The 56,003-nt window shown below is 60.6% G+C and carries 55 protein-coding genes, 1 pseudogene and 1 riboswitch (2 of these 57 only partly in view); of the genes and pseudogenes, 33 read left to right on the top strand and 23 right to left on the bottom strand.

The genetic code is table 11. The features are described from left to right. From ACLIJ1_RS16455 to ACLIJ1_RS16445, 3 genes are all read left to right on the top strand, one after another. Positions 1 to 1,060, top strand: partial view of a thiolase family protein gene (locus ACLIJ1_RS16455; RefSeq protein ID WP_411366621.1) — the 3' portion only. 137 nt of this gene lie to the left of the window's left edge; the window shows 1,060 of its 1,197 coding nt (coding positions 138-1,197); the start codon falls outside the window, past its left edge; the stop codon is at positions 1,058 to 1,060. A gap of 120 nt (positions 1,061 to 1,180) precedes the next feature. Further along, the gene (locus tag ACLIJ1_RS16450; protein ID WP_411366620.1) at positions 1,181 to 1,492 is read left to right on the top strand and encodes a cupin domain-containing protein; all 312 of its coding nucleotides are present in this window, start codon (positions 1,181 to 1,183) and stop codon (positions 1,490 to 1,492) included. A gap of 82 nt (positions 1,493 to 1,574) precedes the next feature. Then, on the top strand, positions 1,575 to 1,820 hold the full coding sequence (locus ACLIJ1_RS16445) for a DUF2917 domain-containing protein (protein WP_411366619.1): 246 nt from the start codon (positions 1,575 to 1,577) through the stop codon (positions 1,818 to 1,820). Positions 1,821 to 1,850: 30 nt separating this feature from the next. Here ACLIJ1_RS16445 and ACLIJ1_RS16440 read toward each other — a convergent pair whose 3' ends face one another. The 6 genes from ACLIJ1_RS16440 to ACLIJ1_RS16415 all read right to left on the bottom strand — a co-directional run bounded on the left by ACLIJ1_RS16440 (position 1,851) and on the right by ACLIJ1_RS16415 (position 5,752). Next, the gene (locus ACLIJ1_RS16440; protein ID WP_411366618.1) at positions 1,851 to 2,135 is read right to left on the bottom strand and encodes a putative quinol monooxygenase; all 285 of its coding nucleotides are present in this window, start codon (positions 2,133 to 2,135) and stop codon (positions 1,851 to 1,853) included. Positions 2,136 to 2,163: 28 nt separating this feature from the next. Continuing rightward, positions 2,164 to 2,553, bottom strand: a complete 390-nt coding sequence (locus ACLIJ1_RS16435) for a cupin domain-containing protein (protein WP_411366617.1) — start codon at positions 2,551 to 2,553, stop codon at positions 2,164 to 2,166. Between the two features lie 207 nt (positions 2,554 to 2,760). Continuing rightward, complete coding sequence (locus tag ACLIJ1_RS16430; RefSeq protein WP_411366616.1) at positions 2,761 to 3,726, bottom strand: hypothetical protein; 966 nt, start codon at positions 3,724 to 3,726, stop codon at positions 2,761 to 2,763. Further along, positions 3,723 to 4,658, bottom strand: coding sequence for an NAD(P)-dependent oxidoreductase (locus ACLIJ1_RS16425; RefSeq protein WP_411366615.1), 936 nt, complete (start codon positions 4,656 to 4,658; stop codon positions 3,723 to 3,725). Before ACLIJ1_RS16425 ends, ACLIJ1_RS16430 begins: the two co-directional genes overlap by 4 nt. A gap of 260 nt (positions 4,659 to 4,918) precedes the next feature. Then, complete coding sequence (locus ACLIJ1_RS16420) at positions 4,919 to 5,194, bottom strand: DUF1272 domain-containing protein (protein ID WP_411367024.1); 276 nt, start codon at positions 5,192 to 5,194, stop codon at positions 4,919 to 4,921. Positions 5,195 to 5,287: 93 nt separating this feature from the next. Then, complete coding sequence (locus tag ACLIJ1_RS16415; RefSeq protein WP_411366614.1) at positions 5,288 to 5,752, bottom strand: RidA family protein; 465 nt, start codon at positions 5,750 to 5,752, stop codon at positions 5,288 to 5,290. 345 nt (positions 5,753 to 6,097) lie between these two features. Here ACLIJ1_RS16415 and ACLIJ1_RS16410 point away from each other — a divergent pair, with 345 nt between their 5' ends. From ACLIJ1_RS16410 to ACLIJ1_RS16395, 4 genes are all read left to right on the top strand, one after another. Continuing rightward, positions 6,098 to 6,931, top strand: coding sequence for a PhzF family phenazine biosynthesis protein (locus ACLIJ1_RS16410; RefSeq protein WP_411366613.1), 834 nt, complete (start codon positions 6,098 to 6,100; stop codon positions 6,929 to 6,931). Positions 6,932 to 7,102: 171 nt separating this feature from the next. Beyond that, the gene (locus tag ACLIJ1_RS16405) at positions 7,103 to 7,993 is read left to right on the top strand and encodes an NAD(P)-dependent oxidoreductase (RefSeq protein WP_411366612.1); all 891 of its coding nucleotides are present in this window, start codon (positions 7,103 to 7,105) and stop codon (positions 7,991 to 7,993) included. A gap of 28 nt (positions 7,994 to 8,021) precedes the next feature. After that, the gene (locus tag ACLIJ1_RS16400; protein WP_411366611.1) at positions 8,022 to 8,618 is read left to right on the top strand and encodes a LysE family translocator; all 597 of its coding nucleotides are present in this window, start codon (positions 8,022 to 8,024) and stop codon (positions 8,616 to 8,618) included. A gap of 32 nt (positions 8,619 to 8,650) precedes the next feature. Beyond that, on the top strand, positions 8,651 to 9,547 hold the full coding sequence (locus ACLIJ1_RS16395; RefSeq protein WP_411366610.1) for an EamA family transporter: 897 nt from the start codon (positions 8,651 to 8,653) through the stop codon (positions 9,545 to 9,547). Between the two features lie 62 nt (positions 9,548 to 9,609). Here the strand turns inward: ACLIJ1_RS16395 and ACLIJ1_RS16390 are convergent, their stop codons facing one another. The 3 genes from ACLIJ1_RS16390 to ACLIJ1_RS16380 form a co-directional block, all read right to left on the bottom strand. Then, on the bottom strand, positions 9,610 to 10,734 hold the full coding sequence (locus ACLIJ1_RS16390; RefSeq protein WP_411366609.1) for an aminotransferase class V-fold PLP-dependent enzyme: 1,125 nt from the start codon (positions 10,732 to 10,734) through the stop codon (positions 9,610 to 9,612). Beyond that, the gene (locus tag ACLIJ1_RS16385) at positions 10,731 to 11,618 is read right to left on the bottom strand and encodes a DMT family transporter (protein ID WP_411366608.1); all 888 of its coding nucleotides are present in this window, start codon (positions 11,616 to 11,618) and stop codon (positions 10,731 to 10,733) included. The genes ACLIJ1_RS16390 and ACLIJ1_RS16385 overlap by 4 nt, the downstream gene beginning before the upstream one ends. 160 nt (positions 11,619 to 11,778) lie before the next feature. Then, on the bottom strand, positions 11,779 to 12,939 hold the full coding sequence (locus tag ACLIJ1_RS16380; RefSeq protein ID WP_411366607.1) for an MFS transporter: 1,161 nt from the start codon (positions 12,937 to 12,939) through the stop codon (positions 11,779 to 11,781). A gap of 318 nt (positions 12,940 to 13,257) precedes the next feature. Here ACLIJ1_RS16380 and ACLIJ1_RS16375 point away from each other — a divergent pair, with 318 nt between their 5' ends. From ACLIJ1_RS16375 to ACLIJ1_RS16330, 10 genes are all read left to right on the top strand, one after another. Then, entirely contained in the window at positions 13,258 to 14,142 is an 885-nt protein-coding gene (locus ACLIJ1_RS16375) for a CmcJ/NvfI family oxidoreductase (protein WP_411366606.1), read from the top strand. Between the two features lie 24 nt (positions 14,143 to 14,166). Next, a complete protein-coding gene (locus ACLIJ1_RS16370) occupies positions 14,167 to 14,790 on the top strand; it encodes a 2-hydroxychromene-2-carboxylate isomerase (RefSeq protein WP_411366605.1) in 624 nt (207 codons plus the stop codon). Next, entirely contained in the window at positions 14,787 to 15,221 is a 435-nt protein-coding gene (locus tag ACLIJ1_RS16365; RefSeq protein WP_411366604.1) for a PaaI family thioesterase, read from the top strand. Before ACLIJ1_RS16370 ends, ACLIJ1_RS16365 begins: the two co-directional genes overlap by 4 nt. Next, positions 15,218 to 16,147 carry a DMT family transporter gene (locus ACLIJ1_RS16360; protein WP_411366603.1) on the top strand — a complete coding sequence of 310 codons (930 nt, stop codon included), beginning with the start codon at positions 15,218 to 15,220 and terminating at the stop codon, positions 16,145 to 16,147. Before ACLIJ1_RS16365 ends, ACLIJ1_RS16360 begins: the two co-directional genes overlap by 4 nt. Before the next feature lie 334 nt (positions 16,148 to 16,481). Continuing rightward, positions 16,482 to 16,712, top strand: a riboswitch (cobalamin riboswitch). Between the two features lie 140 nt (positions 16,713 to 16,852). Beyond that, positions 16,853 to 17,653, top strand: coding sequence for an acyl-CoA thioesterase (locus ACLIJ1_RS16355; protein WP_411366602.1), 801 nt, complete (start codon positions 16,853 to 16,855; stop codon positions 17,651 to 17,653). After that, positions 17,634 to 18,092: a GNAT family N-acetyltransferase gene (locus tag ACLIJ1_RS16350; RefSeq protein WP_411366601.1), complete on the top strand. Its 459-nt coding sequence runs from the start codon at positions 17,634 to 17,636 to the stop codon at positions 18,090 to 18,092. Before ACLIJ1_RS16355 ends, ACLIJ1_RS16350 begins: the two co-directional genes overlap by 20 nt. A gap of 186 nt (positions 18,093 to 18,278) precedes the next feature. Then, positions 18,279 to 19,466: an imelysin family protein gene (locus tag ACLIJ1_RS16345; protein ID WP_411366600.1), complete on the top strand. Its 1,188-nt coding sequence runs from the start codon at positions 18,279 to 18,281 to the stop codon at positions 19,464 to 19,466. A 6-nt stretch (positions 19,467 to 19,472) separates the two neighbouring features. Continuing rightward, a complete protein-coding gene (locus ACLIJ1_RS16340) occupies positions 19,473 to 20,978 on the top strand; it encodes a di-heme oxidoredictase family protein (RefSeq protein ID WP_411366599.1) in 1,506 nt (501 codons plus the stop codon). 10 nt (positions 20,979 to 20,988) lie between these two features. Next, a complete protein-coding gene (locus tag ACLIJ1_RS16335) occupies positions 20,989 to 22,050 on the top strand; it encodes an imelysin family protein (protein WP_411366598.1) in 1,062 nt (353 codons plus the stop codon). Further along, a complete protein-coding gene (locus tag ACLIJ1_RS16330; RefSeq protein ID WP_411366597.1) occupies positions 22,040 to 23,278 on the top strand; it encodes a DUF1513 domain-containing protein in 1,239 nt (412 codons plus the stop codon). The genes ACLIJ1_RS16335 and ACLIJ1_RS16330 overlap by 11 nt, the downstream gene beginning before the upstream one ends. A 15-nt stretch (positions 23,279 to 23,293) precedes the next feature. Here ACLIJ1_RS16330 and ACLIJ1_RS16325 read toward each other — a convergent pair whose 3' ends face one another. Both ACLIJ1_RS16325 and ACLIJ1_RS16320 read right to left on the bottom strand, forming a co-directional pair. Further along, positions 23,294 to 23,731 carry a hypothetical protein gene (locus ACLIJ1_RS16325; RefSeq protein WP_411366596.1) on the bottom strand — a complete coding sequence of 146 codons (438 nt, stop codon included), beginning with the start codon at positions 23,729 to 23,731 and terminating at the stop codon, positions 23,294 to 23,296. A gap of 170 nt (positions 23,732 to 23,901) precedes the next feature. After that, a complete protein-coding gene (locus ACLIJ1_RS16320) occupies positions 23,902 to 24,231 on the bottom strand; it encodes a hypothetical protein (protein WP_411366595.1) in 330 nt (109 codons plus the stop codon). 222 nt (positions 24,232 to 24,453) lie between these two features. Between ACLIJ1_RS16320 and bfr the strand changes: the two genes are divergently transcribed. Further along, complete coding sequence (gene bfr / locus ACLIJ1_RS16315) at positions 24,454 to 24,930, top strand: bacterioferritin (RefSeq protein WP_411366594.1); 477 nt, start codon at positions 24,454 to 24,456, stop codon at positions 24,928 to 24,930. A gap of 133 nt (positions 24,931 to 25,063) precedes the next feature. Next, the gene (locus ACLIJ1_RS16310) at positions 25,064 to 25,282 is read left to right on the top strand and encodes a bacterioferritin-associated ferredoxin (RefSeq protein WP_411366593.1); all 219 of its coding nucleotides are present in this window, start codon (positions 25,064 to 25,066) and stop codon (positions 25,280 to 25,282) included. 181 nt (positions 25,283 to 25,463) lie between these two features. Here ACLIJ1_RS16310 and ACLIJ1_RS16305 read toward each other — a convergent pair whose 3' ends face one another. The 4 genes from ACLIJ1_RS16305 to ACLIJ1_RS16290 form a co-directional block, all read right to left on the bottom strand. Further along, positions 25,464 to 25,979 carry a hypothetical protein gene (locus tag ACLIJ1_RS16305; protein WP_411366592.1) on the bottom strand — a complete coding sequence of 172 codons (516 nt, stop codon included), beginning with the start codon at positions 25,977 to 25,979 and terminating at the stop codon, positions 25,464 to 25,466. A gap of 209 nt (positions 25,980 to 26,188) precedes the next feature. Continuing rightward, complete coding sequence (locus tag ACLIJ1_RS16300; RefSeq protein ID WP_411366591.1) at positions 26,189 to 26,965, bottom strand: hypothetical protein; 777 nt, start codon at positions 26,963 to 26,965, stop codon at positions 26,189 to 26,191. Between the two features lie 97 nt (positions 26,966 to 27,062). Next, complete coding sequence (locus tag ACLIJ1_RS16295; RefSeq protein WP_411366590.1) at positions 27,063 to 28,400, bottom strand: hypothetical protein; 1,338 nt, start codon at positions 28,398 to 28,400, stop codon at positions 27,063 to 27,065. Between the two features lie 29 nt (positions 28,401 to 28,429). Next, the gene (locus ACLIJ1_RS16290) at positions 28,430 to 29,146 is read right to left on the bottom strand and encodes a hypothetical protein (protein ID WP_411366589.1); all 717 of its coding nucleotides are present in this window, start codon (positions 29,144 to 29,146) and stop codon (positions 28,430 to 28,432) included. 252 nt (positions 29,147 to 29,398) lie between these two features. Here ACLIJ1_RS16290 and cdd point away from each other — a divergent pair, with 252 nt between their 5' ends. From cdd to ACLIJ1_RS16260, 6 genes are all read left to right on the top strand, one after another. Continuing rightward, the gene (gene cdd / locus ACLIJ1_RS16285) at positions 29,399 to 30,385 is read left to right on the top strand and encodes a cytidine deaminase (protein WP_411366588.1); all 987 of its coding nucleotides are present in this window, start codon (positions 29,399 to 29,401) and stop codon (positions 30,383 to 30,385) included. 822 nt (positions 30,386 to 31,207) lie between these two features. Continuing rightward, positions 31,208 to 32,197 (top strand): LysR family transcriptional regulator, encoded by a 990-nt coding sequence (locus tag ACLIJ1_RS16280; protein ID WP_411366587.1) that lies wholly within the window; start codon positions 31,208 to 31,210, stop codon positions 32,195 to 32,197. Between the two features lie 163 nt (positions 32,198 to 32,360). Further along, entirely contained in the window at positions 32,361 to 33,977 is a 1,617-nt protein-coding gene (gene gshA / locus ACLIJ1_RS16275) for a glutamate--cysteine ligase (protein WP_411366586.1), read from the top strand. Next, positions 33,931 to 35,457 (top strand): SUMF1/EgtB/PvdO family nonheme iron enzyme, encoded by a 1,527-nt coding sequence (locus ACLIJ1_RS16270; protein WP_411366585.1) that lies wholly within the window; start codon positions 33,931 to 33,933, stop codon positions 35,455 to 35,457. Before gshA ends, ACLIJ1_RS16270 begins: the two co-directional genes overlap by 47 nt. Further along, on the top strand, positions 35,454 to 36,290 hold the full coding sequence (locus tag ACLIJ1_RS16265) for a DUF692 domain-containing protein (RefSeq protein ID WP_411366584.1): 837 nt from the start codon (positions 35,454 to 35,456) through the stop codon (positions 36,288 to 36,290). The genes ACLIJ1_RS16270 and ACLIJ1_RS16265 overlap by 4 nt, the downstream gene beginning before the upstream one ends. Then, a complete protein-coding gene (locus ACLIJ1_RS16260) occupies positions 36,280 to 37,083 on the top strand; it encodes a putative DNA-binding domain-containing protein (protein ID WP_411366583.1) in 804 nt (267 codons plus the stop codon). The genes ACLIJ1_RS16265 and ACLIJ1_RS16260 overlap by 11 nt, the downstream gene beginning before the upstream one ends. Before the next feature lie 359 nt (positions 37,084 to 37,442). Here the strand turns inward: ACLIJ1_RS16260 and ACLIJ1_RS16255 are convergent. After that, a protein-coding gene (locus tag ACLIJ1_RS16255; protein ID WP_411366582.1) for an IS3 family transposase occupies positions 37,443 to 38,583 on the bottom strand; the annotation gives its coding sequence in 2 pieces (ribosomal slippage) (positions 37,443 to 38,328 and positions 38,327 to 38,583; 1,143 coding nt in all). A gap of 204 nt (positions 38,584 to 38,787) precedes the next feature. Between ACLIJ1_RS16255 and ACLIJ1_RS16250 the strand changes: the two genes are divergently transcribed. Further along, positions 38,788 to 42,378 (top strand): indolepyruvate ferredoxin oxidoreductase family protein, encoded by a 3,591-nt coding sequence (locus ACLIJ1_RS16250; protein ID WP_411367023.1) that lies wholly within the window; start codon positions 38,788 to 38,790, stop codon positions 42,376 to 42,378. Positions 42,379 to 42,477: 99 nt separating this feature from the next. On the opposite strand, the gene gshB is transcribed toward ACLIJ1_RS16250, so the two are convergent. From gshB to cysE, 6 genes are all read right to left on the bottom strand, one after another. After that, positions 42,478 to 43,446, bottom strand: coding sequence for a glutathione synthase (gshB, locus tag ACLIJ1_RS16245; protein ID WP_411366581.1), 969 nt, complete (start codon positions 43,444 to 43,446; stop codon positions 42,478 to 42,480). 45 nt (positions 43,447 to 43,491) lie between these two features. After that, positions 43,492 to 44,625: an acyl-CoA dehydrogenase family protein gene (locus tag ACLIJ1_RS16240; RefSeq protein WP_411366580.1), complete on the bottom strand. Its 1,134-nt coding sequence runs from the start codon at positions 44,623 to 44,625 to the stop codon at positions 43,492 to 43,494. A gap of 15 nt (positions 44,626 to 44,640) precedes the next feature. Then, on the bottom strand, positions 44,641 to 45,336 hold the full coding sequence (locus ACLIJ1_RS16235) for a glutathione S-transferase family protein (RefSeq protein ID WP_411366579.1): 696 nt from the start codon (positions 45,334 to 45,336) through the stop codon (positions 44,641 to 44,643). Between the two features lie 160 nt (positions 45,337 to 45,496). Next, positions 45,497 to 45,907: a hypothetical protein gene (locus ACLIJ1_RS16230; RefSeq protein ID WP_411366578.1), complete on the bottom strand. Its 411-nt coding sequence runs from the start codon at positions 45,905 to 45,907 to the stop codon at positions 45,497 to 45,499. A gap of 118 nt (positions 45,908 to 46,025) precedes the next feature. Beyond that, on the bottom strand, positions 46,026 to 47,246 hold the full coding sequence (locus tag ACLIJ1_RS16225; protein ID WP_411366577.1) for a MalY/PatB family protein: 1,221 nt from the start codon (positions 47,244 to 47,246) through the stop codon (positions 46,026 to 46,028). A 16-nt stretch (positions 47,247 to 47,262) separates the two neighbouring features. Then, positions 47,263 to 48,129, bottom strand: a complete 867-nt coding sequence (gene cysE, locus ACLIJ1_RS16220) for a serine O-acetyltransferase (RefSeq protein ID WP_411366576.1) — start codon at positions 48,127 to 48,129, stop codon at positions 47,263 to 47,265. A 576-nt stretch (positions 48,130 to 48,705) separates the two neighbouring features. Between cysE and ACLIJ1_RS16215 the strand changes: the two genes are divergently transcribed. The 5 genes from ACLIJ1_RS16215 (at position 48,706) to ACLIJ1_RS16195 (ending at position 52,848) form a co-directional block, all read left to right on the top strand. After that, positions 48,706 to 49,125, top strand: coding sequence for an acyl-CoA thioesterase (locus tag ACLIJ1_RS16215; protein WP_411366575.1), 420 nt, complete (start codon positions 48,706 to 48,708; stop codon positions 49,123 to 49,125). 40 nt (positions 49,126 to 49,165) lie between these two features. Then, positions 49,166 to 49,978: a hypothetical protein gene (locus ACLIJ1_RS16210; RefSeq protein WP_411366574.1), complete on the top strand. Its 813-nt coding sequence runs from the start codon at positions 49,166 to 49,168 to the stop codon at positions 49,976 to 49,978. Next, a complete protein-coding gene (locus ACLIJ1_RS16205) occupies positions 49,975 to 50,586 on the top strand; it encodes a flavoprotein (RefSeq protein WP_411366573.1) in 612 nt (203 codons plus the stop codon). The genes ACLIJ1_RS16210 and ACLIJ1_RS16205 overlap by 4 nt, the downstream gene beginning before the upstream one ends. Before the next feature lie 86 nt (positions 50,587 to 50,672). After that, the gene (locus tag ACLIJ1_RS16200) at positions 50,673 to 52,031 is read left to right on the top strand and encodes an MFS transporter (RefSeq protein WP_411366572.1); all 1,359 of its coding nucleotides are present in this window, start codon (positions 50,673 to 50,675) and stop codon (positions 52,029 to 52,031) included. A 79-nt stretch (positions 52,032 to 52,110) separates the two neighbouring features. Continuing rightward, the gene (locus tag ACLIJ1_RS16195) at positions 52,111 to 52,848 is read left to right on the top strand and encodes a gamma-glutamylcyclotransferase (RefSeq protein ID WP_411366571.1); all 738 of its coding nucleotides are present in this window, start codon (positions 52,111 to 52,113) and stop codon (positions 52,846 to 52,848) included. A gap of 130 nt (positions 52,849 to 52,978) precedes the next feature. Here the strand turns inward: ACLIJ1_RS16195 and ACLIJ1_RS16190 are convergent. Continuing rightward, a pseudogene (locus tag ACLIJ1_RS16190) lies at positions 52,979 to 53,902 on the bottom strand (YifB family Mg chelatase-like AAA ATPase); the annotation flags it as partial. A 277-nt stretch (positions 53,903 to 54,179) separates the two neighbouring features. Between ACLIJ1_RS16190 and ACLIJ1_RS16185 the strand changes: the two are divergent. After that, positions 54,180 to 54,518, top strand: coding sequence for a P-II family nitrogen regulator (locus ACLIJ1_RS16185; protein ID WP_411366570.1), 339 nt, complete (start codon positions 54,180 to 54,182; stop codon positions 54,516 to 54,518). 31 nt (positions 54,519 to 54,549) lie between these two features. Next, a protein-coding gene (locus ACLIJ1_RS16180; protein WP_411366569.1) for an ammonium transporter crosses the window boundary here: on the top strand, positions 54,550 to 56,003 show its 5' portion. It continues 154 nt past the right edge of the window; the window shows 1,454 of its 1,608 coding nt (coding positions 1-1,454); the start codon lies at positions 54,550 to 54,552; its stop codon lies off the right edge, out of view.

Below are 56,003 nucleotides of genomic sequence, written 5' to 3'. Positions count from 1 at the left end.
TGGTACCAATCCCGACGAGATCGATGAAGTCTTGATGGGGTGCGTACTGAGTGCGAATCTGGGGCAGGCGCCGGCTCGACAAGCCGCTATCGCTGCAGGACTTCAGGTTTCCACACCAGCGACGACGGTGAACAAGGTCTGCGGCAGCGGCTTGAAGTCCGTCATGCTGGCTGCAGATGGGCTGCGCCTAGACGGTTCGAGACTGGTGGTGGCGGGTGGCATGGAGAGCATGTCAGGTGCGCCCTATCTGGTGCCCAATGCGCGGGGAGGATACAAGGTGGGACATGCCGCCTTTGTCGACCACTTGATGAGGGACGGTCTGGAGGACGCCTACGAACGTGGTCGTTCTATGGGTACCTTCGGCGAAGACACCGCGACTGCCTACGGCTTCACCCGTGATGAGCAGGATGTCTATGCGTTGGAGACGGTCAGGCGGGCTCAGGACGCAATCGCCAACGGGCGATTTTCCGAGGAGACCATAGCTGTAAATGTCGGGTCGGGTGCGAAGGCTTCTGAAGTTCTGGTCGACGAAATTCCCGGGAAGATCAGTCCGGAGAAGATTCCAGGCCTTCGCCCAGCGTTTCGTGCCGATGGGACCATCACGGCAGCCAGTTCAAGTGCCAACAGTGACGGCGCTGCTGCGCTGGTACTGAGCACGCGGGACCACGCCGACCGTTTGGGTATGCCGATCCTGGCCAAAGTGGTAGCACATGCCACCCATGCCCGGGCGCCGGCGGAGTTCACGCTGGCGCCGATTGATGCTGTTCAGAAAACGCTGGAAAAAGCGAATTGGAAGGAATCGGACGTGGATCTGTTCGAGATCAACGAGGCGTTCGCGGTGGTTGTGATGGCCGCAATGAGGGATTTGAAACTGAGCCACGATCGCGTCAACGTCAACGGTGGTGCCTGTGCCCTGGGTCATCCCATTGGCGCTTCCGGAGCACGCGTCTTGGTGACGCTGCTGCATGCCCTTCGCGGCCGTGGACTCAAGCGAGGCGTTGCGACCCTCTGTATCGGTGGTGGCGAGGCTGTGGCTATGTCCATCGAACTGCAGGCATAGGGCTGGAGCCGTCAAGGTTTAGCCACAGACACCCACTCGTGAACCTGTGGAGGCCCTCACAGAGGCTTTCAGCGAGTTGGTCGACTGGCGGTCGTCGCTCTGGAAAAGGACATTTTGAATATGAATGAGCCCATCGACACCCACGCGATCAGCGTCGACCACAAGGAGTCCTGGTACGCGCAAGAGCTGGTTGAGATGTCTGGCGTACATCTTCGATTTCGAGTCATGCGCGACACGTCGGCGGAGTTTCACAGGCATGTTGAAGGACCAGAGTGTTTCTTCGTCGTGTCCGGAACGGTGCAGCTTGACACCGAACATGGGTGCGTGGCTCTTCAGCCTGGCCAATTCTTCAAGGTCGATACGTCCGTATCTCACAGGACCCGGGTGAAGGGGGAGGCGACGCTGCTCGTGGTTGACCAGATCTTGTCATGACGTACTGGAATGGGAATCGATCTGTGAACCGCCTGCCATTCACTGCAGTGACTCGTATCCGCTGCGACAAGTCTTTCGAGGAGTGGTTGACGTGAACATCTGCGGCGAGAGGTTCCATGTACAAGTTCTTCATCGGGAACTGATCCGGGTCGCGTTCCGGCGCTACCTTGACATCCAATGCTTGGAAGGTGTGTTCTGGATCACGCAAGACGGCAGCCGCGCTGACATCGTCATCAAGGCCGGTCAGACTGCAGCTCTGAGGTGCCCGGGCGCGGCAGCAATGCAGGCTCTGGCGTCGGGTCGCCTGTGTTTGGTGGAGCGGGAGTGAAGAATCCAGTCTGGGCGATGACCGCGACAGTCATTGCAGGATGCCCTGATCCAGGAGGTGCAGGTAGTTGAACTCCGGAGCCTCGACTCCGGCCTGACGTCGAATCTCTACCAGCCTCGGTGACTCAAAGAAGGCCTTGGCCTTGGAGATCGAAGTCCACCTTGAAAAGTGGATGATCCTGTTGGCGTCGTTTTCGTCGCGCAGCACGAAGTACTCCCGCTCACCGGCTTCCTTGCGGATGGTTGCAGCGTCGTCGAAGATTTTTTTCCAGGCTGCATAGTCCTTGACAGCATGGATGATGAGTACGTGGTCCATTCGATCTTTAGAGCTTATAGCTTTCGAGTCACCCATATGGTGTGCCATCGCGGTGGGCGAACTTCCACTGGCCCTCGACGAGCATGGCCATGAGATCGTCGTCAGGGTAGGAGGCTTCGTCTCCTTGCGATCTGTCCCCGACTTCGAGATAGACGACTTCTTCGGCGGTCTCGTTCATCAGACGGTGGCCATTGCCCGTTCCCGCTTTGAAGCCTGCGCACATTCCTGGCGAAAGCAGTTGACGACCCTCGTCTGTGTGAAGGGTGGGATTGCCTTGCAGTACGAAGACGAATTCATCTTGCCTGGTGTGCGCGTGCCGGAGGGCAGACACTGCGCCGGGAGCCAGCGTCGTGAGGTTGACACCAAAGTTCTTGAGTTGAAAGGCATCACCCAGTTGACGTTTGTTTCGTCCGGCCATACGCGAAGCGAATGGCTCCGGATACACAGACGGCCTGCTTCGTACGGCTACTTCGGAGGCAACCAAAGCAACTGGTGGTTTTTCGTTTGACATAAGTCCTCATCTGAGATGGATGAATGGATGCGAAAGTGCAGCCTCCAACACTGGCTTCATGCTGCAGCCATCGTCCGAGTGCAGTTGCATTCCTGCGGTGCGGTGCGAGTTCGGTCAACCCTTCAGGCCGTGTGCCGCGAAATTCAGAATCTCCACGGTCGGCCGGTCCAGGAGGCACAGGGATCCGATCAGCCGACCTGATGCGCCCAGGGCGTGTCGCTGTGTATCACTACCTTCCCCTGTGACGACCTCGACACCGACACCCAATTCCTTCAGCCGAGCGGCGATTGGCAACTGAGTTGCCCATTTCACGCTGCTGTCCTTTGGATCGCCCAGCACAAACACTCGCAGCTTGGGGTTCATCACTTCGCGTCTCAAGTGCGGTAACGGCTCGTAGGAGTCGGCGTATCCGGTCAGGTCCGTCGTCCTTCCCATGTCCTCCCAACGCTGTCTGGGCGAAGAGACCGATGAGGTTGGTACTGCGCAGGTGATATCCGATCGCCATCCGAGCAGCGACGCAACAATGTGTCCTCCGCCGCTCAGACCGACCAAGGTCAGCTCCTGGATTCCGTGGCGCGTCTTGAGCTCGTCAAGTGCGTTGGACACAAGTTGTGGCTCCAGCCTTCGCCGGCGCTGCGTGTGTTCGCCAGAGGACCCGAAAGTGCCTGGGCGTGCAACGAGGATCAAAGGGACGCCAACTTTCAGCGCCATCTCATCCACCAATGACTGCATCTTTCCAGGGTTCAGGCTGGTGTACCCCGGCGCTGGCTGGTCGAAGGCGAGCTGATCACCGGGAATGTAGATCAGCGCGCGGGGATTTTTCGGCCCGTCCGCCAGACCATAGGCCCAGTAGCGCAAGCACTCCGCCTCTCCGGTGTCAGTGCGAGCCCATACCGCCACGGATACGGAGGAGCATTCCAGTTCAGTGGCGAAGACTCCGCGTGAGAGCGCCTCTGCGCCGAAGTTCTCATTGCCCTTTGGCATGGGTAGGCGCTCGGCAGATGCCATCACATGCGTTGCCCCCAGCATGACCAACACGGTGCAGTTGAGCCAGTGATGCAGTCTGAAGACGGGTTTCATGGTCTATTCCTCGCGTGTGAAACCTCTGAATCGCCTGCTTCCGAGCCACTGGCTTGGCGTGAACCGGTCCGGCTTTCGAGCGCCCTGACGACCCCGGCCATATCGAGTCCACCACCGTCGTTGCTGGCTGTCTCGCTGTACAGGTCCAGACACACGTCCATCAGCGGACTCGCGAGCTGGGCCTTGTTGGACGCCTCTGAAACCAGCTGCGCGTTCTTGAGCACGTCAATGATCGACGCCTGAACGGAAAAGTCCTGCTCCACCAACTTTGACAACTTGGTCTTCGACACGCTGCTCGCCATCGGTCCTGCGTCGAGCACGGCCTGCAGCAGGCGAACGTCTAGGCCGTTCTTGTCAGCGAAATGGTAAGACTCGCACAGGCCGGTCACCATGGTGATCAGGAAGAGGTTGACTGACAGCTTCATCAGCAACGCCGACGGAACCTCGCCGCACACGAAGAGCTGCTGGCACATGGGCGCCAACGTCTCGCGAAGCGCGGGTTCCCTCTCGTGGTCACCTGCAAGCATGCCAACGAGCTGACCTGCCTCTGCGGGCTTGCGTGAGCCGGACACCGGACATTCCACATAGAAGCCCCCGGCGGATCGCACGTCTGCAGCAAGCTCTGCTGAGTATCCGGGCGATGTGGTTCCCATGTGGATAACCGTGCGGTTGCGCACCAGGTCGTTGAATCCGGGCCGGCGTCGCTCCAGGACCTCGTCCATTGCTCCGCCGTTGGCCAGCATGAGGATCACGATGTCGGCGAGTTCGAACACCTGCCGGGCGGACTTTGCGACTGTGGCGCCGCGTTCCTGAAGCGGCGTGCAGCGTTCCAGCGATCGATTCCAGATGACCAGGTCGACACCGGCACCGATCAGGTTTGCCGCCATCGGCTGGCCCATCACCCCTATACCGATGAAACCAACCTTGCGCATGTTTGTTCGTATCCTTGAAGCTGTTGTGCTACTGCAGCGACATGTCTTGGGGTGCCCAGGCGCATCCGGTCATCCTTCCGCAGGCATGAAGCAATGGAAGGAACTGATTGCACATGCATACGCATTTGACGGAAAGCGCCATTTCCGACTCACTTCGGGATGATTCCGTCAGCTATGTTTACTTCGATCGCGACGGCACCGGTTCCAGGCAGCCCGCCTGTCCCAGCGTTGATCCGAGTCCGCTGCAAGGCGGATGCGACTCAACCTGTCGGAGAGGCTGTTGAATGAGGTGGATGTGCCTCGCCACAACCCGTAGGTTTGAAGATCCGCTCCGTGGATTGCGGGTGCCGGGACAGTGCCGCCGATGGTCGCCTCGGTCGACGCACCAACTCTCCACCGCAGTTGGGGCAGACGCCATTTAGCTTGACCTCCGCGCAATCGACGCAGAAGGTGCATTCGAAAGTGCAAATTCGGGCATCCACACTTTCGTTGGGTAAGTCCCGATTGCAGCACTCACAGTTGGGGCGAAGGGTCAGCGTGGCGTTGGGCGCCAGATTGGTCTTGGTGGTCTCTAGGGTTTGTCGGGTGCACACTGGATCGCGAAAGAACCGTGGATACGATGGCACTGATCACTCTGGCCTGCAGCGAATGGTCGCTTTCACAGTCAGCGGAACGCCGTTGCGCAAGGACGTCACACCAACAACCGATCTGGCGTGCAGGCCGGCGGGGCCAAACAGCGCGACCAGCAGATCGGATGCGCCGTCGAGGACCCGGGCATGGTCCTCGAAGTCCGGCGTCGTGTTCAACGATCCGTGCAGCTCAAGAATCTGCACCACTTCGTCGAGGCTCCCAAGCGCAGCCCTTGTCGCGGCCAGCAGATCGGTGCACGCCGACCGTGCAAGCACATAGCCGTCTTCGGTTGAGAACTCGCTTCCCAGGCGACCACGCGGATACACGCCATGAAGGGGAAGAGGCGCCTTTCCAGACAAGAAAAGGAGCGTTCCAGATCGAACGGCCGCAACGTAGTTGCCCGCAGGTCGGCTGCTGGTCGGTAGCTCGATGCCAAGGTCAACGATGCGATGTTCTGGGCTCATGTGACAACGGATGATGGAGATGCAGGCAGGAGATGCCTGAGCGCGAAGGGCGGGGTCTGCGGTGCAAGGAATTGACTCCGTGGTGCAACTGACTCTGGCACATAGCGGTAGAAATCGGTGAACGTTGTCCATTCGAGGCGACAACGTCAGTCCTGGCAAGCGCGCGATGCGTCGCTTCCGCGGTGGATTCGGTCAAGCGTCAGTCGCCGCTCTGATCCGAAACACGTACGGACGTACGGCTTTGTGATGCACCGTGGGAATGCCAGATTGCAAAGGAGTCGCTTGAGCCTTCCCGGAGCGCCGGTCTCCAATCTGATCGACGTGTTGTCAACGCAGCGGAGAACCATGAACATTCTGAACATCGCCGCATTCTCGGCAGGCGATCGCGGCGGAAACCCCGCCGGTGTGGTGATCGCGAATGTGCTACCTGCGGCTGAGGAAATGCAGCGCGTGGCCGCACTTGTCGGGTTCTCTGAAACTGTCTTTGCGGCGTCAACCGGGCAAGGCTGGCGCGTTCGCTACTTTTCTCCCCAGACCGAAATCCCATTCTGCGGACACGCCACGATTGCCCTTGGCGCGGCCCTGGCCGCTCAAGGCGGTGCGGGCGCTTTCCGACTTGACCTGAACCAGTCCGCGATATCGGTCGAAGGCTATCGGCAGAGCGGCAGTTGGGGTGCAGCCCTGCAGTCACCGCCGACCCGAAGCAAGGTGGTGAACGGGGCTGTGGTCGAGGATGCCTTGGGCTTGTTTGGCTATCGCTTTGATGACATTGACCCCCGCTTGCCGCCAGCACTGATTCACGCCGGTGCGGACCATCTCTTCATCGGACTGCGAGAGCGAGATCGCCTTGCCGCCATGGCATACGACTTTGCTCAAGGCCAGGCACTCATGCGGCAATTGGGTGTTGCCACCATCATGCTGGCCCACGCCCAGACGCCCCGCGTCTTCTATGTGCGCAACGCGTTCGCCTTTGGCGGAATCTACGAGGACCCCGCCACGGGTGCTGCTGCCGCAGCGCTGGGTGGCTTCCTGCGAGACCTCGCTTGGCCACATGAAGGGCGGATCAGCGTCCTACAGGGTGACGACATGGGCGTGCCGTGCCGCATTCGAGTCGAGATCGGGGCCCAAGAAGGTGCTTCAGTGCGAGTGTCCGGGACCACCCGTCTATTGGCTGCGTGAGTTCAAGGCGAATCGAGATTGGCCAAGAGTGTGTCAGGAAGCGCCTCAATGAAGGCTGGCTGAACACTGGTGAGTCGCCACTTGGGGCGGTTCAATGTGAATACAAAACGCGATGCCCGCGAAATTCCTTGCGCAGCCCGGCTGCACTTGTAGACCGTGATCTCCATCCCCATGAACCACTTCGGCAAAGACACTTCCCTCGGCTTTATCGGGCTGGGTGCGATGGGCATGCCGATGGCGGGATGGCTGCGGCAGCGAGGATGGTCCCTTCAGGTCTACGCACGGCGCGACGAGCCCGCTCATCGGCTGGTTTCCGCCGGTGCGAAACGCGCACAGAATCCACGGGCTCTGGGAAGTGCATCCGGCCTGGTGCTGTTGTGCCTGTCTGACGATGAGGCAGTCGAGCAGGTTTTGTTCGGTCCCGAAGGCGTCGAACAGGGAATAGCACGTGGCAGCGTCATCGTTGACATGAGCACCATCGGTGCCCACTCGGCGCGGCGCTTCGCCAAACGGCTGGAGGGTCGAGGCGTCGCATTTCTGGACGCGCCGGTCAGTGGCGGCCAGATGGGCGCCGTCGCAGGCACCCTAGCTTGCATGATCGGTGGTCACGAACCTGCCGTCGAAGCCGTTCGCGAAGTTCTCAGTGCGTTCTGCCGGAGCGTGACGCATGTGGGAGACGTTGGCGCCGGGCAGATCGTCAAGGCTTGCAATCAGGTTGCGGCCGCCTGTGACTTGTTGGGGGTTGCAGACGCCATTGCGCTCGCGCGCTCGCAGGGTGTGGATCCCGAGGTGATGCGGCAAGTTCTGTTGTCTGGCACGGCTCGAAGCTTCGTTCTGGAAAAGGACGGGCAAAGGATCATCGAAGGCAGCTTTCAGCCAGGCTTTCGAGCGCAACTGATGCGCAAAGACCTGCGTCTCGCCCTGGAGACCGTTCGTGGCCATGCGGAACTTCTGGCCACACCGCTCGCGGAGAGTCTGCTCAACGAACTCTGCGAAGCCGGGGGTGCCGATATGGACTGGTCTGCCGTGGGGAGTTTTTCCCAGCGGCGGAATGTAGGGTGATGGTCGGGCTCACAGACTGAGACTGCGTATGTCCGCTGAACAGGTCTTTGCCTTTTTCACCTTTTCGGTCGTCGCCGCCATCACGCCTGGGCCAAGCAATGCCTTGGTGATGGTGGCCGGTGCGCGCGCGGGTTTCGTCGGAGGACTGCCATGCCTTGCTGGGGTGGTGGTGGGCATGGCGCTGTTGATGGGCGGAGCGAACCTGGGGCTCGGTGGTCTGGTTCAGGCTTCACCGAACGCCGTTGTTGTGATCAAGGGCGCAGGCACTGCGTTTCTGTTGTGGCTGGCCTGGAAAGTGGCCAGCGCACCCCCAATGTCCGACCGAGTCATGGACGACGCCGTGGACTTCTGGAAGGCACTGGTCTTTCAATGGGTCAATCCGAAGTCGTGGATTGTCAGTGTCAGCGCTGCGGCCACTTACGGCGCAGGGCTCAGTGCCTTTCCGCTGGTTCGAGCGATGTGGTTGGCTTCGGTATTCGCCCTTGCTGCGGCACTGAGCTGCTTTGTCTGGCTGGCGTTCGGTGCTTCGCTCCAGCGCTGGCTGACAAACGAGACGCGATCGAGGTGGTTCAACGTATCGATGGGCATCGCACTGGCCAGCTCGGTGGTCCTGGTGCTTCACTGACCGAGTTCCTCGGTCACTTCACGGTTCACAGCATGCTGCTTCGAGATCGTTTGCTTCTTGTTGGTCTGACCGCCGTCTGGGGTCTGAATTTCTCCGTCATCAAGATTGCCTTGGTGGACTTGCCGCCCCTGCTGCTGGCCGCATTGAGGTTCCTGTTTGTGGCTGTGCCGGCCGTTCTGTTGCTGCCCATGCCAACCGCGCCGGTGCGCCACATCGCGGCCTACGGACTGACGATGTTCGCGATGCAGTTTGCCTTCCTATTCGCCGGCATGTCGTTGGGGGTAGGCGCCGGCGTGGCGTCATTGTTGCTGCAGTTCCAAGTGTTCGTGACTATTGCGCTGGCGCTAGGATTCGGCCGCGAGCGCCCCCTACTCACGCAGATCTTGGGCACCTTGATCGCTGCTGGCGGCCTGGCAGCTCTGGTTGCCGGCGCGCCTCAGGACGTATCGGGCCTGGGTTTGCTGCTCGTGCTGCTTGCCGCCGTTGCCTGGGGGGTTGGAAACACCTTGTCTCGGCGGCTGCTGGCGGGGCAAGCGGTCTTGCCATCCGTTGCCTGGGGCAGCTTGGTCAGTGTTCTCCCGCTCGCTGCAGCCTCGCTGTGGTTGGAGGGGTGGCCGGCTTGGAAAGCGGCACTTGCTGGAAGTCAGCCGAGTACCTGGGCGGCGTTGGCGTATGTCGTGTATCCCACCACCCTCGCCGGGTTTTCGCTTTGGGCGTACCAGTTGCGCCGCTATCCTGCCGCGGCCGTAGCACCCTTCACGATGATGGTGCCGGTGTTTGGTCTGCTCTTCGCGGTGCTCACTGTCGGGGAGCCATTGACTTCAGTTAAGGTGACCGCCGCTGTTGTGGTGCTCTTTGGTGTGGGCCTGTGCCAATGGGATCAGAAACTCAGCCATCTATTCATCACCACAGGACCGCCACGAGCATGACCCGTCTCTTTCCGTCGGTGCGGCCAGATCTGTTGCTCCCCTCCGAGCCACTTCTGACTGCGCTACGCGCGATTGCAGAGCGTATGGATCTCGCGGACGAGTGCATCAATCTCACCAGGCGCAGTACTTGCTTGAGGAGACACACGGACCACGGCCGCCAGTTCTCGCGTCTGCATATCCAGTGGTGTGAACGCTGCCTGATTGGCAGCGACTTCGATGCCTTTGGCCATGAGATGCGTCTTGACGTCGGTGGCAGTGCGGCCTTGGACTGCGAACGAAAGCAGCCCGTGCTCTGGACTGTGGTCGCAGAGAAATTTCACTTGTGGAATCGTTCGCAAACCCTCCCAGATGCCGCATGTGTTTGCAAGGATCTGCTGTTGCAGAGCTTCGGCTCCGGTCTCATGAAACTGCTCAAGGGCAGTCTTCAGACCCATATGCAAAGGGCAGGAAGTTGAAGGAGCTTCAAAGTGTCTTGCAGTGACCGATTCACCCTGTTCCAGCATGCCTTCGAAGGCACCTGCCTCCTGAAGATTGGCCAGGAAGCCGGATCGCATGTACATCAGACCTGTTCCCTTTGGACCCCGTAGCCACTTCCTGCCAGGCGTCGTCAGCACGTCACACCCTAGTACGTTCACGTCAACAGGTGCCTGACCAACAACTTGGGAGGCGTCCAGAAAGAATGGAACTCCGTGGGCATTTGCCACCGCACCGATCGCCTGCGCCGGCTCCAGATGACCGCCATTGGAACCAAGCCACGCCACCGAGATCAGCTTGACCTTGGGCGAAATCAGGCTCTTCAAACATTCAACGTTTGTCGCACCTCGGTCATCCGATTCCACTATTTTCACGATTGCACCCTTCTGTTGGGCCAGGTGCAACATGGCCTTGAGGTTCCCACCCCATTCACTCCTGGTCGTCAGCAGCACATCTCCAGACTTGATGTTGAGCACCTGAAGTGCTTTCGCCCATCCGGTTGTGTGGCTATCCGTCAGGGTCATGTCGGAAGCCGAGGCGCCAATTGCCTTGGCGGCCAGTTCAAGGAGTGTGTACCTCTCCGTGACTGTTGCTTGTTCCGCCATGAAACTGCCCAGTTGTGCTTCAAGCTCCAGTTGCGCCACCACAGCCCGCTTGGTTCGCTCGGTGATGATTGAGCAGCCTGCATGGTTGAAGTAGTTACGAGCGGTCATCTAGTTGCACGACGCCGCGCGTCGAGGCCAAGGGTTCCAAGAATGATTCCAAGCGTCAGTATGAAGAGGCCGCCAAGTTCGGTCGCTTCAAGGTGCTCTCCAAGGAGCAGTGTTGCCCCGCCCGCAGTCAACATGGGCACCGCTGCAGCGGCCAGGGCTGTGGCACTCGGGCCGATATGGGCCACTGCGGTCGAGTAGGCCAGGATGGAGCCGATGCCAACTGCCAGCCCCTGAAACGCAGCTTGCTGCACGATATCGCGCAATGGTGCTTCGAACAAGTGGCCTGCACTCAATGCCAGATAGATGGGCAGGTACATGGCCGCAGAGAAGACGGCCACCAAGGCTGCTGCTGCAAAGGGCGGCACCTTCCACCGGTTGGCCATCACTCCAAAACAGGACCAGCACAGCGATGCGCCGAGCAGCAGGAAGTCCCCGGAGACGGACCTGCGGTCTGGAGAAACCAGACTGGTTCCAATGATCGCGACAACGCCAGCGGTGATAGCGATCGAAGAGATGACCTGCCATCGGTTGGGCCAAGTGCGTTGCAGTGCACAGGACATCATGGCGGTCGTCAGGGGCAACGTGCCGTGAATGAGTGCACTGCCGTGCTGCGCTGGTGAGAGCGTGAATCCCCAGTAGGCGCAGAGAGCGAAGCCAAGGCCGCCCGATGCGGCCAACACGAGGGTGCGCCCTAGTCCCAGGCCACACTGGCCATATCTCAGCGCCAAGGGCAACATCGCCAGGCCGGCCACGGCGAATCTGAGAGCGGCCAGATCCCAAGGGACGAGAGCCGTGCGCAGCCCGTACTTGGAAACCAGGACAAAGCCCACAAAGAGCACGACCACGCCGCTGGCTGCGGCCACGCCGGTGACCTTGTTGCGCAACGCAGGGCCATCCGCCGAACTCATCGGCATAGCTGCAGCAGAGAGAGCCACTGAACAACGTTGTCCGGGTCCTGATAGGCCCTGAACACTGCAACGAGAGCCACGATCAAAACGACAGCCAGTGCTGGCACGGAAAGCGTCCGAATCGCTCGTGCTCTTTTCATGCCAGGCTGCGCGCTGTTGCGGGGTGGACGGCGCGATCATCGATGGGCAGGTGAAGCACTGCCGCGATCAATCCCAACGCCATGGCACCCATCCACACGAGGTCGTAGGACTGGGTCGTGTCGAACACGTAGCCTCCCAACCAGACGCCGAGAAAGGCCCCTACCTGGTGTCCGAGAAAGACGAAACCGAATAGGGTGCCGATGTACTGAACACCGAAGACCTGTGAGACCAGTCCATTGGTCAGCGGGGCTGTGCCGAGCCAGAGCAAGCCCATGACGCCGCAGAAGAGGATCACGCTGGTCGTGGACACGGGAAGCAGTACGAAGAGCGCCATCGCGCCGGTTCGGATCAGGTACACCAGGGCCAACAGGTTCTTGCGCCGGTAGAGGTCACCCAGGCGAGAGCAGGCGAAGGTGCCCACGATGTTGGTCAAGGCGATCACGGCCAGACCGGTGACTGCGAGCTGCGCGGGCACACCCTTGTCGAGCAGATAGGCCGGAAGGTGCGAAGCGATGAAGGCAAGCTGGAAGCCACATGCCAGAAAGCCCAGATTGAGAAGCCAGAAGCCACGATGCCCCAGCGCCTGACGGATCGCCGCACCCATGGTCTGCGCGGTTCGTTCTCCTGCCGTTTCGACAACGCCCTTGTCTCTGAGCTGCGGCGCGAGCACGACCATGGCCACCATGCCAGCGCCGAGAGCCAACAACGCCCAGTTCCAGCCGAGGGTGTCCTGCAGTGCCTGAGTGGCTGGCACAGCGACAAACTGCCCCAGGCCGCCGATGGCACCCGCCAGACCCATTGACCAGCCGCGGTCAGCCGCAGGAGACAGTCGACTTAGAGCGGAATAGACAACGCCGAAGGCAGTACACGACTGAGCTACGCCGACGAGAAGGCCGCATCCCAGATACAGCTCCATCGGTGTCGTGGCTGCGGACATCACGGCGAGGCCGAGGCCATACAACAGGGTGCCGACCGCGACGACCTTCGTACCGCCGAAGCGGTCAGAAAGCATGCCAGCGAAGGGTTGCGCAAAACCAAGTGCGAGATTCTGAATGGCCAGCGCGAAGGCGAAGGTTTCACGAGACCAGCCACGATCCATCGTCATCGGCAGCATGAACAGACCCTGGACGTGTCGTATGCCGAGTGCCAGGCCCATCACGAGCCCTCCGCAAAGGATTGGAAGCAACAGGCCCCTTCGATCGAGCCGAATCATTGGTGTGGAAGACATCCGAATCGTTTCAACGGCGCCGGCCGCTGCCTCATGCAATAGCAACACCTTTACTGTGCGGCCACCATTGGCGTGCGCTCAACCGATCTTTCGTACATCTGGCATGCGCCAAGCGAATACCGAGCGACGTTCATCGCATGAGCGGGACACATGCGAAGCCTGCGCATCTTTGGCTTGAGGCGCCGTTCGCCATGCGATGCAATGCCACGCATCCGCTACCTGCAGCGGCAACCACTGGAGCAACGAATGAACGAAACGCTCGCCCATCCCCGTGTCAGTTCGCCACACGCATGGCGGCCTGTGCAAAGCGCTGTCTCAGCCAGGCTTGGCTACATTGCCTCGTCTGAAGGGCGTCCGATCAACTACATGTACGACCCGCCAGAGGGTGTGACCAAGGAGAATTGCGAGTACGACTTCCGAGATGTGCGGATTGCCAATGCCCGCAGCCTGACGGTACCGCCGTCCGTTCATGCCGAGGGCTTCGAACTGTGGAGTGCGCCGTCGTCGGTACTGAACTTTCAGGAGCCTGACGAGATTGCCAGAACGTATTACCCGGAGTGCGTTGAGTTGGCTTGCGCGGCAACCGGTGGGTCGTCGGCGATTGTGTTTGATCACTTGCTGCGCAAGCGCGAACCGGGAAGGCCGCCATTGACGTTTGGGCGGTCCGGCGACGGCACCCAGCCTGGAAGTGTCGGACGGGTACACAACGACTACACCGACGAGTCCGGGCAACTCCGACTGGGGCGGGTCTTGCAAGATGATCAACGCGCTGCGATCGTTCGACGCTACTGTGTCGTCAACATCTGGAGGTCCGCCAAGGGCCCGATCGTCGACACGCCGCTGGCCGTCTGTGATGCGAGGACCGTTTTCGTTCGCGACATGGTGGCCAGCGATATCCGCTATCAGGACCGCACTGGCGAGATCTATCTCTTCGAGCATTCGGATCGGCATCGTTGGTACTACTACCCCGAGATGAATCGTGACGAAGCGCTTGTGTTCAAGCAGTACGACTCACAGGTCAGCGGCGTAGCAAGGTTCACGCCCCATGCGGCATTCGACTTGCCAGACATTCCAAGCGACGCTCCCCTGCGCGAGAGCATCGAAGTGCGGTGCCTGGTGATGTTTGATTGATCAACTGAAACCGATAAAAGAGATATGGACAACGACGTCAACAGCCACCCTCTGCCCACCATCGATTTCTGGTTCGAGTTCGGCAGCAACTACAGCTATCTGAGCGCCATGCGCATCGAAGAGGCAGCGGCGCAGCGGGGTGTGACCGTGAACTGGAGGCCGTTCCTGCTTGGCCCGATCTTCCAGTCCTTTGGCTGGAACAGTTCCCCTTTCGTGCTGCAACAGGCGAAAGGCGTGTACGTCTGGAAGGACATGCAGCGGCAGTGTTCAAAGTACGGCATTCCGTGGCGGATGCCTGCTGTGTTTCCGCGGCCAGCAACGATTCCGATGAAGGTTGCCGCTGCCTTTGCAGGGGAGCCCTGGATAGGCAGGTATTGCAGGACCTTCATGACCAAGAACTTCGCACTGGACGAAGACATCAACTCGTTGGAGCAGGTCAGCAAGGTGCTTGCCGAAATCGGTGTGGACGCCCAGGATGTGATTGATGCGGCGTTTGCAGACGACAGAAAGAACCTCCTCCGCGAAGCCACAGCCGAAGCCCAAGCCAAGGGAGTATTCGGCGCCCCGATGTTCTTTGTTCGCGGCGAGATGTTCTGGGGCAATGATCGACTCGACGACGCGTTGGCCTTCGCGGGTGTACCCGCATGATGAAAGAGACTGCGAGACCGGAGGTCCCCGAGGGCTTCAATCCGTGGCCAGCGAAGGGACCTTTTCTGGAACACGTCGCGGCCGTGTTTGTGCGCGGGCCGGCCAACGCACCGGTGTTCGGTGTCAGGCTCGAACAAGTTCATTGCAATGGACGGGGAACCGTGCACGGCGGGTTCATTTCAACGCTGGCAGATGTCTGGGCCGGCTATAGCCTGGCACCCAGGCTTGATCCCGCGGTGCAGTTCTCGACATCCAGTCTCACAGTGGACTACATGACGAGCGCCAGCGCGGGGGAGTGGCTGCAATCGGAGACCGACCGCATCCGAATTGGCAAGCGAATCTGTGTCGTGACCTCCGCCATTGTGTCCGGTGAGCGCCTGGTGGCCCTGACCCGGGCTACTTTTGTGATCGCCCAGACATTCCTCAAGTGAATCAAGAACTGCAAGCAGACCAAACGGGTCTGGCGAAGGAGATCGCGCTGCTGCTGGTGCTCTCCACGCTGTGGGGGGCGTCCTACAGCTTCATCAAGATTGGGGTTCAGTCCATCCCGCCCGTCACGCTGATTGCGTTGCGAACGCTGATCGCCTCGGGGCTGCTGATTCTGGTCCTGAACTGGCGCGGGATTGCACTGCCGAAAGACGCGACGACATGGCGGCGGTTCTTCGTTCAAGCCTGCCTCAACAGCGTGGTCCCGTTCACTCTCATTGCGTGGGCGCAGCAGACCACCGACGCGACCCTGGCAACCATCCTGAATTCGACGTCACCGATCTTTACCTTCCTGCTCACTGCGCTGGTCACGCGCCATGAGGTCGTTGCGGGGCGCAGGCTCTTCGGTGTCGGCGCTGGTTTTGCCGGAATCTGTCTCATCGTTGGGGTGCAAGCGCTTGACGGCCTAGGCCGGGAACTGTGGGCCCAGTTGGCCATCGTGGCGGCGACGGTGTGCTATGCGGGAGCGGCGATCTTTGGCAAAGGCTTCAAGGGCCTTGAGCCGATCGTGCCGGCGGCAGGCTCGATGATCTGCGGCGCGAGCATCCTCGTTCCCGCGAGCCTCGTGTTCGAGCGGCCCTGGCACGTGACGCCGTCTCTGGAGTCGATCCTGGCGCTGCTCGTACTTTCGGTGTTCTCCACCGCGCTGGCCTTCGTCATCTACTTTCGCCTCGTTCAGACGCTGGGGTCGGTTGGGACCACTGCACAAGCCTATCTGCGTGTGCCGATCGGCGTCGCAATCGGAGTCGCCTTCCTGGGGGAGCGCCTATCCGTAACCGACCTTATCGGCCTTGCATGTGTCGTTGCCGGAGTTGCAGCCATGACCTTACCGATGCGCCGACCCACGCCGAAAGGCAAGCCAGGCCAATGAATCCACCGCGCCTTTGGCCACATATCACCAACTCCCTGGCATTGAAGGCAAATCAGGCGTTCGAACTGGCAGATCGCGCCATCGATCTTCAGCTGGGGGAGCTTCAGGCTGGCAGCTGTCGCTGATCGACCAGGCCCGAAAGTCAGAAACATGCCGAACACCAGTCATTGCGGCTTGTTTTCACGAGCGGGCGACTGGAAAAAACGGGGCATATGACAAGGCCTCCTGAACCGACAAGTGCGTGAAGTTATCGCTATTCGCACGCGGCAATCCAGTCCAAGCGACTGTCAATAGGCGGTTGCTGTCATGGGTTTGAAGATCGAAAGTGGCTGATAGACTTCATCCGCCCGGCGGTTTCTCGCATCACCGCGAGAATGAAAAGGGAACGACAGAAGGCACTGGGGCGAGGCGTGTGAACGCCCCGCCTTGAACCAATCTGTGGCTGCCCCCGCAACTGTGATCGGTGAGTCCGATGCCCCTCTATGTCACTGGCCTTGTGCCGGGAAGACAGGCATCGGGCGATGACCCGAGAGCCAGGAGACCTGCCACCGGGCGATGTGTGTTGTGCCTGGGCGGGGTGTCCTGGAGCAAGAACCGTTGACGGCCTGTGGGCACTTCCGTTCGTGGATGAGCCGCTGGTGGTTGTGTCTTGCCGCGTCTGAACCGACGTGTTTCCCCGCCTCCTTTTTTCATTGGAGGTGTTCGGTGTCTCTTCTTTCTTGTGAATCCGCGCCCGACGACGCAGACGCGCGTGCGACCGATGGTTCGCTGCGTCCGCTGGTGGTGGTGGACATGGTCTGGCCCGACCAGTCCAACCACCATGGCACCCTGTTTGACGGTGCAGCCCTGTCCATGCTGGATCGGCTGGCCTTCATCATGGGTAGTCGCGTGCTGCGGGGAACGGTGGTCACAGCCGCCGTCGGGCGACTTGACTTTGCGGCGCCAGTGCCTGCCGGGCGGGTGGCCGAATGCAGGGCCCGCGTGACACGTCGAGGTGGGCGTTCTGCGGTGATTGGTGTCTGCCTGTTCGCCGAGGACCTGCTCAACGGTGAGCGCATCGCTTGTCTCTCGGGCGAATTCACCATCGTGAGGCGGGCCGAACGGGATTCACTGGCCACTGCCATGGCAGAGCCACCGATGTCGGCGGGTACCGATCCTGGGCCGCCGCCAGACGACGCCGTGCGTGTTGCCGAGATCGTCTTTCCCGGTCACACCAATCACCGCGGCCTGTTGCACGGAGGCCCAGCCATGGAGTGGATCGCCAAGGCCGGTTTCGTGGCGGCAACACGGCGCGTGCGCCGCACGGTCGTCATGGCCAGCAGTGAGCGCATGGACTTCGTGGCACCGGCACGGCTGGGGGATGTGGTGGAGGTCTGCGCCCACGTCACGTCCGTCGGACGCCGTTCCGTCCGGGTCGCAGCCACCATGTGGGCGGAATCCCCGAGCACAGGTGAGCGCAGGCTGTGCACGTCGGCGAGCCTGGTCTATGTCGCCGTTGCTGATTGAGCTCAGCGTGCTGGACGCTCGACACGCGCGGGCGCTCGGCTTGCACTGGCTGGCGTTGGATGACGATGATCGCTATGCGCGTTTCGGGCAGTGTCTTTCCGACGACGCCCTCTTGAACTGGGTCCGCCGGATCAACTGGGATTCCGACATTTGGATGGGGGCCTGGTGCGGTGCTGAAGACCTGTTGCTGGGGGCGGTCCAACTGGCGCCCACTCGGCACACATGGGTGTGGGAACTGTCGCTCACCGTGGCCGCATCTATCCGTCGGCGCGGCGTGGGCACGGACCTGCTCGCCGCTGCGCTCCGCGAGCCTGGGGCGCTGGGGTGCCGGACGTTGCAGTGTCACCATGGGCATCCGGCATTGCGGATCATGGCCGGTCGTCTGGGGCTAGGTTTGTCCGAGCATCGCGGCGAATCCGGCGTCGCTTTGCACCGGTAGGGCCCGGGCCGCGCCATGAGCCGAAAGAGCGCCGCCGGGATGTCGCGTCTTCGGCGCTTGCATTGCGGGCGCTGAAGGTCTCGAGACGGTTGCCAGTGGCCCAGTACCGTTGCCAATGCCGCTATGATTGCGAATCATTTTCGTTTACCATCATCCTGCCCACATCAATTTGAGACGTCTGAACATATGAAACTGCATCCCATTGCTGCCACTGTGCTGGCATTGTCCGCCCTGGCCGCCGCCAGCCTGCCGGTCCATGCCCAGTCCGCAATGCCAGCCGCGGCAGTGGCCAGCGCCGTGGACCACAAGGCCGTGGCCGCCCACTACGCTGACGTGGTGTACGCCAGCTACAGTGACACCCTGGCCGCCGCCAAGGACCTGCAGGCCGCCATCGCCGACTTCACCAAGGCCCCCAGCGCCGACGGTCTGAACAAGGCCCGCAAGGCCTGGCTGGCTGCGCGCGAGTTCTACGGCCAGACCGAGGCCTTCCGCTTCTACGGCGGCCCGATCGACGACGCCAAGGGCCCCGAAGGCCAGATCAACGCCTGGCCGCTGGACGAGGCCTATGTGGACTACGTTACCGGCAAGCCCAAGGCCGGCATGGTCAACAACCCCAAGTTCAAGATCACCAAGGCCGCGCTGGCCAAGGCCAACGAACGCGGTGGCGAGGAAAACATCAGCGCTGGCTGGCACGCCATCGAGTTCCTGCTCTGGGGCCAGGACCAGAGCGAGACCGGTCCGGGCAACCGTTCGTTTGAAGACTACGTCGCCGGCAAAACTCCCAACGCCGAACGCCGCGCGCAGTACTTGACCGTGGCCACCGAACTGCTGATCGACAACCTGAGCTACGTGGCCAAGGCCTGGGAGCCGAACGCGAAAAACTACCGCGCCAAGTTCGAGGCGGGCAGCAAGGAGTCGGTGCGCAAGATCATCGTCGGCCTGGGCTCGCTCTCACGCGGCGAGCTCTCGGGCGAGCGCATGGAAGTGGCGCTGAACTCGCAGGACCAGGAAGACGAACACTCCTGCTTCTCGGACAACACCCACCGCGACATCACCAACAACGCCCGCGGCATCCAGAACGTGTGGCTGGGCCAGTACACCCGCCGCGACGGCAGCAAGGTCGAGGGGCCCGGCCTGCGCGATCTCGTGGCGGTGAAGAATCCGGCCCTGGCCGAGAAGGCCACCGCGCAGATCGCCGACTCCGTCAAGGGCGCAGAAGCCATCCCGGCGCCGTTCGACCGCGCCATCGTCAAGGGCTCGGCCGGCCGCCCGGTGATCGAGAAGACCGTGGCCAGCCTGGTCGCCCAGTCCAAGCTGCTGGTCGAATCGGCGTCGGCCGTGGGCATCGCCAAGCTGACCCTCGTCGAACCCTGACCGACCATGCGTACCCATCCCAAAGCCACGCGCCTTGCGCCAGCCATGGGAGCCGTTGCCTTCGGGGCGGCAGCGCTCCTGCTGATCGGCCACGCCTGCGCCGACACCGACCCGGACCCTCTGGGTGAAAAGACCGGTGGCGCCACCACGGTTTACGCCACCGGCAGGAACGCCTTCTCGTTCCCGCTGGCCAACCTGGACGACGCCGAACGCACGCGCTTCGTGGTCGGCAACTCCTTCTTCAAGCGCAACTGGGTCGAGGCCCCCGCGTCCACCACGGCGCGCGACGGCCTGGGCCCGCACTTCATCGCCCGCTCCTGCGCCGGCTGCCACGTGATGGACGGCCGCGGCGCGCCACCCGACTGGAAGAAGACGCTCGGCCCCGAGCCCGACAACACGGTGGCGCTGCTGCTGCGCCTGTCGGTGCCCGGCACGCCCGCGCTGCACGACGGCGTGGTGCCCGAGCCCACCTACGGCGACCAGTTCAACAACGCCGGCATCCAGGGCGTGAAGCCCGAGGGCACGGTGCGCATCCACGGCACCCCCGTGCACGGCCGCTTCGCCGATGGCACGCGCTACACGCTGCAGCAGCCGCAGTACCGCTTCACCGACCTCGGCTACGGCCCGATGGCGAAGGACGTGATGGTCAGCCCGCGCATCGCACCGCACATGGCCGGCCTGGGCCTGCTCGAAGCGATTCCCGAGGGCGAGATCCTGGCCAACGCGCGCGACCAGGCCGCCGCGCCCGGCCCTGTCAAGGGCCAGCCCAACCGCGTGTGGGACGCCTTCGCGCAGAAGGAAGTGATCGGCCGCTTTGGCTGGAAGGCCAACACCGGCAGCCTGGCGCACCAGAGTGCAGGCGCCTTCCTGGGCGACATGGGCATCACCAGCAGCGTCAACGGGCGCGAAGCCTGCACACCCGCGCAGAAGGACTGCCTGGCCGCGCCGCACGGCGGCGGCCAGCGCAGCGGCCACGACGGGCCGATGCCGGCGTCGCAGGCCAGCGCCCAGGTGCCCGAAATCGACGACCAGACCCTGGGCGACGTGGTGTTCTACGCGGCCACGCTGGCCCCGGCCGCGCGCCGCCAGGTGAACGACCCGCAGGTGCAACGCGGCCAGGCTCTGTTCGCTCAGGCCCAGTGCGCGGCCTGCCACCGCCCCGGCTACACCACCGGTGACCCGCTGTTCCCGCGCCTGACCAGCCCCAAGGTGGCCGGACAGCGCATCTGGCCCTACACCGACCTGCTGCTGCACGACATGGGCGACGGCCTGGCCGACGGCCGACCCGACTTCCTGGCCAGCGGCCGGCAGTGGAAGACGCCGCCGCTGTGGGGCGTGGGCCTGTTCCGGGACGTGAACGGCCACCAGCGCCTGCTGCACGACGGCCGCGCCAATGGTGTGCTCGAAGCCGTGCTGTGGCACGGCGGCGAAGCGCAGGGCGCCAGGGAGCAGGTGCTGAAGTTCACGAAGCGGGACCGCGATGCGCTGGTCGCCTTTGTCAACTCGTTGTGAGGGCCTGGTCATGATCCACCGACGCCACACCCTGGCCGGCCTGCTGGCCATGGCCGCCTGGCCCGCCACCGGCCTGCACGCGCAGACCGGCGGTGCGCTCGCCTTCCCCTACTACAGCGGTGAGGACGCGCTGCAGGGTCTGTACGCCCACCAGGTGCCGCTGGCGCGCGACTTTGAAACACAAGCCAGGGCCCTGACCGCCGCGGCCCGCCAGCACTGTGCCGGGCCGGCCTCGCCAGCCGTCCTGAAAGATGCCTGGCGCCAGGCCCTGCTGTCCTGGCAGGCGCTGTCCAGCCCCGCACTGGGCCCGGTGATCGAGCGGCGTTCCCAGCGGCAGATCGACTTCTGGCCCGTCCGTCCGGCCCTGCTGGCCAAGGCACTGGAGCGCGCGCCGACGACGCTGGCCGACATGGAGTCCATCGGCACCCCGGCCAAGGGTTTTCCGGCGCTGGAACAGCTGCTGACCGCCAGGCCCTCGCCAGCCCATTGCCCCTATCTCGTGCTGCTGGCCGAAGGCATCGAAGCCGAGGCCAAGGCCCTGCGCAGTGGCTTCGAGCAGCTCGCCTCGCGCGACTGGACCAGCGACGAAGAGGCCGCCCGCAGCGCGTTCGCCGAGTGGATCAACCAGTGGCTGGGTGGCCTGGAACGGCTGCGCTGGGTCCACATCGAGCAGCCGGTGCAGAAGGCCCGCACCGCCGGCAAAGGCCAGCCGCCCGAGTTCGCTCGCCTGGCCGCCGCCGACAACGCCGCCGAGTGGCGCGCGCAATGGCAGGCGCTGAAGGCCCAGGCCCGCCTGCGGCCCGAACAGGCCCGGCAGCCGCCACAGCCCGGACAGGGTCTGATCCCCATCGAGGCGCTGCTCATGGGCAAGGGCCAGATCGCCCTCGCGCAACGCTGGGGCCAGGCGCTGGACCGCGCCGATGCCGCCTTGACGGCGCTGCCCCCCAAGGCGGGCGAACCGGCGCTGATGGCGCTGTCCCGTACGCTCAAGGGCGTGACCACGCTGTTCCAGGCGGAAGTCGCGGCGGCGCTGGACGTGCCGCTGGGATTCTCCGATGCGGATGGAGATTGAGCCCCCCCGCGCCGAGGGATGGGGCTCCCCCCGCGCCGCCTGCGGCGTCACCCCCCCAGAGGGGCAACACCTGCGGCCCGGCGAAGCCGGTTCCGCGGTGGTCCTGGAAGGGGGCCTTTCGCGCCGGACGCTTTGTCTGCTGGGGGCGGGCGCGCTGCTTTCCCCCATTGCGCGCGCAGCCCGCACAGACCCCACGCTGCTCGCCGCTTGGCAGAGCGGTGCCGAACAACACATCGGCCTGCTGTCGGTCGGCGATGCGTCGTGGTCGGTGCAGCGGTCGCTATCGGTGCCGACGCGCGCGCACGGCCTGTGGGCCGAGGCGGGCGGTTCGGTGCTGGCCGTGGCGCGGCGCCCGGGCGACTGGCTGCTGCGCTGGCACCCGCGCACCGGCCAGGCGCAATGGCACTGGATCGGTGAAGACCGTCGCTTCAACGGCCACGTGATCGCCAGCGACGGCGGTGCCACGCTCTGGACCACCGAGACCGACCTCGATTCCGCGCAGGGACGGCTGGGCGTGCGCGAAGCCCGCACGCTGGAGAAGACCGCCGAATGGGCCACGCACGGCATGGACCCGCACCAGCTGCTGGCGCTGCCGCAGGCGGTCGGCGAGCTGCCCGCGGGCACCTTGATGGTGGCCAACGGCGGCATCCCGACGTTGCCCGAGACCGGGCGCAGCAAACGCGAAATCGGGCGCATGGATGCGTCGCTGGTCGCGCTGCACCCCGGCACCGGTGCGCTGCTGGGCCAGTGGCGCTTGCCCGACCCCCACCTGAGCATCCGCCACCTGGCCTTCGACCCGGTCTCGGGCACGCTGGGCATCGCGCTGCAGGCCGAACACCCGGCCAGCCACCCGGACCCGCAGGCCAAGGCCGGGGCACCGGTGCTCGCGGTCTGGGACGGCCGCACGTTGCGCGCCGCCGAGGGCCAGCCGGTCATGGCGGGCTACGGCGGCGACCTCTGCGCCCTGCCGTCCGCCGCCGGGGGCGGTTTCGCGGTCAGCTGCCCGCGCGTGAACCAGCTGGCGCTGTTCGACGCGCGGGGCCGGTGGCGCGGTGCGCTGGCCCACCGCGAGGCCTACGCATTGGCCAGCCGCGATGACCGCTGGTGGCTCAGCGGCGCGGCCGGCGTGCTCGTCGGCCAAGGCGAGGCGTCGCCCGTGCTGGCCCTGTTGGACCGCCCTGCCACGGCGCTGCAGATCGACAACCACTGGGTGCCGGTGCCGGGCTGAACAGGACCGGCCGCGTCAGGCGTCCGGGGTGTCCGCCGCGGCCTCCACGCCACCGGTCAGTTCGCAGGACCGCCCGGTGCGCCGGCACTGCCCGTCGGCCTCCAGCCAGGGGTGGGCGTGTCCCGCACAGCCGGTCTGGCAGATGACCGCCTGGGCGGCCTCTAGCCCGGGCGCGGCGACAGGGTCCACCGCCCGCCGCTTGGGCGGTGGGGGAGGCTGCATGGCCGCGCCCCGCAGGTTCCAGGCGACCGAGGTCTTCATCCGGATCAGCGCGGCCCGCAAGCGCAGGTTCTCCGCCTCCAGGCGGGAAGCATGGCGGGCGCTGGCCTGCAGTTGTTCGCCGACGCGCTGCTGCAACTGCGCCAGCCGCCGCACCAGCACACCGTGTTCCGCCGACAACTCGGTCACCAGTTCCGGCCGGGCCAGGCCGCGCCATCGCACCGTGGTGCTCATGACCTCTCTCCCTGCGAATCGCTGACATCCCGCACCGCAGCCCCGGCAGCCTTTTCGGCGCCGGAGCGCGGTGGCGGCGCGACGTCCCGGGCCGGAACGGCCACCCTGGTTTCAACGGCCTGGGGCGACGGCATCGCGCACTCCTTGCAAAGAAGACCACATGGGCCGGATCACTGCAGCGTGCTGTGCGCCTCGTGCAGCGAAGCGGCCGGCGTCGGCTTCCGACGAACCGGCGGCCCGTCGGCTTCCAGCGCCTGCAGCCAGCGGGTGCGCAGGTTGCCCAGCATGCAGCGCATCGCGGGCGACACCTGCGGGTGCTGGGCCAGGAAAAACAGGTTGGACACCAGCTTCTTGCCCATCAGGGGCCGGTGCGCTCCGTCTGCAGGGGCTTGGGCGTAGCCCGTCATCAGGGCCAGCGTACCGGCCATGAGCGCGTCCACTGAGGGCAGCACATATTCTTCGTCGCAGCAGGCATCGGTCAGGCAGGTGGGGGGGATCAAGGCGGGCCTCCATGGGTGGGGTGGTTCCATCGCTTGCTGGCGGGGCGGCGGGTCGGGCAGACCCCCTGGAGGCTGGCTGGCGTCAAATGTGTTGACAGTTTATGAGAATAATTCTCATTTGACAAGATGAAGCAAGGTCAAGCCTTGGTGCCGTTTGTGGTGGCCACACTGCAGGACCACAATGCGGTCCCGGCTCGACATGTTTTTCTAAAGGAGTTTCCCATGCAAGGCGATCCACAGGCCATCGGCCACCTGCAGGCCCAGCTCAAGAACGAACTGACCGCCATCAACCAGTACTTCGTGCACTACCGCATGCTCAAGCACTGGGGCCTGGACAAGCTGGCCAAGAAGGAATACTCGGAATCCATTGGCGAGATGAAGCACGCCGACTGGCTGATGGACCGCATCTTCATGCTCGACGGCCTGCCCAACCTGCAGGACCTGGGCAAACTGAACATCGGCGAGAACGTGCCGGAGATGCTGGGCAGCGACCTGGCCCTGGAACGCGGCGCACAAGCCACCATCAAGGACGGCGTGGCGTATTGCGAGTCGGTGCGCGACTTCGTCTCCCGCGACCTGCTGATGAAGATCCTGGACGACACCGAGGAACACATCGACTTCCTCGAAACCCAGCTCGAACTCATCGACAAGGTCGGCATCCAGAACTACCTGCAGAGCCAGATGGGTGAGGCCGACTGACGGTCGGGTTACCAGCGTCCGGGCGGGCGGGGAGCGCCGCCGCCTATCGGCCAATGCCCCTCGGTGATCGTGGTTGCTTGGTTTTCTGAATGAGATCCATTATCATTTGAAAACTCAAACGCCCACCTGAACCATGATCGTCTGTGTCTGCCGCCATGTGAACGACAAAGCCATCGCCCAAGCCGCGCGCTGTGGGGCGAGCTTTGACGACATCCAGATCGACATGGGCGTGGGCACCCAATGCGGTCAGTGCGAGTCTGCTGCTCGTGGTATCTGGATGCAGTGCAGTCCTTCGCAATCAATCGCTCAAATCAGCCGTGGTCCGACTACCGAGAGTGCTACGTACACATGAATCTGGATGTCCGGAGCGATGTGACGCAGATTTACGCTCCTGCCCAATTCTAGGAGCCGAACCTCGGTAGCGGATTCCGCAGTCATGAGTGATCAAACTCAGGCGTGCGATTGATGCTTGGTCAAGACGGAAGCTATTCCTCCTAGGGAGCCTGCGGGCAAGGTCCCACCCAACGACCGCTTCAGGCCCCGGAGCGCGAGCCGGTCTTCATGAACCGACTGACGCGAATCGCTGCATAAGTGCTGTTAGAGATGGAGGTAAAAAACCGGTGTGCGTCGCGCAAGTGGGTTTCAGGACTACCATTGATTTGGAAAACCCTAGTTGTTCCTTGAGCTTCCTCACGCCTGCCACGATGCCATTTGCAGATAAGCGCATACACACCCGAAAAGTCCCTCGACGAGAACCCACCCTGGCCCATGTGCCGATGGGCGACCAGCGCTTTCAGCAGTTGATGGGTGAACTGGGAGCTGCCTTCGCCCAAGCCGACGATGGCGATGAAAAGCGCATGCAGGCACAAGAGACTGAGCGACAACGGGCACTCTGGCTGGCCCAGCGAGAAGCCACCATCGTTGAGATGGTTCTCATGATGCGCCGACATGGCTTGACGATCGATGATCTCGCCTGAAGAAACTGTGGTCGTCACTTTTCGGTTGGACTTGCTACCGTGATCGACTAAATGCGCGTCCTGCACGCCCATTTCTGCTTCCAGACCTGAGGTTGCTAGCGCCCGAGCACAGCTGCATCAGTTCTTCAATGGAATCGACTCAGAGGATCATCGAAGCATCCAAGCCATGAAGCATTGACTCGCATGCCCGTGGCGCATGTCTTCGTGCGCTTCATCGGTTGAAACAGAACACTGCGCGATCTACGTGGTTCGCATTGGTGGCACGCTGCTGATGTGAACATCTATCGGTGCTCCTTTGGACTTGAGGCGATCGGTCGCGCAGACACAAGCTCAACTTTGTCAAGTGGAATGACTCGACCCTGTTGAGTCCGCTCGTCGAAGATGGCGAGGTAGGACGTTGAGCTATCCAGCACAAAACCTGTGGCAACGAGTTGCCCTTCTCTCCTGGCCTCAACACATCTCGGCGTCGAGATCGAACAGCCCTTGCGGAACACATCAAGTTCGTTCTCTGCTGCTGCCCTACCTGCTTCTTCTCCAAGTGCAGCGGGGATCACCATGACTGATGTCAGGACAAACATAGCTAGTGGCAGTGCCCCAACGAGCAACGCCGTGAAGTATGTGATCCGCAGAAAATTCCTGTATCGCGCCGACCGTCTTTGAAGCCATTCATGCATCACTCCTCGACCGCTGCCAATCGGAGTGAGGAGGAATCCCATGTACAACCCCAGAAGGATTGCTGCCGTAGCCAACCAGTGCACATTCTTGAATATCACTTCAAGAATGGCAATGAACCGCGTCACAAGGCTGTAGTAGCCATTGATGAGTATCCAGTCGGTCGACTTCGGAAACAGCCCCGCGTCGATGCCCCAAAACTTGAGGTACTGACGATGAGAAACGTCTCCGATGAAGTGGAGGATCACACTTCCCAAAGCAACCAGCGCGGTCAGCACACTCAGCGCAGTAGTCCAGTTCAGGGACTGAACTCTTGGTGGCTTCTGCTCCAAAGTTGTGGACGATTTGGTGGAGCCTTCGGCATGTGCCAGCTTCGGATTCGCCATGTTCGGGATATCTTGAAAGCACCCTGAGCTGGGTGATGTAGGGATGCTTTGCTGGGTCCTGACCGAGATCAGCGCACAAGCCATCCCAACGCTTGGGTTACGAATAGAAGTTGTACGGCGTTTGCAGCCCATAGATGTGAACCGCTCCTGGTCCACCTGCGAAGCATTGAGCGAGATCTGGAATGACGGGGACGGCCAGGACCGCCGTTGCTTCTGAGGCCAGCGTCTCGAAACTGGCATTGCTTGAACCTTTGCGATTGGGATCACAGCCAACTGCCGGTTGCTGTACCCGCGCCAGTTGGGTGTGTCCGGCATACGCGGGGGCCGTTGAATCGATGTAGTTGGCATAGAGACACTGCACCCCGTTCTGCAACCCCGCGTTGGCCGTTCCATTGGTTGCATCCAAAGCGTACTGGCCATCGCAGTTGAAGACAAAGCCCATGGCATCGGCCGCCACGCTTGGAGCCGAGATCTGCATGCCGCAAGAAGGAATGATCTGCACATGCAGCGCATCGACGGGCTGTGGCCACGGTTCGTTGTCGATGTTGCGTCGCAGGCGCACATCGCTGTGGTCCAGACAAACCTCAACGCCGAAATCAACGTATTGCGGAAAGTTCTGTGGCCCGTAGTTCTGCCGGAAGATGGCGTACTTGTCCTTGGCCGTGGCCTTGAGGTCTCCGTGACTCAGATCGATGAAGGGATAGGCCGTCATCTGTTCGGTCACGACATCTTTGCGGCCAGTGGTGTCGTAGAGAATGAAGTCTTCGTTGGAGACGAAGTACTTCTCGCAAGTCATCCGGTCGGTTCCCAGCGAATGGGTTGGCGTGTCCAGCGCCACATTGCTCACGATGAGTGCACGGTTGCGCACTTCCATGCAAGGGTAGCCGTGGCAATTCTTGATGAAGTTGACCAGCATGTCGAAGATCACGCCGTTGAGTGGACCGTAGGACGCCAACCACTGCTCTGAGAGTGCTCGCACCACATCATTGCGCACCGTGGTGTTGTTGGCCACTGCAATGGAGGCCATGTCTTGCACGCGTGAGGTGATGGCGGATCCGCACACCAGCGTCCAGTCCGGGTAGTCGCTGGCCGGAAACGCCAAACGCAGCTGATCCAGGATGAAGTCGGCCGGGTCTGGGTCACCGTGCCCATACAGGTACGGCCCCTGAGTGCCATGGAAGTAGAACTCGGGCGCTACGAACAGATTCAGCACACTGCCCGGGGCCTCACCCAAGGGCAGTGCCGCCTTGGCCACCTCGGCAGCGTTTTTGAGTACCGCAATGCGGGCACGGACATCCGCCTGGAAATCAGCAAGACCCAGATACGTTCCGGCAACCGCACCAGGACCGTTTGGGTTGCCGATCGCGACCATGTTGGCCGGTGTCGTGGGAATGGCGTATCCGATGAAGCGAATCTTGGCGTAGCTCTGGCTCATGGTGAACTCCCTTTGGTTGGTATTGGTGGTCAGGACTTCTGTCCGGCCGGCTGGCTCAGGTCAAAGGTTGCGAGCAGCAACCACCGGCGTGCGTCCTTCTCGGCACCCGGCTTGGCCCGCAACGGTGTGGTGTAGTGCCAGAAAGGCAGGCGGTACACCGCCACTGAGCCGTCGCTCGCGGCCGGATACACCCCGGCCAGATGGCCGTTCTCTTCGCACACCAGAAACTGGTCCTGCACCCCCTCGTTGCACAGCGAGATGTGCAGATCGATGAACCCGTCCTTGGCGTGCGCGTTTTCTGGGTGGTGGTCGTTGTGGGGGCCCGAGTAGTCACCCGGCTGGTAAAGGATGAGCTGAATGCCCCGGCGGCGATCCAGGGACAGACCAGTGATGCGTTCGGCAAATTGCGCCAGGCTCTCGGACCGCAGCATCTGCAACAGACCAATCTTGGAAGCTGCGCGATAGGCGGCAGTGCGTGGTGAGTCAAAGTACACGGTCTGGATGCGCAAACTCTTGGGCAGCTTCTCGCGGTAGTTGCGGCGCATGCCTGTGATTGCCTCTCGCGGTATCCGTGACTCGATCCGCTGAACGTGCTCCAGCATGGTGTTGTCCAGCAAACGACGCGCATGCTTTGCCCAGGTCTTGCTCAGCATCTGAGGAAGAAACGCCAGGGGCGTCGTCCCTTCGGTATTGGCCGCGTAGGACAGCGCAAAGCGGGACGGCTCGGGCTGCACAGCTTTCAGCATCGCCTTTCCATGCGGTCCCAGCATGTCAGCGAACTCGGTTGGAAATCTCTCCAATTGGGTCTCCTCTGCCCTGGTGCCCAGCGCATGGGGCGCGATGTTGTCGCTTCGCGTTGCGGCAATCGATCACCCACTGGCAACCTTGACAGGTAGGTGGAGCATTCCTGCTGGTGCACGGATACCGTCGGGCTCACTGCTGCATGGATGACTGGTGCGCAGGACGGACAAATTTGTTCCACCTACAGAGGCGACTTCATGACCACCACACCAAGCAGCGCAGCATGGGCTGCGGCCATTGCCAAACTGCCACCCCTTATCCAGGCCGATGTCGATGTCATCCGTAACCAGGGTGGCCACCTCACTGCAAATCAGGTGGGGGCCATCCTTGGGAAGCTGGGCGCGCAAGCCGAGATCGGGACGCTGATGATGCAGCTGCTGCCGGTGGCGCAGACCTACGCGGTGGTGCCGGTGTCGCACTATCAGGTGGGTGCGGTGGCTGCGGGCATGCCTGTCCCTGGCACGGGTTGGGCCAGCCTGTATCTGGGAGCGAACTTCGAGTTCAGCAACGCGGCGCTGAGCTTCACGGTGCACGCGGAGCAGGCGGCCACCAACAGCGCCTGGCTCAATGGTGAAGCGGGATTGCAGGCGCTGGCCATCAGCGCAGCGCCCTGCGGCTACTGCCGGCAGTTCCTGTACGAACTGGTGACAGCACAACAGCTCAACATCCTGCTGCCACCAGTTCCGGCCAACCCCAACAACCCATACGCTTACACATCGACTCCGCTGACCACCTTTCTGCCCAACGCATTCGGTCCCGGCGACCTGGGAATCAAGGGAGGCCTGATGGATCCCAAGCTTTGCACACATGCCGTGAGCCTGCCGGGGGGACCACCCGCGGATCCGGTCATTGCGGCTGCGCTGGCTGCAGCACAGGGCTGCTATGCGCCGTACCCGACTGATACTGCCTTCGGATACGCTGGCATTGCGGTGCAACTGAGCGATGGCAGTGTCTATACCGGACGCAATGCTGAGAACGCGGCATACAACCCGAGCCTCTCTCCACTGGAATCCGCCCTAGCGTTCATGAACATGAGTCAGCCACAAGGCGCCAGTCGTGTCGTAACCCGGTGCGTGCTGGTAGAGGTGCCAACCCTTTCCAGTCAGAAGAGCAGCAGCGAGGCCGTGCTGGCGGCTTACGCTCCAAGTGTGAAGGTTGAGTACCTTTCCGCAACAAGCCCTTAAGAAGTTCAAGACCGGGGCACGGGTCGGGGTGCGCTGCGCCGCACAACTTGATTGAGGCAAGTATTCCCAGGGGCGTCTACTCAAAGCGGGGGAAGACTGCTCAGCGTCGACGCTGCAAAATAGTACTTTATGACCAATGAGCTGCGTATTGGTGGCGGTGTGACTTGCTTACAGAGGAGGCGCATCCGAACTGTGGATGTTTGCTCAAGATGCTGGGCGCGGAGCTGCCGCAACGGCGCCGCAGCTGGAGCCTCCCCTTGAGTCTTGGAGACTAGAGGTGTGTGGGCTAGAACTACAGAAACGACCCATTTACCGCTTCGGTGGATCACAGAGTCGTGGACTACCGAACAACAGAGTCGATTGGAAGCAAGTCGGTGGCCAACTTCTTGCTAACTAAAACAAGTGCTCGAACGCAGCATGAGAAGAGCTAGTGAGGCCTAGGAAAGTCGGTGGCAAAGCGCTGTTGCAGCTCTAGAAAGTCCGAGTGGACTCCTTGCGAGGAGTCCTGACGCGGAAAGAGTCCTGGCCGAAGTGTTCGAACCCATCGAGTGGTTTCTCAGCAAATCCCATCGCACTCGAGCTTTGAGTTTGGCCGTACCGTACGGTTCGAGAAAAATCAACAAAAAGCACTTGGTTCCAAGGGATCGGGCGATGGTTCGAGCGCCATCCGGCAACAGTGTTGAAGGTCAACTCCATTCGGGACATCATTTACCTAGTTCTGTTCGTCGAGAAGGAGGTTGGAGTCGTCACAAATTCGACATTGCAGGCAAAGAAGAACGAGCATATTTTTCTAACGATGAACAACTTTTCAGGGGGTTATGAATGGATATCTACCAACTACGGACTTTCGTTGCAGTAGCGCGTGAAGGCAGCATCACCCGAGCTTCGGAAAGAGTCTTCCTAAGTCAACCAGCAGTCAGTGCGCACATCAAGGCCATTGAAGACACCTTGGGCATCACATTGTTCGAGAGGACCGTGCGCGGCATGAGCCTTACGAGCCATGGACAGCTCATTTTGGTCAAAGCCGAGCAGGCACTTGGTATGCACCGAGAAGTGATCGATGAAGCCACGCGCATTCGCGGACGACTGGCCGGCCGCCTCCGTTTGGGAGCGAGCAGCAGTGCCACAACCGAGCTAACAAGTCGTCTGCTCAAGGAGTTCTCCGAACGGCATCCAGAAGTGAACGTTTCCCTGCAACACTGCACGTCTCTCGATCCCGTTTCGAGCATTTGCAACGGTGACCTCGATGCAGGCTTTTACGACGAAGCTAGCGAGCCAAACGCTGAACTGAGTACGATCGAAACCTCAAGGTTTGAAATTTCCCTTGTTGCATCGACCGGACTTGTCTCCGCTGGCGAGATTCCGAAACCCCATTGCTTCGGCGACGTTCCCTGGATTTACCCTACCTCAAACCCCTGTTATGCGCAGGCGGCAGAGAGTTTGTTCAGGCAGTACAACTTCCGCCCCAAACAGGTTATCAGTGTTGACCACGAAAACGTGACGCGTGTTCTCCTGGCACATGGCGTGGGCGTGGGACTGCTCCAAGAAGCCGCCGCGCGTGAAGCGCAGATGTGTGGCGACGTCACCGTTGTGTGTAGCGCCCGCAAGGCAGTCAGAGTCTTATACGCCCAGCTGGCCAGCCGAGCGCAAGATCCCCTTTTGTACGCCGTGAGAGCCATTCTGAGCGACCTCATCGGCTGCTCAGGCACCAAACAGTGGCTCGCTGAGGACGCACTCGAGCACTTCCAACTCGGTTCGCGCGACCCCCGCACGCATCAGACCTCGCAAAGCGTGAGCACGGTTACCTGCTAGGCCCAGGTAGCAAATGGAGGAGGAGACCATCGGCGCTGGGGCCGATGGTGTCTACCGGCAGCATCAGGAAACTTGAGGTGGCGGTTCGAAATTTACGAATTGTCTGCCGTATGGATTGAGCTTTATCTTCTGAGCACCCCTCAACAAGGTTTGCCGTTCAAAGATGAGCTCAGTGCTGATGCGCCGCCTAGCGTTTCTCTCCAATGGCACCAACCGGCCCCTTCTAGCGCAGGGCTACCGAGGCATTGAGCGCGAGGCTCTCCGTGTCGACGTACTGGGGCACCTCGCATCCACACTGCACCCGCGGCGGTTGGGGTCGGCGCTGACGCATCCACACGTCACTACCGACTACTCGGAGGCTTTGCTGGAGATCATCACTCCACCAGCCCATGATCCAGCAGCAATGCACCAACGACTCGATCTGCTGCACCGTCATGTGGCGAGTCGTTTGGGCCCCGAGATGATGTGGAGCCACTCCATGCCTTGCCGTTTACCTCCGGAGGAAGAAATTCCCATTGGCTTGTATGGCACCTCACACATTGGAACGCTCAAGCATGTCTATCGGCGCGGTCTGGCGCTGAGGTACGGCAAGTCAATGCAGTGCATCGCTGGAATCCACTACAACTACTCAGTAGCCGAGGAGGTATGGCAGCGGCTGAAGGCGGAAGAAAGTGGCAGCGGATCCTTGGTACACCATCAGTCGGAAAGTTACATCGCGCTGATCCGCAACTTCCGTCGCTGCGCCTGGCTGCTGATGTACCTGTTCGGTGCATCGCCCGCAGTCTCTCGCGAATTCCCGGTTCGCCGAGAGATGCCACTCCAAAACTTCTCCTCCGACACGGTGTACATGCCGTACGCGACCAGCCTGCGTATGAGCGGCATCGGCTACCAGAACAACGGACAAGCCGGTCTCACGCCGGACTACAACACGCTTGACACCTATGTGAAAAGCCTAGCGGCAGCTATGAACCAGCCGCATCAACCCTATGTGGATTTGGGGACCAAACGCAACGGGGAATGGGTGCAGGTCAACACCAACAAGCTACAGATCGAGAACGAGTACTACTCATCTATCAGGCCGAAACGCGTAACCAAGCCAGGCGAGCGACCACTTCATGCGCTTTCCGAAAACGGAGTGCAATACATCGAGGTGCGCTGTCTGGACATTGATCCCTTCGAACCACTGGGCGTCGGACTGGAAACCTGCCGCTTTCTCGATACCTTTCTTTTGTTCTGCGCCCTAGACGAAAGTCCCCTGACGATTACCAGGGAATGCCGCGAGAACACGCACAACTTTGCACTCACTGTGGAAGCGGGGCGACGGCCTGGTCTATCGCTTATTCGTGATGGCGTACCCATCAGCCTAAAGATGTGGGGTCTTGAAATGCTAAACCGCATGCAGGAGGTAGCGGCCCTTCTAGATTCCCTAGGGGGCAACGGCGAGTACACGCTTGCGCTCGCAGCACAAAAAAACAAGGTGCGCGATCCAGAGCTCACGCCGTCGGCCCGAGTCTTGACAGGCATCCGAGAGCACAACAGTTCTTTCTACAACTTCGCGCAACACCAAAGCGTTTCGCACCACCGCTATTTCCTGTCACATCCACCCAGCGATTCGAGCAATGACTTGTTCGACGCTATGGCGCTGCAATCACTGGAAGAGCAAGTCGAAATTGAGAGAAACGACACCGGTAGTTTTGACGATTTCGTCAAACGATACCAGGACGGCATCCTCTATGCGCCGCCCGTGGAAGCAGCCACACCCTTACCCAATGAAGCATGAGTCCACTATGAGCACAGCACATACAGAGCGAGGCACCTACTCTCATTCTCAGAATCGTCTTGCACTTGTCCGTGCCGCCTTGGCAGCTGTATGCGCCGCAGCTGCTACCAATGGGCTCGCGCAAACTGTCGGACCAGGATCTTCCGAGGTGTGCTATGGGGTCGCCAAGGCCGGCCAGAACGAATGCGCCAATACCACCTGCTTTCACCTGTGCTCAGGCCTATCGCAGGCTGATCGGGACCCTACCGAGTGGATGATGGTCCCCAAAGGCACCTGCTTGGAAATGGGGGGCAAGGCCCAATTGGCGCCGTTGGCATGCCCATCGACCCAATCCAGTACCACCGAAGCGACGGACATAGACGTGCGCGCAGGCGAAGCCTTGTACGGCAAAGGCGACACCAGTCGCTCACTGCCATCTTGTGTGGCATGCCACGGACCTGAAGGGCGATCCAGCTCACCCAGCTACCCGAGACTAGCCGGTCAGTTCGCTGGGTACCTTGATCGCCAGCTGCGCGCGTTCAGAAGCAAGTCCCGGTCGAACTCGGTTATGACAGCGGCAGCGGCACCACTAACGGATGGTGAGATCGTCAACCTGTCTGCCTATCTCGCTACCCGCCAGACCGACCTGCAACTGGCAATCCAGAAGGAACGCTCTGCAGCGGGTCGCCCGTTTCAAGACTGTTCGCCAAACTGCCCCGAGATGATTCCGCTGCCGGCGGGTAGCTTCGTAATGGGTTCGCCCAAAAGTGAGTCTGGTCGGTTCGGAAACGAAAGCCAGCACACAGTGGATATCGCACGACCTTTCGCCATTGCCCGCTACGACGTCACCTTTGCAGACTGGGATGCCTGTGTTTCAGATGGTGGCTGTTCTGACAAACCGGCCGACCAAGGCTGGGGGCGCGGGGCTTGGCCAGTCATAAACATCACATGGCCCGACGCACAAGCCTATGTACGTTGGCTTTCGAAGAAGACAGGCGCCCAATATCGGCTGCCGACTGAAGCAGAGTGGGAGTACGCCGCACGCGCCGGAACGACTAAGTCGCGCTGGTGGGGAGACAACATCACCCGTGCCGATGCCAAATACGGCCCCGACGAATGCCCGCAACAGAAAAACTGCGGCGGCGTAGCGTCGGGCACAGGGCGGTGGCCATACACCGCGCCAGTTGGCAGCTTCGCACCGAATCCGTTTGGTTTGTATGACATGCTGGGAAACGTCTGGAAATGGACTGCCGACTGCTGGCACAGTGACTACAACGGCGCACCCATTGATGGCAGTGCATGGGATGAGCCTGAGTGCAAGCGGCGTGTCATCCGGGGCGGCTCTTGGAGTGACGTACCAGGCTACATCCGCGCCGCGACACGTTCGGGCATGCCCTCGGATCTGCGCAAAAACTACTTGGGATTGCGAGTCGTGCGCGACATGCAAGTTCCGCCTCAGCAGAAAGTGGGCCTTGCTCCCGCGTCAGAGGGCCGCCAGTGAGTGTCCATGCACCAGTTGGCATCGGACTTCGGGGAGCGCATTACAGGCCCATGCTGGAAACGCGACCAGCTCTAGACTGGCTGGAGGTGCACACTGAGAACTATCTCGCCGATGGAGGCTGGGACCTGCATGTGCTGCTGACACTGAGGCGCGACTATCCAATATCACTGCACGGAGTAGGTCTCGACATAGGGTCGGTGCATGGATTTTCCATGGAGCATGTCGACCGAATCGCACGGCTGGTGAGGCGCGTCGACCCCATCCAAGTATCTGACCACCTGTGTTGGAGTGGAACCTCTCAAACAGTGACAAATGACCTGCTTCCCCTGCCTTTGAATGCGACCACGCTGTCTCTGGTCTGTGAGCGAGTGGACCGCGTTCAGGCGCGGCTTGAACGATCCATCTTGCTGGAGAACGTCTCCAGCTACCTTCGCTTTAGTGGCGATACCTATACCCAGACTAGTTTTCTTGCGGAGGTTTGTCGACGCACGGGATGTGGTGTCCTTCTGGACGTCAACAACCTCCACGTAAACGAAGTCAACCTCTGCGAGAATGCTTTCGATGCATTGCAGACCATCCTTCCAGGGCAAGTGGGCGAACTGCATCTTGCCGGTCATCGACTCGAAGACAACCTCCTGGTAGACGATCACGGCTCGACGGTGGCTGAGCCGGTGTGGCGTCTATACGAAGCAGCTTTGCAACGCTTCGGTCCTGTGCCAGCCATCATCGAATGGGACACAAACCTGCCATCGCTGACGGCATTGCTCGACGAGGTGCAGCGTGCTCGCGAGGTGGCAAATACGGCTCTCGATATCGTCGCCCATGACGCTTGATGAACTAGCCAATTTGCAGGAAGCCTTCGCAGCGCAGTTGTACTGCAGGGAACCTATCCTCGAAAAACTTACCCCTTGGCTTAAGGACGACCGCACATCGTCGGACCGGTTCACCCGGTATGCCGATTCCTTGCGGCATCACCATGAGCGATCGCTGAAACTGGTATATCCAGTCCTGCACGCGCTGGTAGGCGCTGGCTTTTTCCGCATGATGTCGCATAACTACGGTGATATGTATCCGTCGCGAGATGCTGACCTCGGCCGGTTCGGGCGCCATCTGCCGGAGTTCATTGCTCGCTTGCCCTCGGTCTCCAGCTACCCTTACCTAGGTGACGTCGCTAGGCTCGAATGGCTAGTCCACGAGGTACACGGTGCAGCAGACGTGCTCCCGCTTCGCGTTGACGATCTTCGCTCCGCTTCCGAAGTTGATGTACCGGAGCGATGGCCTTTGCGCCTATGCCCTGGCGCGGTTCTATACGAAAGCGCCTGGAGGACTGCAGCTATCTGGCAAGCGCACGTCATGCCGGACAAGCACGACCTGCCTGATTTGGTCGATGGCATTACCCGAGCGGTCGTTTTTCGATCAGGATGGATTGCCACAGTTCGAGAAACGGATGCATCGGAGTGGGCGGCTCTGAAAGCCTTTGAAGGCGGCGCAACTTTGGTTGACGCCCTTGCGACGGCGCAGGATCAATTTTGGACTTGCGAGAAACCCGAAAACACATTTGATCCTGCAAAGCTCATCTCCATCTGGCTGTCGGATGGACTCCTAACTTCTGTCCACAAACGTTAAGCCTGCCTTGATCCTAGGCTCGCCCTGGTATCAGGCCCAGTTGTATGCAGGCTAAGTCCAGGTCGCGAAACGAACTTAGTATGCGTCAGGATCAAGCCGATCTCCTCAGAGTCGTCGCGACGCAGCCGATGTTCAACAAAGTGCAGGCGGTCAATTCCGCTGAATCTGCACGCCGCCGCGCTCGTGTCATGAGGCTTGATACGACTCTCGCGCGACGAGGCTTCGTCACAGCCGTCGGGTAGCGACCCACCTCAGATTTCAAAGGGCGCTTTCATTTACCCGCCCGCCCCATCATGTGTTGGCCTCAAGAATGGCCAGACTCGGCTTGGTGGGATGCTGCCGGTTCCATTGACACCTACCTAAGTTTCTTGAGCTTGCTCGAACTGTACGGGGCTGAGATAGCCCAGCGTCGAATGCCTGCGCGTCGGGTTGTAGAAGCACTCGATGTAATCGAACACGTCTGAACGGGCCTGCCCTCGTGTGCGGTACACCTTCCTGGCCGTGCGCTCGGTCTTGAGGGAACTGAAGAAGCTCTCCATGGCCAAGTTGTCCCAGACCTCACCAGCCCGGCTCATGCTGCAAGTGATGCCCAGTTCGTCCAGCAGCTTCTGGAGGTGCTCGCTGATGTACTGGCTACCCTGGTCCGAGTAATGCAGCAGGGCCACGGGCTTGCCCCGGCGCCACACGGCCATCATCAGCGCATCCACCACGAGCTGCGATGTCATGCTCTCCTGCATCGACCAGCCCACGATGCGACGGGAGTAAAGGTCCAGCACCGCCGCCACGTACAGCCAGCCCTCGGCTGTCCAGAAGTAGGTGAAGTCGGCTACCCACTTCTGGTTCGGGCCATCGGCCCGGAACTGGAGGTCCCGCACGTTGTCGGCCGCCGCGCTGCGCGCGTCTCGGTCCTTGGGAAGTCCACGCCGTCGGGGTCTGGCGCGCAGTGCCTGCTCTCGCATGAGCCGTTCGATGCGGTGCAGCCCACAGGCTTGATCTTGCTCCAGCACGTCGTGCCATACGCGGCGTGCGCCAAAGGTGCGGTCACTGCGTACGAAGCTCTGGCGCACCTGCGCGCCCAGTACCTCATCGCTGATGCTGCGTGGACTCCTGGGCCGCGTGAGCCAAGCGTAGAAGCCGCCTCGCGAGACACCGAGCGCCGCGCACATCAGATTGACCGGCCAGGCCCCTTGGTGTTTCGCCACGAAGGCGAACTTTACATCGACTCCTTCGCGAAGTAGGCCGCGGTTTTTTCAGGATGTCGCGCTCCATCTTGAGCTTGGCAACCTCCTTGCGCAGCCGCGCTATCTCCGCGTTCTGGGCCTTTTGCTTGCCGTTGCCAGGGAAGCCCTCCTGGGGCTCCTGCTCGCAAACCCACTTGCGCAGCACGTTCTCGTGAACATCCAAGTCCTTAGCCTCCTGGGCCACAGCCACACCACGCTCGGTGACTAGCTTGACCGCCTCGAGCTTGAACTCTCTGCTGAATGTCCTTCTTCTTTCCATGAACCACCTCCGGTTTCATCTTCCACCCTAACAAGGTGTCTTTGAAACCGGCAGCAGCCCATGGTGGATAGATCCGTGCCAAGGTCAGACCGAGGGACTCCAATCAGGAATCTTGAGCCACCCACTCAGTATTTCAACATTGATCAAAAGTCGCAATGACTCTTATCTTCCCACCATAGCCTTAAGGGAGTGCAAGTGGAAGTCATGGACGATCATCTACACGGGAACACGACCACTACCCTGACTGACTACAGGCTGGAGGACAACCTTCATGCGGGGCATGGCCGAATATTTCTCACCGGTACACAAGCGCTGGTGAGGCTGCCATTGATGCAAAAGAGGCTTGATCTTAAGCAGGGATTGAATACAGCGGGGTTTGTGAGTGGCTACCGAGGGTCCCCTCTCGGGGGCTACGACCAGGAATTGTGGCGGGCTCGCAAGATTCTGGATTCGCACAACATTCGATTTTTGCCAGCGATCAACGAGGAGCTGGGTGCCACCGCAGTGCTCGGTTCGCAACAGGTTGAGACCGATCCAACACGTACGGTCGACGGGGTGTTCGCCATCTGGTATGGCAAAGGACCAGGTGTGGACCGTGCAGGCGACGCACTCAAGCACGGAAATGTCTATGGATCCTCACCTCATGGCGGCGTGCTAGTCGTAGCAGGAGACGATCACGGCTGCGTTTCTTCGTCCATGCCACACCAAAGCGACTTCGCGATGCAAGCATGGGGAATGCCGGTGGTCAACCCGGCGACCATCACGGAGTTCCTTGAGTTTGGCCTGTATGGCTGGGCACTGTCGCGATTCTCAGGCCTGTGGGTTGGCTTTAAGGCAATCTCGGAAACCGTGGAAAGTGGCTCTACGGTAGATCTTGATGCCATTCAGACCAGTTTCGACAATCAAGTTGACTTTACCCCGCCTTCCAGCGGGCTCCACTATCGTTGGCCCGACTTTCCTAGCCTCTCGATCGAAACACGGCACGCCACCAAGCTTAAGGCCGCAAGTGCCTTCGCCCATGCGAACTCGATTGACAAACTTCTTTGCCCCAGCACACACGCAGACATCGGTATCGTCACATGCGGCAAGGCCCATCTGGACCTGATGGAGGTGTTTCGTCGCTTGGGCATCGGAACTCAGCAGCTCGAGCAGTCGGGTGTGCGGCTTTACAAGATAGGACTGAGTTTCCCACTGGAGCCCACACGTATGCTGGCCTTCAAGCAGGGCCTGAAGGAAATCCTTGTCATCGAGGAAAAAGGCCCAGTTGTGGAGCGTCAGATTCAGTCGCTCTTCTATAACTTGCCAGATGCTGAACGGCCCGCTGTGTTCGGCAAGATATCTCCCGGTGGAGCCAGCCTTCTTTCGGCAGAAGGCGAACTAAGGCCCTCTCGCATCGTACAGGTGGTGGCAGACTGGCTGGCCAAGCATCGCCCGGCACTGGACAAGCGACATTTGGTTGCTGAATTCAATGCGCCCAAGTTACTGGCCAATGAGTCCGATTCCGTGCGTCGCGTGCCCTATTTTTGCTCTGGCTGCCCGCACAGCAGCTCGACTAAGGTCCCTGAGGGCTCACGGGCACAGGCCGGGATCGGTTGCCACTTTATGGCTTCATGGATGGACCGAGAGACTACCGGACTCATCCAGATGGGTGGCGAAGGCGTGGACTGGGTATCGCACTCCATGTTTACAACTACCGACCATGTGTTCCAGAACCTAGGCGACGGTACGTACTTCCACTCTGGCTTCCTCGCCATTCGTCAGGCGCTAGCTGCAGGCACAAACATTACCTACAAGATCCTGTTCAACGATGCGGTGGCCATGACTGGTGGGCAGCCAGTCGATGGCATGCTAAGCATTGATGCCATCGCTTGGCAGGTGGATTCCGAGGGCGCGAAGGCGATCACCATCGTCAGTGACGATCCACAAAAGTATGAGCTCAGGCGACAGCAATTTCCGCGTCAGACCACCTTCCATCACCGATCCGAGCTGGATCAGGTGCAGCGGCGCCTGCGCGAAATCCGTGGGGTAACGGTGCTAATTTACGACCAGCCTTGTGCTGCCGAGCTTCGGCGAAGGCGAAAACGCAAGGAGGTCCTTGAACCGTCTCGCCGTCTGTTCATCAACACCGAGGTGTGCGAAGGCTGTGGCGACTGCGGCATTCAATCGAATTGTCTGTCTATCGTACCGGTAGAGACTGACTTCGGCCGAAAACGAGCAATCGACCAGTCATCCTGTAACAAGGATCACACCTGCGCCGATGGTTTCTGTCCAAGCTTCGTCTCCGTCTTGGGCGGCCAATTGCGCAAACCCGTCAACGGGCGCTTGGAGGAGGCGAGGCTGCGGCAAGCCATCGAATCACTACCCAGGCCGGCCAGCCACGTGTGGAACGGCCCCTACAGTCTCCTGGTGACTGGAGTAGGTGGCACAGGTGTGGTGACCGTAGGAGCTCTGATTTCCATGGCCGCGCACATCGAGAACATGGATGCCTCGGTGCTGGATTTCATGGGCTTTGCACAGAAGGGCGGCGCAGTGCTGTCCTTTGTTCGTCTCAGCAAGGGACGTGATTCCCTTCACCAAGCCCGCATCGATACACAGCAGGCCGATGCAATCCTCGCTTGCGACCTGGTGGTGGCAGCCAGTGCAGAGGCGCTGCAGACCATCAGGCACGGCCATACGCAAATCATCGCTAACACCCATCAAATCAGTACCCATGCCTTTGTGCGCGATCCCGATGCGCAACTCCACCACCCGGCGCTTTTAGAGAAACTGCGCTTCACCGCAGGTGCAAAACAAGTACTCGCCTGCAACGGACAGGCTCTTGCACAGCAGTTGTTCGGTGACACCATCTCCGCAAACATTTTGTTATTGGGCTATGCTTGGCAGCGCGGACTTGTCCCAGTAGGGCTTGAGGCAGTGGAGCGCGCTATCGAACTTAATGGCGTCGCTGTTGAAGCCAACAAGTTAGCTTTTGGCGCCGGTCGGCTGGCCGCCCAGGACGCAGGTCTGCTTCAGTCGCTGCATACTTCACCAGAGTCGGCCGTTGCAACTGCACATCATCCCACTGGTCTGCAAGAACTGATCGAGCGACGCGCGGCGTTCCTCACCCGCTATCAGAGTCCCCGACTTGCGCACCACTACCGCAGCATCGTTGCGTCCGTCCAGGCACGCGAGACAGAAGTGTTCGGTACGCAGGCCCCATTTCTCCTGACCCATGCAGTTGCACGCTGCTACTCCAAACTGCTGGCCTACAAGGACGAATACGAAGTGGCTCGACTCTTCAGCAATGGCGAGTTCACTGCACAGCTCAAGCAGCAGTTCGAAGGCAATTTCAGCCTGCGGTTCCACTTGGCACCGCCCCTGTTTTCACGCCAAGGCGCTGGCGGAAAGCCGCCAGCAAAAATGGATCTTGGTCCATGGATGTGCTGGGCACTAAAGGTACTTGCTAAAGGCAAATTCCTACGCGGAACTCGGTTGGATATCTTCGGCTGGACTGAAGAACGGCAGACTGAACGTCGTCTGATCCGTGAATATGAAGAGATGCTCGACCAGTTGCTGCCCGGGCTAAGTCCAGGCAACCTGCACGTCTTGATCAAGCTCGCCGAGCTTCCGGACAAAATCCGTGGCTATGGCCACGTGAAGCAGGCTAGCATTCAGGCCACCCGCCAGCGTGAAAAGGAACTACTCTTAGAGTTTGACCGACTGGAGCCAGAGATCATGAACCTGCAGCCAGCTGTTCACCGCCCGCGTGGTCTCGAGGCGCTGCGCACCATTCCGGTCTACGTGAAGTCTCGTTGAGAGACGCATGAGTATCAAAGAAATCAGACGGAATTCAGAGGCTGGCGAAAAAGGTGAACCGTGCCTGCCAAGGCACGGTCGGAGTATTCGTCAAGCCACCTAGCTGCGTTGTAGCCCATTGTGGTTCGATTCGGCGACTCGTTCCAGTGCGTCGACGAACATGCCCGCGGTGTTAAATCCTGTCTGTTGACAGATTTCCTGGAAACAGGTCGGGCTGGTGACGTTGATCTCGGTGAGAAAGTCGCCAATGATGTCTAGGCCCACCAGCAGCAGGCCGCGGCGGAAGAGCACCGGAGCCAGCGAGCTCGCGATCTCGCGATCTCGGGCCGATAGCTCGAAGGCCACGCCCTGACCGCCGGCCGCCAGATTGCCACGCACTTCGCCGTCTTGAGGAATGCGAGCCAGACCGTAGGGGACAATCTCGCCGCCGATTAGCAGAATGCGCTTGTCTCCGCTGGCAATCTGCGGGATATAGCGTTGGGCCATGATTGTCGTCGTGCCGTTTTTGGTGGACGTTTCAACAATAGCCCCGAGGTTTAAACCATCTTCCTTCACTCGGAAAATGCCCATGCCTCCCATGCCGTCCAACGGCTTAATGATCACGTCGCGGTGCTCTGCGTGAAAGCTGCGCAACTGCGGGCCATCTCTACTGACTAAGGTGGGCACGGTGAACTGAGGAAACTCCAGGATGGACAGCTTCTCATTGTTGTTGCGCACCGCGCTGGGCTTATTGAAGACAGCTGCTCCCTGTCGTTCGGCAATCTCAAGCAGATGTGTGCTGTAGATGTACTCCATGTCAAAAGGCGGATCCTTGCGCATCAGAACCGCGTCAAATGAGTACAAGGACATTGCCTCGGGCAAGTCACGTCGGAACCACACCGGCGAGTCTCCGGTGAGGTGAATCCGCGACGCGTGCGCCATCACAATTCCCGCCTCATAGACTAGCTGATGCTGCTCGAAGGCATATAGCTCATGCCCACGCGCTGCGGCCTCGCACATCATGGCGTAGGTCGTGTCTTTGTAGATCTTGAATGACTCCAGGGGATCAGCCAGGACCGCGATCTTCATCTCGCACCTTTCATTTCTATCAAAAACCTTCGTGATGCTGATGAATCAGGCCGACTGACGCTGCATCTGGTTGAAGATGTTCTTGCGATGCATCTCCTCGGTTCCGCCTACGCTTGCGAATCCCAGAGCGTTCTTCATTAGCTCGGTCACTGGACCGTTGTGGTAACCCAAGCTGCCGTAGAGCTTCACTAAGCTAGTTGCACTGGCAATCAGGTCCTCAGCACCAACTAACTTCGCCACTGAGCACGACAGCAAGGCCTGCGGGTGCTCGGCCAACAACTGAGATAGGGCTCCGTAGGCCTGCCATCTGGAACGCTCAATGCCAATGCGGATGTCCACTAAACGTCGCTGCACGTACTGGTGAGAGTCAATCGTCGCCTTGAAGCTGCTGCGAGCCGAGGCGTATCGCATCGCGTCAGCTAGATAGGGCTCCATCAAGTTGGCAGCGGCGAGGCCGTAATAAAGACGACCCAAGGAAATTATGTCGATGAGGGTGGACAAGCCGCGCCCCGGTTCGCCCAGCACACAGCGACGATCCACCATCACGTCCTGGAACTGGATCTCGCCAGTGGGAAGGTTGCGGTTGCCAAGCTTGTCATCGACCGGGCCGGACATCATCCCAGGCGTGCCAGTATCCAACATAACCAACACGATGTTGTTCTTCTCGCGGCCCTCCAGCCGGCACACAACTAGCGCGAAGTCCATGATCGGTGCATGCGCGATGTTGTATTTGTGGCCGTTCAGCAGATATCCGTCGCTCACTTCTGCCAGTGAGGTCTCGATGCTTCGAACGTCGGTGCCTGTGGATGGCTCGGCAATGCATGTGGCACTGACCTTTCCGCTCAGTATGGCCGAGAGGTAGCGCTCCTTCTGGCTAGCGGTGCCGTGCCGAGCCATGGCTCGCACCATGCCTGCCTGGGCGATCACCGATAGCAGCAGCTCCGGGGAACGAATGGTCGAGGACAGTCCGTCTAGCGCGGCGGTGAATCCCCACCAGTCGGTCGTATCAACGGGTCCGGACGGCACGATGAGCTGCCACAACCCCTCATCGCGAAGCCGGCGCCACCCTGCAAAGTCAAAGGCAGCCTGGTGCAAGGTGGTGGCTTCGGCCAGTTCGCGACCGACATCTGCATAGTGCTGGCGGATGGCCAAATGATCTGCTGAGAACATGAAACTCATGTCGTGTCTCCCAAATCAGCTTGCGGCCGCAGGTACCGCGCGACCCACGCCGCCATGCAGGTCCAAGCACCGCTCGAACCACTCCCTCACCGGGTCGTCGTTAGACAGCAGCTTTACCGGCGAGCAGATACGTGCCCACTGGAAAGCACCGAAGAGGATGTAGTCAGCAAACAGCGGCGTCTTGCCGCCCATCCACTGCTGTCGCTCCAACACGGCGCGCAGTGGTGCCAGCTTGGCAGGAAAGGCCTTCAGTTCAGCCTCGTGGTCAGCAAAGATCTCATCCATGCTCTTACCAAAGCGCTTCTCACGAGCGATACGAAAGTGCGCCTGATCCTGTGTCGACATCATTGAGTGCATGTCCATGAGAACAATGACTGACATGGGCGGATGAAGCACATTTTGGGTGAACGCTTCGACGAAGCGCGCCATCGCCACTCCACCTTCGCCATCGAAAAGTGTTGGACCTTCGCGGTAGGTCTTCTCCAAATAGACGGCGATGTCGAAGCTATCGCCCTCCAGATGTCCGTTGTCATTGAGGACCGGCACGGCGCTGTAGCCACCTCCCTCAATATTGGGTATGTCCGCAAATGAGAGCGGCTTGAGCTCCACCCGCAAGCCTTTGTGCTTAATTGCGAGGATGATCTTCCAAACGTGGGGTGAGTAGTGGCGCACGCCATCAGCGGCACACAGGCTGTACAGAATTCGTTGCATCAGTTATCTCCGGCAGGTGTATTGGCATTGCGCGTGAACCGTCGGCTCAGTCGACGGTTCACGCCTTGAACAGCGCAGCGTTCGCGGTCACGCTCCGAGTGAGGTAGTTGACTGGGGCGGTCTGTAGGCCCAGCATCTCGCATCCGACCAACAGAAATTTTTAGAGATCGATCATCCCGGTCTGGTAGTTCATCGGAGCTAGCGCTATCACTCTCAAGCCATCACTTGCGGCTTGGGCAAGTTTGATGCTGAGCGACTCGAACTGCTCGCGAGGAATGGCGTTACCAGCATTCAGCTTTTCGCCTTTTCTTACCTTGTCTCCTCCCGTGCAGGTCCTCGCTTTGAGGGAGCCTTTCATATGGGACTCAAGCGACACCTTGTCGACGGTGCCAACAAGACGACTGGAGTTATGCGTTGTGCGGACGGAATTGCCGGCCACTGGCGTGGCGTCCATCAACGAAACGCGCGCACCACGGCCATAGGAAACACCCTGCGAACCGCAGTCGGACAACACCCCACTTTGCCCTACGAATAGCTGGGCAATACCAATGTGAAACTTGAAATCAGGCACCACACTCAGCCCCCCCTAAAGAAGATCTCCTACTTATGTGCAGGCAACGATAAGCGCTCGTCGTCTCGTCCATCAATTCGCAAATTCTGAAGGCGGAAATCCAATTTTTTGAGGGGGCTCACGAGACCTGACGCCCTGCAAGAATCATTCGATCTAGCATCTCGTCAACGATTGGTCTAGATGTGGCGAAGTTCATGCGCACACACTTTGAAGCGGCCGGGTGGAATGCTTCACCGGGGCTGAACGCAACACGCGCACGTTCCAAGAAAAACTCGGAGGCAGAGCCCTCGAAACCCAAAGCGCTGCAATCCATCCACAACAAGTAGGTAGCCTCTGGCAGGTGAAAGCGGATGCATGGAAGTTCCTGCCGCAAGGTGTCGGTGACATACCGTCTCATCTCCAGCAAGTGCCGCTTGACCGAGTCCAGCCACGGCTGGCCATGCGTCCATGCGGCAACAGTGGCATCTATTCCCATGCTGTTGACCGACCCGATAAGCCGCAGCGGAATGCGCGCAAAGAACCGCTGCAGCAAATGTGCTGATCCAAAGCTCGCCACGGCACAGCGTAAGCCGGGGATGTTGTAGCTTTTGGTAGCAGAAGCCAGGGTAACCGTTCGGTCGGCAACCCGTTCACCTAGCTTCGCAAACGGCAAGTGTTCAGCGCCTGGATAGACAAGGTCGGCATGAATCTCGTCAGACAGCACAATGAGCCCGTGCCGCTGTGCGAAATCCGCTAACGATTGCAATTCGGTCTTTGTGAAGACCCTCCCAGTTGGGTTTTGCGGGTTGCACAGGAGCAGGAGTCTTGTCGAGCCATCAATAACCTTCTCAAGCTTGTCAAGATTGAAGACGTGCTGCTGCTCCATCCACTCCATCTCGAGCGGAATGAGCCGGCGCCCCGTGCTTTCGATGGCCTCACGGAACGGCGGATAGTTCGGCACCTGGACGATCACGCCATCACCTGGTTCGCTGAAGGCCATTACGGTGGCATAGACAGCTTGTACAAGATCGGCCACGGCCAATACCCGTGTGGGCTCGACCTCCCATTCATACAACTGCTTCATCCGGGCTGCGAATGTACGCCCTACAAGTAAGTCGGCGCGCTGGCCATCGCGAAGCGGATATGTGTAGTCGAAGTGATCGAGGTTCCTCTGGAGCACCGCCTGCACCTGCGGTGCAGTGCGAAAGTCCATGTCAGCCACGCAGGAAGCGATCACACCGGGCAAATGACGCCCCCACTTGTAGGTCTGTCGCGCGAGCAGCTCGGGGTAGCTCAAGGTGAAGTCGGCTTGCTCATAGGACAAGCGAGGCACGTCATCGGCAGTGAAGTGTGATGGCATCAGACTCCTTTGGTAGCTAGAGCGTCTGGTCCATCTCGACAGATGGGAATCTCTGCGCATAGTGATAGCGCACCACTCGCGCCGGGATGCCGGCGACGGTGCAATGCGGAGGTACCGGCTTGAGTACGACACTGCCGGCAGCAACCTTGCTCATTGTGCCGATTTCGATGTTGCCAAGGATCTTGGCACCGGCCCCGATCATCACGCCAGAACGGACCTTGGGATGCCTGTCACCATGTTCCTTACCGGTGCCACCCAAAGTGACGCCTTGCAAGATGGAAACGTTGTCCTCGATCACCGACGTTTCGCCCACGACGATGCCACTGCCGTGATCTAACATCACGCCGGCACCGATGATTGCCGCCGGGTGGATGTCTACACCGAAAACCACAGACGCCTGGTTTGACAATGCAAGCGCCAGATCCTTTCGGTCCGAACGCCACAGGGAATGCGCGATGCGGTAGGTTTGCAAAGCATGGAAACCCTTGAGGTTCAGTAGTGCATGTAGAGAGTTAGGACAGGCTGGATCGCGCACACCGATAGCTGCAATATCGGCAGTAACGCTGAAGAGAATGGTCGGATTTTCCTCAAGCACTCGCCGGATGAGCGCGCTGAGCGCTGACTCATTCAAGTCGCCGCTGCCCATGCGCACCGCGAGCACCGAAGCAATGATCAACGACGGCCTAGTGGGCGAAAGTACGAGTTCCTCCAGACGGCGCCGCAACTCCGGCTCTCGGCGAGACACCTCCCTCGCCGTTTCGCGGATGCAATGCCAAACCTCAGCTTCAGTGTTGAGCTCTATCGCCTCGGAGCAGCCAAACTCTCGGATCATCGGCCGCGCGAGGCAAGGATTGGTTCGAGGGCCTAGGGTATCGGGCGTCATTGCGTGCTCTGATTTGCTTAGAACAATAAGATCCGCCCCCCGACTTGAGCAAGTCGCAAATGCTGAGCCAGTGCTTCAGTATTTCCGATACCTCTGTAAGCAAGAGCGATATCAGCTACTTTTTGTTGTCGCTAGGCTCTCTGCACCGTAGTTCAGCGCGCAGATTCAGGTCTAGCCGGAACAGAGTGTTCGACGCAGCTCTGAGCCAAGAAGTCTGGCGCGCACTTTGTGCCAGCAGCACATGTGCTGCACATGCCAAAAAAAGGTCGCCCGAAACTGCGTGGAGATGGATGCGGATAGTTGAAGAGAACCTACGAGGTAGCTCGTCGCGCTGTCTTTTCAGGCCAGTTTTTCATGGCCAGCGACTTGAGGACTTCGTCATCAAAGACGACTCGTGCGGACGCGCGCCGCCTCAGCAAAGCTGAGGTGCGTTCTCACGACTTTTGATTTGTGCATCGCTTTTTACCCTCATAGGATAGTCCTGGCGTCTGAAATACAGCCCTTTGACGTTCTGCTCATGTGCGCGAGGCAAGGGGCGTCCTCAGCGTAACCACTACCAGCCAGCAAGGAGAAATGATGCGTAAGTCTTTTGAGACTCCGATTGAAATCCGATACCGCGACACAGACTCCATGGGGCACGTTAGCAGCCCGCTCTACTACGACTACATGCAAACGGCCTACCTCGAGTTCATGCATCACATCCTTGAACTCCCAAAGTCAAAAAAGATGCCGCACATCATGCTCAAAACCTCCTGTGAATACGTCTCACAGGCCAAGTACGGAGAGAAGCTGAAGATCCACAGCCACATCACAAAGTTTGGCAATAAGAGCTTTGAGATGGAGCACATCATGTTTGTCGACGACATCAAGCGCGACAACGCCGTGGTGGCCAAGGCAATTTCCAACCACGTGATGTTTGACTACGAGAAGCAGGCAACGTATCCGGTACCCGACAGCTTCAAGCAGACAGTGTTGGCCTTCCAAGGCGCGCTTTGAAGGTGCGCTTGCACCAATGCCACTTTCTGGAGATCACGAAATGACCACCGTCACGTTGTCGGACAAACAAGACTTACACAAGCAATTCGGCGAAGACCAGGCTATTGGCGGGAACCACTACCGCGCTTACGTCGGACCCCCAAACTACTACGACCTTATTGGCGTTACCCAGTTCAACCTGCTAACGCTGTTTGGCATGCGCGAAACCTCCACCCTGCTGGACGTTGGATGTGGTTCTCTGCGAGGTGGCCGTTTCGCCATCATGTACCTCCGTCCCGGCAAGTATTACGGACTGGATCCCGAGCCATGGGCCTGGGAAGAAGGCTTGCAAGCTCACTTCGGCAAGGAGTTGGCCAGCAGAAAGGAACCCACTTTCATCCAGGATAGCGACTACACCTTTACGAAGTTTGGCCGTAAGTTTGACTTCATGATGGCGCACTCTATCTTCACCCACGCACCGGAGAAACAGATCCGCCAGTGTATGGTGGAGGCGGCCAAGGTGATGGTGCCCGAGACGGTGTTCTTGGCTACCTTTTTCGAGAGCCTGGACGGTGCCGACTACACGGGCTCTGAATGGGCATACCCCGAAATCGTGCGCTACCGCAAGTCCACGATCTCCAAATTCGTAGAGGAATCTGGCCTCGAATGTCAGCACTTCGACTGGCCGCATCCTTTCAATCAGAAGTGGATCGCCGTTTCGCTCAAGGGGAATCGGCCCGATGTGCAGAGAGCACTGTCAGGCCACATCTACTCATATGAGGCGACCCTACAGCGACGGGCAACTGGCACCACTTGGCCGACCTCCCACACCGACCAGGTCGTCACTCCCGAAAACTCCGAAGTTAAGCAATGACCATGGACAACAACCGACCTGCAGACGATAGCCGGCCGCGCATTCTCATAGGTGTGACCGGTTCGGTGGATGCCATGCAACTGCCTACTTACATTCGTGCGATCCGTGCGGGGATGGACTGCTCGCTGAGCGTGATATTCACCCCTGATGCAACGAATTTTGTGAACGTCGATAGCATAGGACTCATTGTTGAACGCGTCATTAGCGGCGAAAGCCCAAAGGATTGGGAGACTGACAGGCCAGGCCGTATTGCTGCGGAACACGACCTGATGATCGTCATGCCAGCCACGGCCAACACCTTGGCCGCAGCCGCTCAGGGTACTTCTCAGAATCGGCTGACCATGATGTTCCTTGTCGCGAAGTTTCCGATCGTATTTTTCCCCGTGATGGGGCCCAGCATGTGGGACAAACCAGTGGTTCGCCGCAATGTGGCTCAAATGCGCGAGGATGGCCACGACGTTGTTGAGCCGACGTGGAAAGAGCAGTACGAGCCGCATTACCGACGCATGTATGGCCACTACAGCTTGCCCGAACCAGACCAGGTGCTGGCCATCATCAAAGCCAAACTGGAAATATCGGAAGCAGGCACTAGACGGAGCGATTCATGAATCGTGTGACTACTGAAGACGCACACGCTATGGTGACAAGTCGGGCTGACCCAGCGTCGGGGAAGAGGGTTTTGCTCGCCTTGGCAATGTCGATGCTGCTGTCCTCACTTGGAATCAGCATTCCGAACGTTGCCTTGCCCACCATTGCCCAAGCCTTCGGCGCGCCGTTTCAGGAAGTACAGTGGGTTGTCATTGCTTACCTTCTGTCCATCACAGTCGTGATCGTCAGTGTAGGCAGGCTGGGCGACATCCTCGGTCACCGGCGAGTTCTGCTTGCAGGCATTTTTCTCTTTACCACAGCTTCGGTGCTGTGTGGCATCGCACCCACTTTGTTAACGCTCATCGCGGCGCGCGCAGTGCAAGGCTTCGGTGCCGCAATTCTGATGGCGATGCCAGCGGCGCTGGTGCGCGAGGCTGTGCCCAAAGAACGCACAGGTAGTGCCATGGGCCTGCTGGGGACGATGTCCGCCATCGGCACAGCACTCGGCCCCTCGCTAGGTGGACTATTGCTGGCAGGCCCTGGCTGGCGGTCGGTCTTCATCGTCATGGTGCCGCTAGGCTTGGTCAACCTATTGGTGGCCCAACGCTTCCTCCCAGTGAAGGCACCCAGCGCCAAGGTGGGCAACGGAGGCTTTGACAAGCTGGGCACCCTGCTGTTGGGCGGCACCCTGGCATGCTATGCGCTTGCAGTTACAGCGGGCAAAGGCCAGTTTGGGCAACTTAACACCATACTGATGTCGGCAGCGGCAGTGGGCGTCGTCCTATTTCTGCTGGTGCAGACCCGGGTCGCCTCGCCGCTCATTCGGCTTTCTGAGTTCCGTAATCCGGTGCTCAGCGCCAGCTTGGCCATGAACGTGCTGGTGGCAACCGTGATGATGTCAACGCTGGTCGTAGGACCCTTCTACCTGTCTCGCGCATTGGGACTGAAAGACGCGTTGGTCGGCGCGGTCATGGCCATTGGCCCAGTCATCTCCACATTTTGCGGAGTTCCCGCTGGACGAATTGTGGACCGCCTAGGCCCAACGAAGGTTGTATTCATCGGTCTGCTCCAGATGGCCGCAGGCGCATTTGCGCTGTCATTCTTACCTAGCATGTTTGGTATCGCAGGCTACATCCTGGCAGTGTTCATCCTCACCCCGGGATACCAGCTCTTCCAAGCAGCCAACAATACGGCTGTGATGATCGACGTGCCACAAGATCAGCGCGGTGTCATCTCAGGCATGCTGAGCTTGGCACGCAATCTGGGTCTCATTACAGGCGCGTCGGTGATGGGGGCACTCTTCGCGCATGCTGCAATGACCAGCGACTTCTCAACGGCCAACCCGGATGCGGTAGCCAACGGCATGCATGTCACGTTTGCGGTGGCTGGCTGCTTGGTAGCCCTCGCATTTGGAATCGCAATGGTCGCCTTACGCAGCTTGGCAACGAAGAGATCGGCAAACTAAGCCGTCTCTAGATTTCCGAAAAGCCTCTACACCGCCTTTTTTCAAAAGGGCGGCAGGCACCTACTTGTCTAGAGGAAGCATGAGCTCATCCGATGTGCAACCCCCTGAACAAAGCACACCTTTCGATGGCGCCAGTAACGCCATTACTCGCGACCGGCTTCGTGACGGTTCGCTGCTCGCACAGTGGCGCGCAGCTGCTCTGCCCAACTACACTGTGCGCTCTGACGAAGAGATCGAGAGATCGTTGAGTCACACGCTGGCTTCGCGACCTAGTGATGGCGAGGTCTGGGTTTTCGGATATGGCTCTCTAATCTGGAACCCTACATTTGATTTCGCAGAAAAGCGGGTAGCACTTCTGCGAGGCTGGCATCGTCGCTACTGCCTTTGGATAAAGCAGGGACGTGCCACGCCCGAAAGACCTGGCCTCACCCTAGCGCTAGACCGCGGTGGCGCCTGTAACGGCGTTGCCTTCCGGATCGAAGCGAAGCGAGTCGAGGAAGAACTGTTAATGCTGTGGCGTCGCGAAATGGCTAGCGGCGTTTACGAAGCTCGATGGATCGACATCCGCCTTCAAGGTGCAGAATCAAGCATGGTCAAGGCAGTAACTTTTGTCGCCAACAGGCGACACGAACGTTTTACCGATTCTCTAACTGATGAGCAGATCGCAGATTGCATCTTGCTAGCTAAAGGTCAGTTTGGCACCAGCTTGGAGTATTTCTGGAACACCATCGGTCATCTTGAATCGCTGGGGCTTAGAGACTCCGGGCTTGATCGCCTCCGCGTGTACGTCAGCACACGACTTGCAGCAAATTCATGAGTTGGGGTTGGAGTTCACCTGCGCCTCACTCGACACAGGCACTGCAACTCTGATCGTTTGGTGCCTTCAACTTTGGTGCCGACCGCTCTAAATCGTTGATTCATCTAGCCTGGCAAGTGGCTTAACTTTGGTGATGTCCACCCGGCCTCGGCGGTGAGCCGCCGCCGACCAGGGCGACCGCGCTGGCGCTGTGGTGCGGTGCGCAAGTCGGGCGCAGACCCCACCGGTCCGGGTGGAAGCGGCCGGCCAGCGAGGCCACCGCGGCCGATTCCAGCGCTTCGTCGGTGTCCATGGTCGGCAGCAGGCCGGCAAAACGCTGGGCCAGCATGCTCTTGCCCGAGCCCGGCGGACCGACCATCAATATGGAGTGACCTCCTGCGGCCGCAATCTCCAGCGCGCGCCGCGCCGCCGCCTGGCCCTTGACGTCGGACAGGTCGGCGTAGGTTTCGCGCGCGCCGGGCGGCATCGGCGAGAGGCGCGCCCAGGCCGCTTCGTCCGGCACGCTCTCCGGTGCGCCGCTGGCGCCTTCCGGCAGGAACTGGGCGACCACATCCAGCAGATGGCGGGCGCGGAACACGTGGGCCTGCGGCACCAGCGCGGCTTCTTCGGCGCTGCCCGGTGGCAGCACCAGCCGGGTGGGCCGACCCGTTTCACCGTCACGGTGCAGCGCCAGGCTCATCGCCAGCGCACCGCGCACCGGCCGCAGCTCGCCGCCCAGTGACAGTTCGCCCGCGAATTCCCAGCCGACCAGCTTCGCGCGGTCGATCTGGCCTGCCGCGGCCAGGATGCCCAGCGCAATCGGCAGGTCGAAGCGCCCCGAGTCCTTGGGCAGGTCGGCCGGCGCGAGATTGACGGTGATGCGCTTGTTGCTCGGGAACTCGAGCCCGGCGTTGGCGATGGCCGAGCGCACGCGCTCGCGCGCTTCCTTCACTTCTGTGTCGACCAGACCCACCAGCGTGAAGCTGGGCAGACCGTTGGCCAGATGGACTTCGACCTGCACCGGCCGGGCTTCGAGCCCGATCAGCGCGCGGCTGTGCACCAATGACAAACCCATTCGCTCGTTCCTCCCTGTTTCGGTGCGCGACCGGGTGCGGGTCGCCATGCACGTGTTTGGTGCGGCCTGGAGACCGACGCGCGGAAATCATGGCATGGGGGCGTGCATACCGCAGCCCCTCTCCGAGGGATGTATCCCTCTGTAAACCGCGCTGGAGACCGAGGGAAGAAGCCGGCTGGCACGGTCCGTGCATTGCCCTGTCAGCGATTGCATCAAACCGTGGTGTCTCCAGGCCTTGCCGCCCGGCACCATCCCACCGAAGAAGAGGTAACACAGCATGAAAATGGTTTCCGCCATCATCAAGCCGTTCAAGCTGGACGAGGTGCGCGAGGCGCTCTCCGGCATGGGCGTGCAGGGCATCACCGTCACTGAAGTCAAGGGCTTCGGACGCCAGAAGGGCCACACCGAGCTCTACCGCGGCGCCGAATACGTCGTCGACTTCCTGCCCAAGGTCAAGATCGAAGCCGCCGTCGACGACAGCCTGGTCGACCGCGTGATCGAAGCCATCGAAGGTGCCGCCCGCACCGGAAAGATCGGCGACGGAAAGATCTTCGTCACCTCCCTCGAACAGGTGGTTCGCATCCGCACCGGCGAGACCGGCAAGGAAGCCCTCTGATCCACAGACCCGAATCAGAAAGAGCACCAACATGAAAAAGCTACTCGCCTCCCTGCTGCTGGGCGCCGGCCTGACCTTCGGCGCGTTCAGCGCCATGGCCGAGGACGCCCCCAAGCCAGCCGAAGCGCCCGCCGCTGCGGCTGCCGCCGCCCCCGCTGCTGACGCTGCTGCCAAGCCCGCCGACGCGCCTGCAGCAGCACCTGCTGCCGACGCCGCCAAGCCGGCCGAAGCCGCGGCTGCACCGGCCGCCGCCCCCGCTGCTGACGCTGCCAAGCCCGCCGAGGCCGCCGCTGCTCCCGCACCGTCCCCCAACAAGGGCGACACAGCCTGGATGTTCGTCTCGACCCTGCTGGTCATCCTGATGACCGTGCCTGGCCTGGCGCTGTTCTACGGCGGTCTGGTCCGCAGCAAGAACATGCTGTCGGTGCTGATGCAGGTGATGGTGACCTTCTCGCTGATCGTCGTGCTGTGGGCCGTCTACGGCTACAGCCTGGCCTTCACCGAAGGCAACGCCTTCATCGGTGGCTTCGACCGTCTGTTCATGAAGGGTGTCTGGGACAACGCCGCGGGCACCTTTGCCAACGCAGCGACGTTCAGCAAGAACACGCCGATGTACGAGATCGTGTTCGCCGCCTTCCAGGCCACCTTCGCCGGCATCACCTGCACCCTGATCGTGGGCTCGTTCGCCGAGCGCATGAAGTTCAGCGCCGTGCTTCTGTTCTGCGCAATCTGGTTCACCTTCTCCTATGCTCCGATCGCCCACATGGTCTGGTTCTGGATGGGTCCTGACGCCTACACCACCGCTGAAGTGGCCACCGAGATGAACGGCAAGGCCGGCTACATCTGGCAGATGGGCGCCCTGGACTTCGCTGGCGGTACCGTGGTGCACATCAACGCCGCCGTCGCCGGTATCGTTGGTGCCTTCATGGTTGGCAAGCGCATCGGCTACGGCAAGGAAGCCATGGCTCCGCACAGCCTGACCCTGACCATGGTTGGCGCTTCGCTGCTGTGGGTGGGCTGGTTCGGTTTCAACGCCGGCTCCGCCCTGGAAGCCAACGGCTTCGCTGCCCTGGCCTTCATCAACACCTTCTTCGCCACCGCCGCCGCCGTGCTGGCCTGGTGCGTGGGTGAAGCCCTGGCCAAGGGCAAGGCTTCGATGCTGGGTGCCGCCTCCGGTGCCGTCGCCGGCCTGGTCGCCATCACCCCCGCCGCCGGCAACGTCGGCGTGGTCGGTGGCCTGGTGATCGGTCTGCTGGCTGGCTTCGCTGGTCTGTGGGGTGTGACGGGTCTGAAGAAGATCCTGGGCGCCGACGACTCGCTGGACGTGTTCGGCGTGCACGGTGTCTGCGGCATCCTGGGTGCCCTGCTGACCGGCGTGTTCAACAGCCCCAATCTGGGCGGCCCGTCGGCTGTCGCTGACTGGACGACCGTGGCCATGATCACCGGCGACGCCTACTCCGTGGCCAGCCAGGTCTGGGTGCAGGC

The organism is Hydrogenophaga sp. RWCD_12, assembly GCF_046604225.1.
Classification (GTDB): domain Bacteria; phylum Pseudomonadota; class Gammaproteobacteria; order Burkholderiales; family Burkholderiaceae_C; genus Hydrogenophaga.
This window is presented reverse-complemented; position numbering and strand designations above follow the sequence as displayed.

Excerpts from the sequence above, each read along its gene's own strand:
- ACLIJ1_RS16250 (WP_411367023.1), top strand. The coding sequence starts at position 38,788 with ATGGACGATCATCTACACGGGAACACGACCACTACCCTGACTGACTAC.
- ACLIJ1_RS16440 (WP_411366618.1), bottom strand. The coding sequence starts at position 2,135 with ATGGACCACGTACTCATCATCCATGCTGTCAAGGACTATGCAGCCTGG.
- ACLIJ1_RS16335 (WP_411366598.1), top strand. The coding sequence starts at position 20,989 with ATGATCCACCGACGCCACACCCTGGCCGGCCTGCTGGCCATGGCCGCC.
- ACLIJ1_RS16425 (WP_411366615.1), bottom strand. The coding sequence starts at position 4,658 with ATGCGCAAGGTTGGTTTCATCGGTATAGGGGTGATGGGCCAGCCGATG.
- ACLIJ1_RS16330 (WP_411366597.1), top strand. The coding sequence starts at position 22,040 with ATGGAGATTGAGCCCCCCCGCGCCGAGGGATGGGGCTCCCCCCGCGCC.
- ACLIJ1_RS16240 (WP_411366580.1), bottom strand. The coding sequence starts at position 44,625 with ATGAGTTTCATGTTCTCAGCAGATCATTTGGCCATCCGCCAGCACTAT.
- ACLIJ1_RS16345 (WP_411366600.1), top strand. The coding sequence starts at position 18,279 with ATGAAACTGCATCCCATTGCTGCCACTGTGCTGGCATTGTCCGCCCTG.
- ACLIJ1_RS16390 (WP_411366609.1), bottom strand. The coding sequence starts at position 10,734 with ATGACCGCTCGTAACTACTTCAACCATGCAGGCTGCTCAATCATCACC.
- ACLIJ1_RS16350 (WP_411366601.1), top strand. The coding sequence starts at position 17,634 with ATGTCGCCGTTGCTGATTGAGCTCAGCGTGCTGGACGCTCGACACGCG.
- ACLIJ1_RS16210 (WP_411366574.1), top strand. The coding sequence starts at position 49,166 with ATGACCACCGTCACGTTGTCGGACAAACAAGACTTACACAAGCAATTC.
- ACLIJ1_RS16195 (WP_411366571.1), top strand. The coding sequence starts at position 52,111 with ATGAGCTCATCCGATGTGCAACCCCCTGAACAAAGCACACCTTTCGAT.
- cysE (WP_411366576.1), bottom strand. The coding sequence starts at position 48,129 with ATGACGCCCGATACCCTAGGCCCTCGAACCAATCCTTGCCTCGCGCGG.
- ACLIJ1_RS16395 (WP_411366610.1), top strand. The coding sequence starts at position 8,651 with ATGCTGCTTCGAGATCGTTTGCTTCTTGTTGGTCTGACCGCCGTCTGG.
- bfr (WP_411366594.1), top strand. The coding sequence starts at position 24,454 with ATGCAAGGCGATCCACAGGCCATCGGCCACCTGCAGGCCCAGCTCAAG.
- ACLIJ1_RS16290 (WP_411366589.1), bottom strand. The coding sequence starts at position 29,146 with ATGCTGAAAGCTGTGCAGCCCGAGCCGTCCCGCTTTGCGCTGTCCTAC.
- gshA (WP_411366586.1), top strand. The coding sequence starts at position 32,361 with ATGAGCTCAGTGCTGATGCGCCGCCTAGCGTTTCTCTCCAATGGCACC.
- ACLIJ1_RS16305 (WP_411366592.1), bottom strand. The coding sequence starts at position 25,979 with ATGGGCGTGCAGGACGCGCATTTAGTCGATCACGGTAGCAAGTCCAAC.
- ACLIJ1_RS16415 (WP_411366614.1), bottom strand. The coding sequence starts at position 5,752 with ATGAGCCCAGAACATCGCATCGTTGACCTTGGCATCGAGCTACCGACC.
- ACLIJ1_RS16370 (WP_411366605.1), top strand. The coding sequence starts at position 14,167 with ATGGACAACGACGTCAACAGCCACCCTCTGCCCACCATCGATTTCTGG.
- ACLIJ1_RS16260 (WP_411366583.1), top strand. The coding sequence starts at position 36,280 with ATGACGCTTGATGAACTAGCCAATTTGCAGGAAGCCTTCGCAGCGCAG.
- ACLIJ1_RS16450 (WP_411366620.1), top strand. The coding sequence starts at position 1,181 with ATGAATGAGCCCATCGACACCCACGCGATCAGCGTCGACCACAAGGAG.
- ACLIJ1_RS16435 (WP_411366617.1), bottom strand. The coding sequence starts at position 2,553 with ATGGCCGGACGAAACAAACGTCAACTGGGTGATGCCTTTCAACTCAAG.
- ACLIJ1_RS16205 (WP_411366573.1), top strand. The coding sequence starts at position 49,975 with ATGACCATGGACAACAACCGACCTGCAGACGATAGCCGGCCGCGCATT.
- ACLIJ1_RS16200 (WP_411366572.1), top strand. The coding sequence starts at position 50,673 with ATGTCGATGCTGCTGTCCTCACTTGGAATCAGCATTCCGAACGTTGCC.
- gshB (WP_411366581.1), bottom strand. The coding sequence starts at position 43,446 with ATGAAGATCGCGGTCCTGGCTGATCCCCTGGAGTCATTCAAGATCTAC.
- ACLIJ1_RS16310 (WP_411366593.1), top strand. The coding sequence starts at position 25,064 with ATGATCGTCTGTGTCTGCCGCCATGTGAACGACAAAGCCATCGCCCAA.
- ACLIJ1_RS16270 (WP_411366585.1), top strand. The coding sequence starts at position 33,931 with ATGCGCCGCCCGTGGAAGCAGCCACACCCTTACCCAATGAAGCATGAG.
- cdd (WP_411366588.1), top strand. The coding sequence starts at position 29,399 with ATGACCACCACACCAAGCAGCGCAGCATGGGCTGCGGCCATTGCCAAA.
- ACLIJ1_RS16340 (WP_411366599.1), top strand. The coding sequence starts at position 19,473 with ATGCGTACCCATCCCAAAGCCACGCGCCTTGCGCCAGCCATGGGAGCC.
- ACLIJ1_RS16300 (WP_411366591.1), bottom strand. The coding sequence starts at position 26,965 with ATGGCGAATCCGAAGCTGGCACATGCCGAAGGCTCCACCAAATCGTCC.
- ACLIJ1_RS16400 (WP_411366611.1), top strand. The coding sequence starts at position 8,022 with ATGTCCGCTGAACAGGTCTTTGCCTTTTTCACCTTTTCGGTCGTCGCC.
- ACLIJ1_RS16325 (WP_411366596.1), bottom strand. The coding sequence starts at position 23,731 with ATGAGCACCACGGTGCGATGGCGCGGCCTGGCCCGGCCGGAACTGGTG.
- ACLIJ1_RS16375 (WP_411366606.1), top strand. The coding sequence starts at position 13,258 with ATGAACGAAACGCTCGCCCATCCCCGTGTCAGTTCGCCACACGCATGG.
- ACLIJ1_RS16410 (WP_411366613.1), top strand. The coding sequence starts at position 6,098 with ATGAACATTCTGAACATCGCCGCATTCTCGGCAGGCGATCGCGGCGGA.
- ACLIJ1_RS16405 (WP_411366612.1), top strand. The coding sequence starts at position 7,103 with ATGAACCACTTCGGCAAAGACACTTCCCTCGGCTTTATCGGGCTGGGT.
- ACLIJ1_RS16295 (WP_411366590.1), bottom strand. The coding sequence starts at position 28,400 with ATGAGCCAGAGCTACGCCAAGATTCGCTTCATCGGATACGCCATTCCC.
- ACLIJ1_RS16280 (WP_411366587.1), top strand. The coding sequence starts at position 31,208 with ATGGATATCTACCAACTACGGACTTTCGTTGCAGTAGCGCGTGAAGGC.
- ACLIJ1_RS16380 (WP_411366607.1), bottom strand. The coding sequence starts at position 12,939 with ATGGGCCTGGCACTCGGCATACGACACGTCCAGGGTCTGTTCATGCTG.
- ACLIJ1_RS16215 (WP_411366575.1), top strand. The coding sequence starts at position 48,706 with ATGCGTAAGTCTTTTGAGACTCCGATTGAAATCCGATACCGCGACACA.
- ACLIJ1_RS16365 (WP_411366604.1), top strand. The coding sequence starts at position 14,787 with ATGATGAAAGAGACTGCGAGACCGGAGGTCCCCGAGGGCTTCAATCCG.
- ACLIJ1_RS16185 (WP_411366570.1), top strand. The coding sequence starts at position 54,180 with ATGAAAATGGTTTCCGCCATCATCAAGCCGTTCAAGCTGGACGAGGTG.
- ACLIJ1_RS16225 (WP_411366577.1), bottom strand. The coding sequence starts at position 47,246 with ATGCCATCACACTTCACTGCCGATGACGTGCCTCGCTTGTCCTATGAG.
- ACLIJ1_RS16430 (WP_411366616.1), bottom strand. The coding sequence starts at position 3,726 with ATGAAACCCGTCTTCAGACTGCATCACTGGCTCAACTGCACCGTGTTG.
- ACLIJ1_RS16235 (WP_411366579.1), bottom strand. The coding sequence starts at position 45,336 with ATGCAACGAATTCTGTACAGCCTGTGTGCCGCTGATGGCGTGCGCCAC.